46 protein-coding genes and 2 pseudogenes (2 of these 48 running past the window's edge) are annotated in these 57671 nt (G+C 35.8%); 26 read left to right on the top strand and 22 right to left on the bottom strand.

Annotated features, from left to right (window positions below):
• The 3 genes from rpoS to M997_RS15020 form a co-directional block, all read left to right on the top strand.
• Nucleotides 1-489: the end of an RNA polymerase sigma factor RpoS gene (rpoS, locus tag M997_RS15030; RefSeq protein WP_064720925.1), read on the top strand. The gene continues 495 nt to the left of window position 1, outside the view; only the last 489 of its 984 coding nucleotides appear in the window; its start codon lies off the left edge, out of view; it ends in the stop codon at nucleotides 487-489.
• A 170-nt stretch (nucleotides 490-659) separates the two neighbouring features.
• Nucleotides 660-1919: a hypothetical protein gene (locus M997_RS15025; RefSeq protein WP_064720924.1), complete on the top strand. Its 1260-nt coding sequence runs from the start codon at nucleotides 660-662 to the stop codon at nucleotides 1917-1919.
• A complete protein-coding gene (locus M997_RS15020) occupies nucleotides 1916-3064 on the top strand; it encodes a hypothetical protein (protein ID WP_064720923.1) in 1149 nt (382 codons plus the stop codon). The genes M997_RS15025 and M997_RS15020 overlap by 4 nt, the downstream gene beginning before the upstream one ends.
• A gap of 140 nt (nucleotides 3065-3204) precedes the next feature.
• On the opposite strand, the gene mutS is transcribed toward M997_RS15020, so the two are convergent.
• The gene (gene mutS / locus M997_RS15015; protein ID WP_064720922.1) at nucleotides 3205-5769 is read right to left on the bottom strand and encodes a DNA mismatch repair protein MutS; all 2565 of its coding nucleotides are present in this window, start codon (nucleotides 5767-5769) and stop codon (nucleotides 3205-3207) included.
• Nucleotides 5770-6486: 717 nt separating this feature from the next.
• On the opposite strand from mutS, the gene M997_RS17530 reads away from it, so the two are divergent.
• Complete coding sequence (locus M997_RS17530; protein WP_064720921.1) at nucleotides 6487-6834, top strand: hypothetical protein; 348 nt, start codon at nucleotides 6487-6489, stop codon at nucleotides 6832-6834.
• 43 nt (nucleotides 6835-6877) lie between these two features.
• Nucleotides 6878-7285 carry a hypothetical protein gene (locus M997_RS15005; RefSeq protein ID WP_064720920.1) on the top strand — a complete coding sequence of 136 codons (408 nt, stop codon included), beginning with the start codon at nucleotides 6878-6880 and terminating at the stop codon, nucleotides 7283-7285.
• Nucleotides 7286-7338: 53 nt separating this feature from the next.
• On the opposite strand, the gene M997_RS15000 is transcribed toward M997_RS15005, so the two are convergent.
• The 4 genes and pseudogenes from M997_RS15000 to M997_RS14985 form a co-directional block, all read right to left on the bottom strand.
• The gene (locus M997_RS15000) at nucleotides 7339-8268 is read right to left on the bottom strand and encodes a Dyp-type peroxidase (protein ID WP_064720919.1); all 930 of its coding nucleotides are present in this window, start codon (nucleotides 8266-8268) and stop codon (nucleotides 7339-7341) included.
• Nucleotides 8269-8444: 176 nt separating this feature from the next.
• A pseudogene (locus M997_RS14995) lies at nucleotides 8445-9017 on the bottom strand (YebB family permuted papain-like enzyme).
• A 143-nt stretch (nucleotides 9018-9160) separates the two neighbouring features.
• A complete protein-coding gene (locus tag M997_RS14990; protein ID WP_064720917.1) occupies nucleotides 9161-9988 on the bottom strand; it encodes a VanW family protein in 828 nt (275 codons plus the stop codon).
• 127 nt (nucleotides 9989-10115) lie between these two features.
• Complete coding sequence (locus M997_RS14985) at nucleotides 10116-11030, bottom strand: LysR family transcriptional regulator (protein WP_064720916.1); 915 nt, start codon at nucleotides 11028-11030, stop codon at nucleotides 10116-10118.
• Nucleotides 11031-11138: 108 nt separating this feature from the next.
• Between M997_RS14985 and M997_RS14980 the strand changes: the two genes are divergently transcribed.
• Together M997_RS14980 and M997_RS14975 are read left to right on the top strand one after the other, a co-directional pair.
• Complete coding sequence (locus M997_RS14980; RefSeq protein ID WP_064720915.1) at nucleotides 11139-12632, top strand: SLC13 family permease; 1494 nt, start codon at nucleotides 11139-11141, stop codon at nucleotides 12630-12632.
• A gap of 20 nt (nucleotides 12633-12652) precedes the next feature.
• Nucleotides 12653-13258, top strand: coding sequence for a histidine phosphatase family protein (locus M997_RS14975; protein ID WP_064720914.1), 606 nt, complete (start codon nucleotides 12653-12655; stop codon nucleotides 13256-13258).
• A gap of 337 nt (nucleotides 13259-13595) precedes the next feature.
• Here M997_RS14975 and M997_RS14970 read toward each other — a convergent pair whose 3' ends face one another.
• Nucleotides 13596-15068, bottom strand: a complete 1473-nt coding sequence (locus M997_RS14970; RefSeq protein ID WP_064720913.1) for an anion permease — start codon at nucleotides 15066-15068, stop codon at nucleotides 13596-13598.
• A gap of 523 nt (nucleotides 15069-15591) precedes the next feature.
• Here M997_RS14970 and M997_RS14965 point away from each other — a divergent pair.
• Nucleotides 15592-16500, top strand: a complete 909-nt coding sequence (locus M997_RS14965) for a LysR substrate-binding domain-containing protein (RefSeq protein ID WP_064720912.1) — start codon at nucleotides 15592-15594, stop codon at nucleotides 16498-16500.
• 87 nt (nucleotides 16501-16587) lie between these two features.
• Here the strand turns inward: M997_RS14965 and M997_RS14960 are convergent, their stop codons facing one another.
• Nucleotides 16588-17460 (bottom strand): pirin family protein, encoded by an 873-nt coding sequence (locus M997_RS14960; RefSeq protein ID WP_064720911.1) that lies wholly within the window; start codon nucleotides 17458-17460, stop codon nucleotides 16588-16590.
• A 266-nt stretch (nucleotides 17461-17726) separates the two neighbouring features.
• Between M997_RS14960 and M997_RS14955 the strand changes: the two genes are divergently transcribed.
• The 7 genes and pseudogenes from M997_RS14955 to M997_RS14925 all read left to right on the top strand — a co-directional run bounded on the left by M997_RS14955 (nucleotide 17727) and on the right by M997_RS14925 (nucleotide 25776).
• Entirely contained in the window at nucleotides 17727-18404 is a 678-nt protein-coding gene (locus M997_RS14955; protein WP_064720910.1) for a hydrolase, read from the top strand.
• A 418-nt stretch (nucleotides 18405-18822) separates the two neighbouring features.
• Nucleotides 18823-19203, top strand: a pseudogene (locus tag M997_RS14950) (YceI family protein).
• 534 nt (nucleotides 19204-19737) lie between these two features.
• A complete protein-coding gene (locus M997_RS14945; RefSeq protein WP_064720909.1) occupies nucleotides 19738-21405 on the top strand; it encodes an acyl-CoA synthetase FdrA in 1668 nt (555 codons plus the stop codon).
• Nucleotides 21406-21417: 12 nt separating this feature from the next.
• Entirely contained in the window at nucleotides 21418-22683 is a 1266-nt protein-coding gene (locus M997_RS14940) for a YlbE family protein (protein ID WP_064720908.1), read from the top strand.
• 42 nt (nucleotides 22684-22725) lie between these two features.
• Complete coding sequence (locus tag M997_RS14935; protein ID WP_064720907.1) at nucleotides 22726-23553, top strand: oxamate carbamoyltransferase subunit AllH family protein; 828 nt, start codon at nucleotides 22726-22728, stop codon at nucleotides 23551-23553.
• Between the two features lie 46 nt (nucleotides 23554-23599).
• Nucleotides 23600-24505 carry a carbamate kinase gene (locus tag M997_RS14930; protein ID WP_064720906.1) on the top strand — a complete coding sequence of 302 codons (906 nt, stop codon included), beginning with the start codon at nucleotides 23600-23602 and terminating at the stop codon, nucleotides 24503-24505.
• Between the two features lie 26 nt (nucleotides 24506-24531).
• Nucleotides 24532-25776, top strand: coding sequence for an MFS transporter (locus tag M997_RS14925; RefSeq protein ID WP_064720905.1), 1245 nt, complete (start codon nucleotides 24532-24534; stop codon nucleotides 25774-25776).
• A 56-nt stretch (nucleotides 25777-25832) separates the two neighbouring features.
• Here the strand turns inward: M997_RS14925 and allS are convergent, their stop codons facing one another.
• From allS to M997_RS14895, 6 genes are all read right to left on the bottom strand, one after another.
• On the bottom strand, nucleotides 25833-26747 hold the full coding sequence (allS, locus tag M997_RS14920; RefSeq protein WP_064720904.1) for an HTH-type transcriptional activator AllS: 915 nt from the start codon (nucleotides 26745-26747) through the stop codon (nucleotides 25833-25835).
• Nucleotides 26748-27106: 359 nt separating this feature from the next.
• Complete coding sequence (locus M997_RS14915) at nucleotides 27107-27928, bottom strand: CPBP family intramembrane glutamic endopeptidase (RefSeq protein WP_064720903.1); 822 nt, start codon at nucleotides 27926-27928, stop codon at nucleotides 27107-27109.
• 316 nt (nucleotides 27929-28244) lie between these two features.
• Nucleotides 28245-29180, bottom strand: a complete 936-nt coding sequence (locus M997_RS14910; RefSeq protein WP_064720902.1) for a phosphatidate cytidylyltransferase — start codon at nucleotides 29178-29180, stop codon at nucleotides 28245-28247.
• On the bottom strand, nucleotides 29167-29904 hold the full coding sequence (locus M997_RS14905) for a lysophospholipid acyltransferase family protein (RefSeq protein WP_064720901.1): 738 nt from the start codon (nucleotides 29902-29904) through the stop codon (nucleotides 29167-29169). The genes M997_RS14910 and M997_RS14905 overlap by 14 nt, the downstream gene beginning before the upstream one ends.
• The gene (locus M997_RS14900; protein WP_064720900.1) at nucleotides 29904-30569 is read right to left on the bottom strand and encodes a CDP-alcohol phosphatidyltransferase family protein; all 666 of its coding nucleotides are present in this window, start codon (nucleotides 30567-30569) and stop codon (nucleotides 29904-29906) included. The genes M997_RS14905 and M997_RS14900 overlap by 1 nt, the downstream gene beginning before the upstream one ends.
• Before the next feature lie 966 nt (nucleotides 30570-31535).
• Nucleotides 31536-32147 (bottom strand): response regulator transcription factor, encoded by a 612-nt coding sequence (locus M997_RS14895; RefSeq protein WP_064720899.1) that lies wholly within the window; start codon nucleotides 32145-32147, stop codon nucleotides 31536-31538.
• Between the two features lie 463 nt (nucleotides 32148-32610).
• Here M997_RS14895 and M997_RS14890 point away from each other — a divergent pair, with 463 nt between their 5' ends.
• The gene (locus tag M997_RS14890) at nucleotides 32611-33606 is read left to right on the top strand and encodes a LacI family DNA-binding transcriptional regulator (protein WP_064720898.1); all 996 of its coding nucleotides are present in this window, start codon (nucleotides 32611-32613) and stop codon (nucleotides 33604-33606) included.
• A 48-nt stretch (nucleotides 33607-33654) separates the two neighbouring features.
• Here the strand turns inward: M997_RS14890 and M997_RS14885 are convergent, their stop codons facing one another.
• The gene (locus M997_RS14885; RefSeq protein WP_064720897.1) at nucleotides 33655-35124 is read right to left on the bottom strand and encodes a glycoside hydrolase family 32 protein; all 1470 of its coding nucleotides are present in this window, start codon (nucleotides 35122-35124) and stop codon (nucleotides 33655-33657) included.
• 259 nt (nucleotides 35125-35383) lie between these two features.
• Here M997_RS14885 and M997_RS14880 point away from each other — a divergent pair, with 259 nt between their 5' ends.
• From M997_RS14880 to purT, 3 genes are all read left to right on the top strand, one after another.
• On the top strand, nucleotides 35384-36331 hold the full coding sequence (locus tag M997_RS14880; protein ID WP_064720896.1) for an aminoimidazole riboside kinase: 948 nt from the start codon (nucleotides 35384-35386) through the stop codon (nucleotides 36329-36331).
• A gap of 237 nt (nucleotides 36332-36568) precedes the next feature.
• On the top strand, nucleotides 36569-37480 hold the full coding sequence (rarD, locus tag M997_RS14875; RefSeq protein WP_064720895.1) for an EamA family transporter RarD: 912 nt from the start codon (nucleotides 36569-36571) through the stop codon (nucleotides 37478-37480).
• A 104-nt stretch (nucleotides 37481-37584) separates the two neighbouring features.
• Nucleotides 37585-38772 carry a formate-dependent phosphoribosylglycinamide formyltransferase gene (gene purT / locus M997_RS14870; RefSeq protein ID WP_064720894.1) on the top strand — a complete coding sequence of 396 codons (1188 nt, stop codon included), beginning with the start codon at nucleotides 37585-37587 and terminating at the stop codon, nucleotides 38770-38772.
• Here purT and M997_RS14865 read toward each other — a convergent pair.
• Nucleotides 38769-39551, bottom strand: a complete 783-nt coding sequence (locus tag M997_RS14865) for a substrate-binding domain-containing protein (protein WP_064720893.1) — start codon at nucleotides 39549-39551, stop codon at nucleotides 38769-38771. The two genes, purT and M997_RS14865, sit on opposite strands and share 4 nt — an antisense overlap.
• An 11-nt stretch (nucleotides 39552-39562) precedes the next feature.
• Complete coding sequence (locus M997_RS14860) at nucleotides 39563-40615, bottom strand: ABC transporter substrate-binding protein (protein WP_064720892.1); 1053 nt, start codon at nucleotides 40613-40615, stop codon at nucleotides 39563-39565.
• A gap of 202 nt (nucleotides 40616-40817) precedes the next feature.
• On the opposite strand from M997_RS14860, the gene htpG reads away from it, so the two are divergent.
• The 6 genes from htpG to M997_RS14830 all read left to right on the top strand — a co-directional run bounded on the left by htpG (nucleotide 40818) and on the right by M997_RS14830 (nucleotide 48514).
• Nucleotides 40818-42695 carry a molecular chaperone HtpG gene (htpG, locus tag M997_RS14855; protein ID WP_192876384.1) on the top strand — a complete coding sequence of 626 codons (1878 nt, stop codon included), beginning with the start codon at nucleotides 40818-40820 and terminating at the stop codon, nucleotides 42693-42695.
• 181 nt (nucleotides 42696-42876) lie between these two features.
• Nucleotides 42877-43521, top strand: a complete 645-nt coding sequence (adk, locus tag M997_RS14850) for an adenylate kinase (protein WP_064720890.1) — start codon at nucleotides 42877-42879, stop codon at nucleotides 43519-43521.
• A 170-nt stretch (nucleotides 43522-43691) separates the two neighbouring features.
• Nucleotides 43692-44660: a ferrochelatase gene (hemH, locus tag M997_RS14845; protein WP_064720889.1), complete on the top strand. Its 969-nt coding sequence runs from the start codon at nucleotides 43692-43694 to the stop codon at nucleotides 44658-44660.
• A gap of 163 nt (nucleotides 44661-44823) precedes the next feature.
• Entirely contained in the window at nucleotides 44824-45942 is a 1119-nt protein-coding gene (gene wzz(fepE) / locus M997_RS14840) for an LPS O-antigen length regulator Wzz(fepE) (protein WP_064720888.1), read from the top strand.
• A 103-nt stretch (nucleotides 45943-46045) separates the two neighbouring features.
• Nucleotides 46046-47356 (top strand): inosine/guanosine kinase, encoded by a 1311-nt coding sequence (locus M997_RS14835; protein WP_064720887.1) that lies wholly within the window; start codon nucleotides 46046-46048, stop codon nucleotides 47354-47356.
• Nucleotides 47357-47491: 135 nt separating this feature from the next.
• Entirely contained in the window at nucleotides 47492-48514 is a 1023-nt protein-coding gene (locus M997_RS14830; RefSeq protein ID WP_064720886.1) for a DUF481 domain-containing protein, read from the top strand.
• Nucleotides 48515-48610: 96 nt separating this feature from the next.
• Here M997_RS14830 and ybaL read toward each other — a convergent pair whose 3' ends face one another.
• Nucleotides 48611-50371 (bottom strand): YbaL family putative K(+) efflux transporter, encoded by a 1761-nt coding sequence (gene ybaL / locus M997_RS14825; protein WP_064720885.1) that lies wholly within the window; start codon nucleotides 50369-50371, stop codon nucleotides 48611-48613.
• Between the two features lie 236 nt (nucleotides 50372-50607).
• Complete coding sequence (locus M997_RS14820) at nucleotides 50608-51846, bottom strand: MFS transporter (protein ID WP_082918454.1); 1239 nt, start codon at nucleotides 51844-51846, stop codon at nucleotides 50608-50610.
• Nucleotides 51847-52106: 260 nt separating this feature from the next.
• On the opposite strand from M997_RS14820, the gene ushA reads away from it, so the two are divergent.
• Nucleotides 52107-53771, top strand: a complete 1665-nt coding sequence (gene ushA, locus M997_RS14815) for a bifunctional UDP-sugar hydrolase/5'-nucleotidase UshA (RefSeq protein ID WP_064720884.1) — start codon at nucleotides 52107-52109, stop codon at nucleotides 53769-53771.
• Nucleotides 53772-53850: 79 nt separating this feature from the next.
• On the opposite strand, the gene ybaK is transcribed toward ushA, so the two are convergent.
• From ybaK to copA, 4 genes are all read right to left on the bottom strand, one after another.
• Complete coding sequence (gene ybaK / locus M997_RS14810) at nucleotides 53851-54330, bottom strand: Cys-tRNA(Pro)/Cys-tRNA(Cys) deacylase YbaK (protein WP_064720883.1); 480 nt, start codon at nucleotides 54328-54330, stop codon at nucleotides 53851-53853.
• A gap of 37 nt (nucleotides 54331-54367) precedes the next feature.
• Entirely contained in the window at nucleotides 54368-55177 is an 810-nt protein-coding gene (locus tag M997_RS14805; RefSeq protein WP_064720882.1) for a TraB/GumN family protein, read from the bottom strand.
• Between the two features lie 121 nt (nucleotides 55178-55298).
• A complete protein-coding gene (locus M997_RS14800; protein ID WP_064720881.1) occupies nucleotides 55299-56765 on the bottom strand; it encodes a YadA C-terminal domain-containing protein in 1467 nt (488 codons plus the stop codon).
• A 373-nt stretch (nucleotides 56766-57138) separates the two neighbouring features.
• Nucleotides 57139-57671: the 3' end of a copper-exporting P-type ATPase CopA gene (copA, locus tag M997_RS14795; protein WP_064720880.1), read on the bottom strand. 2413 nt of this gene lie beyond the right edge of the window; only the last 533 of its 2946 coding nucleotides appear in the window; the start codon falls outside the window, past its right edge; it ends in the stop codon at nucleotides 57139-57141.

The raw sequence follows: 57671 nt of genomic DNA, 5'->3' as shown, positions 1-57671 counted from the left end.
ATTCATATCGTCAAAGAACTTAACGTTTATCTAAGAACAGCAAGAGAGCTAGCACATAAGCTGGATCACGAGCCAAGTGTTGAAGAGATTGCTCAAACATTAGATAAGCCTGTTGATGATGTCAGTAAGATGCTGCGTTTAAATGAACGCATTACCTCTGTTGATACGCCTATTGGCGGTGATTCAGAGAAAGCCTTACTTGATATTATCTCTGATGAAAATGAAGAAGGGCCAGAGGCGACAATTCAAAATAATAACCTCAAGGAAAACATCATAAAGTGGTTATTTGAATTAAATCCCAAACAGCGTGAAGTACTTGCTCGTCGTTTCGGATTGTTAGGTTACGAGGCTGAAACTTTAGAAGATGTTGGCAGAGAAATAGGCCTGACAAGAGAACGTGTTCGTCAGATCCAAGTTGAAGGATTAAGACGATTAAAAGATATTCTACAAAGTCAGGGGTTATGTATTGAAGCACTTTTCAAAGCGTAGCTAACAGCAGTATTTCTGTTTATAAAAAGTGTTATAACATGATTATCAAGCCGATTAGCCCATTAGCTAATCGGCTTTTCTTTATCTATATGTTGTATTTTAGTAATAAGAAAGATAAAAAGTGAAAACGTAATATCGACTGTATCTTATAGGAATAATAAAAAGAGATTATGAAAGATTACTTTTTAAACGTTAAATTAGAGCAATGTGATTTTGACCAAGGCGAAATTTCGCCTAAAGGAATGGTAAGAATAATCGCTTCAGGTAACACCTTTTACTTTAATGAAGAAGATTTCACGCAATCTCAAACTTTTCTTAAACGTTTAAAATTAGGGGATGAACTGAAAATTTGCGCTGAATTACTTAAAGATGGTAGTTTTTGGGTGCAATGGATTGCTCATTCAACTAAAGGGCGACTAGAGCCAGAACGAACGTTCACATTAACGACAAAACAGAAAAAATGGCTTTTTATTGCTTTAATTTCTACGGTGATAGGAAGCTGGTGGACTTATTTTTCATTAATGACGCTAGATTTTAATTTTTTATTAGTTATTTCTACGATACTCGCAATAGGCTTTGTTATAGCAGGAACAAGCTATATGGTTGAAAAAATGTATTTTTGCTTTAAGTTACTTAGACCAAAACATAAAAAAAGACTTAAAGCGCTTGATAGTGTTCTTGCTAATAAATACAGTATTTTGTCAGATGGTATTCAACTCATTATTCCAAAAATAAAACAGCCTATATTAGAAAAATTAATTATTAATAAAAAGTCCATTGCTAAATTTAAGCAAAGCCAAGTAAAACGTATTAGAGGAAAAATAAATATCCATCATGTAGATAGAGTGACTATTTATCAACGAGGTAGTAATTACTCATTGACTAAAACTTTATTTCAAATAGATAACATACCTTTTATATTGAGCTACAGAGATCGTTATTTTTACTCTGATCATAATTTATTTATGGCTAATGGCGATGATATTGAACTCTTTTATTGGCAATCTCCAAATAATAGCTCTACTCCTGTAATTCTAGGTGTTTATAATCATACGGATGGCGGTGCTTACACGATTACAGCGCAAGCATATATTAGTCATCAGCAAGCTAAAAATCCTATTATGTTCGCATTTGGTGCAACGACTGCATTTGTTTTTTCTATTTTTGCTTTTTTCGCAATTTCGGAAGTTTATGAAAAGGGTAATTATTGGGATAAATGGGACTGGCTTTCTATTGGTGATACCTTTTTAGGAATGGGAATTATATTTACAGTAATAATGTCAGGGATTATGTTTTTAATTCTTTTGTTTTCAAATCTTTATATTGTATTCTCTGCAAAAGGCATGAGCAGTTATCAAACCTATTTCTTGTTGCAAGAGCAACGAATGAAAAGAGAGCAATCTCTTTATATTACGGGGTTGAGCTTATGAATCCTTTTCTTCGTAAAACTTTTATTATTGTCACAGGTTTATTTATTCTGAGTTTATTACTCTGTTATGGGCTGCTATTTAATGGTTTTGAAAAAAAATGGCAATGGGAACAGCCCAGTATTGGGAATTTATCTGATCACAACATTGAAAATTATAGTTGGAAACAACATTTTAACTCACCAGTAGGTATATTAATAAAAGCTGAATCAGATAATTATCGCTATGAGGTTGATATAAATCGCAATGTATATCGTCAAAATACACCTAAGGAATATGCACTCTATTTTTCCGATAAACAGGGGGTTCGATTTATCACTAAAAGTAGTGAGGAAACTTTTTACAACGCCTACTGCACTGCTGAAAGGTGTATTATATTTTTCAATAAAGGTAGAAAATTTATTGATTTAAATAAATTTACTATTAGTAAATTAGAGTTTTATTCTAATGACCCTAATAAAACCCCAATATCATTGATTGGTGGCAAGATATTTGGGTCTGAATCAACATCACAATTAATATTGGCAGACAATAGTCATATTTATTTTAGTGAAAATGAAGGACTATCTTGGCAGAATGAAATTAATGTCGAAGCATTAATGAAGCAGTATTATGCTGAAGATTTTGGGCAGTTTACTTCATTAAATTATGCTCTTTCAGAAGATTCATTACTGATATGGTATAACAATGATTTGACGGCTAATACACTAGAATTAACACTCGATTTAGTTAATAAAAATATTACTCAATCTCGCTGGCTTCCAATTCGTATCAGACAAGTTGCTCAAAATGAGAAAGGCGAAATATATTTTATTGCGCTCTCAGCATCGCGCGAGCTCTTTTCTATTGTACGTTATCAAACTGATGGTCAATTAACGACATTACTTGAAAATGGTTATACCTATCTAGATGATATGATCGTCAATAATGATTATATTTTGGTAAATAATAGTCATGGTGATGATCGGCAATTATTAATTATTGATTTAGAAACACAGCAGAAACAATATCGAAAAAAAATTGACCGATATTCAATTTTTAACCCCGCATTATCCGAATTTATTCGTTTCCCTGAACAATACACGGTGGAACAATCGTTTTTGTTATTAGGTGAACGAGTAAAATATCAATACGCACCCATTAACTAACAATAAATACTTAATTGTCAGTGACTAAATATAAATGAGTGAGTATTTTTATAATATGATAAAAAAATGGCTCAATACAGTTTTGGATCTTGAGCCATTAATTTTATTAGCAATAATCATTCAGAAAGTTAAAGATAAACTTATTTTGTCATCTCTTTTAAGCGATAAAGTTGTTCTAAGGCTTGTTTGGGGGTTAGTGAATCAGGATCAATCTTATCTAAAGCCAGCTCTACGGCTGATGGTTCTGCATCACTTAATAGCATTAATTGTGATGTTTCAACATGTCCTGAACTAGAGTGGCCCGAGACTGCTTCAAGTTCTTTTAGCTTTTGTTTTGCTCGGCGGATCACTTCTTTTGGTACACCCGCTAAAGAAGCGACAGCTAAACCATAACTTTTACTGGCTGCTCCTTCTTGAACACTATGCATAAAGGCAATGGTATCGCCGTGTTCTACTGCATCTAAATGAATATTTGCCGTGCCTTCGAGTTTCTCTGGCAATGTGGTTAATTCAAAATAATGTGTGGCAAATAATGTCATTGCTTTTATTCGATTAGCGAGGTTTTCAGCACAAGCCCAAGCAAGCGATAATCCATCATAGGTTGATGTACCTCGACCTATCTCATCCATTAACACTAAACTGTTTTCGGTCGCATTATGTAAGATATTGGCTGTTTCTGTCATTTCCACCATAAAAGTGGAACGACCTGAAGCGAGATCATCAGAAGCCCCTACACGAGTAAATATGCGATCTATCGGACCTATAAGCGCTTTTTCTGCTGGAACAAAACTCCCAATATAGGCAAGTAAGGTAATTAATGCAGCTTGACGCATATAGGTACTTTTCCCCCCCATATTAGGGCCGGTAATAATTAATAAACGGCGCTGAGGGGCAAGTTGTAATGGGTTAGAAATAAAGGGTTCACTTAAAACCTGTTCAACTACAGGGTGGCGACCACCTGTTATTTGAATTCCTGCTTTTTCAGTTAATTCGGGGCGAGTATAGTTTAACGTTTCGGCACGTTCAGCTAAGTTAGCTAACACATCTGTTTCAGCCAATGCTTCAGCACTTATTTGTAACGCAGTAAGGTGAGGTAATAACTGTTCAAAAATCTCATCGTAGAGCATTTTTTCGATAGCCAAGGCCTTGCCTTTCGACGTTAATACTTTGTCTTCGTACTCTTTTAGCTCAGGAATAATATAACGTTCTGCATTTTTCAGCGTTTGACGGCGCACATAATGCATCGGCACTAAGCTGCTTTGCCCGCGGCTAACTTGAATATAGTAACCATGTACACCATTAAAACCGACTTTTAGCGTTTCTATACCCCATTTTTCACGCTCACGAATTTCTAATTTATCTAAGTAATCGCTTGCACCATCAGCAAGTGCGCGCCATTCATCTAATTCTGCATGATAACCAGATGCAATAACGCCACCATCTCGTACTAATACGGGCGGTGTTTCTACTATCGCTTTTTCTAATAGTTCACATAACTGATCAAACTGACTAATACGCTGTTTTAATTCTTTTATATAAGGCATATCAGTTTGTTCAAGAATGTGGTGAATTTCTTGATATTGTTGGAATGCATGTCGCATACGAGAAAGGTCGCGAGGTCGTGCTGAACGTAATGCTAAACGTGCTAACACACGTTCTAAATCACCAATTTGGCGTAAAAAAGGCTGCAATTCAAAATAGAGTGGTTGTAAAGCGCTAATGGCATCTTGACGCTTAACCAATTGTTCTCGTTTACGTAGAGGTGTGTGTATCCAACGTTTAAGCATTCTGCTACCCATTGGGGTAACACAAAGGTCTAAGACCGAAGCAAGCGTATTATCACTACCCCCTGCCAGATTTTGGGTAAGTTCCAGATTACGTCGAGTTGCTGCATCTAAAATAATAGAATCTTGAGGGCGTTCCATTGTAATGCTGCGAATATGAGGCAGGGATGTACGCTGCGTATCCTTCACATACTGTAGCAAACAACCCGCAGCGCAAAGTGCAAGATGAGCATTTTCGACACCAAAACCGGTTAAATCACGAGTACCAAATTGCATATTAAGTTGTTGCTTGGCTGTGTCGGGCTCAAATTCCCAAATAGGGCGGCGGCGAAGCCCATTTAGGCGTTCAATTAGTGCCATTGACTCAAAGGTTTCAGGATAAAGTAATTCAGCGGGGTGAGTACGTTGTAGTTCTGCTGCCATACTATCGCTATCTAACATTTCAGTGACCCGAAAACGGCCCGATGTGATATCTAACGTTGCATAACCAAAAGCACCATTTTTATCCTGCCAAATAGCGGCTAAAAGGTTATCTTGACGTTCCTCAAGTAAAGCTTCATCAGTCACTGTACCTGGCGTGACAATACGCACAACTTTGCGTTCAACAGGGCCTTTACTTGTTGCTGGGTCGCCAATTTGCTCACAAATGGCAACGGATTCACCTAATTGCACTAGTTTTGCTAGATAGTTTTCTACCGCATGATGAGGAACTCCCGCCATTGGAATTGGCTGTCCTGCGGATTGCCCTCGTTTCGTTAGCGAGATATCTAATAAGCGAGATGCTTTTTTGGCATCATCGAAAAACAGTTCATAAAAGTCACCCATACGATAAAACAGTAAAATTTCAGGATGCTCTGCCTTGAGTTTCAGGTACTGTTGCATCATTGGTGTGTGAGTGTCTAAGTGTTGGATGTCAGTCATGGTGTCGTCTGTTTTTAGCGTATTGAGTTTAGGTTCATCTGTGAAAATTTATTATTGCACTAAATATCGTTATGTTTCACAAGATTCGCTAGGATCATATCATAAGGATTATGTGATTTGTTTTAATTGAATGAAATATCACACATAGTCAAAAGACAAACGAAAATCTGTTTTTTTGTTCTTGTTTATAACCTCTTAAATATAATTAAAATTGTGTATAAAAATAGTATTTACATTATAAAAAACAATTAATTAAAATTTTCATATGTGTTAATACATTAAGCTGTATAACGAAATTTATAAATAGCTGTTTTAATCACTCAAAACAAGGCTTTTGCTAATGTAAATTGGGGATTACTCCACTTTTGCGGCATAACTCGCATAAAGACAACATACTCACCACTTATTGATTTAACAAACTTGAATTTATCTATATTTTCTTAGATGGTTGTGGTCTAGCAAGATATTATGACAGCAAAAATAACCAAACCGATAAAGTAAATAACGTATTATTCAATGCTTTTTTAATAATTAACATATTCGAATTCTGGTTAAAAAAACTATCAGTTTTACTTACTTCTTGCGCCATAAATTAAATATTACTAACTATCGTGATCTTATTCTGAGTATGACTAAGCGATATTGTTGCTGAAGGTTTATTAGGTAAAATATTGAAAAATTATTTTATTTATATCTTGAGCAAGGAAGAAAATCAGTATGAAAACTAAAATTATGAAAGTGGCATTATTAGGTGCGTTAGTATTGCCTTTAGTGGGGTGTGATAATGGAACGCCTAACTGTGATAGCTCAGAAGCAAAAGATTTAGTCGTTGATATTACGAAAGATGAACTACGTGATCAAAAAATGGGTTCTTTGATTGATCAAATTAAGATCAAAGTCGAGAGTGTTCGTACCCGTGAGCATGACGCAAAAAGAGATACTTATTCATGTGCAGCTGATCTTTCTTTTGAAGGTCAAGGCGGTAAAAACTCGATTCCTATTACTTATACGATTGAAAGTACTGATGACGGTAAACAGTTCTACGTCAATGTATTTGGCTTGTAATAAAAAATTTATCTTATAGAAATCATATCAGTAGCTATCATAAATGAAGACAAATGTTATTGCCCATTCACAATCAATTAATAAAATAGTAAGTCAATTAAAGGATGAGTTAGATTTATCAATAATAGGTGTAACACCAACAGAAAAATTAACCAATTCAATTGAACAACTTAAAATAAAATTGAAAGAACGAAATGAAAATGACTTATCTGAATTAGCAAACAATTTGATTCAAACAGCATTTGAAACAGGAGTACATTCTGGGTTTAAAAGAGCTTTAGAACGTATTCAAGATGGTAAAATAGAGGTGCGAAAAATAAGAAACGAAGATTTATGGCAATTATATTCTTATTCTCAACGTTACCAAATAACTGAAAATATTCCATCTATGGATGAAGAATATCAAAAAGTAGTCACATACGTAGTATTATCAACCTTTGGTTTTAAGTGATAGATATGTATAGATATATAGGCTAATGCCTATATATCTATTAACAATAAATCTTACACTAAATCATCTAAAAACTCAGGTGAGGGAACAAAAAATAGCGTTCCTGTTACTGCGGTGCTGAATTTAAGTAGTTTATCAGTATGACCTTCGGGTGTACCTGCAAACATATTTTCTAGCATTCGACGTGTAGTGGAAAAATAACGAGCATAGCCAATAAAATATGTACCATATTCATTTCTTGACGGATTAGAAAATGGCATATTAGCTCTAACGATTTTTAAATCATCACCATTTTTGTCTTGAATATTAGTAACAACATTATGAGAGCCCGGTTCTTTCTCATCATCGGTTAATTCAACATCATTGAATTTATGTCTGCCAATAACTTTCTCTTGTTCTATTAGGGGCTGTTTTTCCCACGCTTCCATATCATGGATATATTTTTGAACAAAAGCATAACTACCACCAGAAAATGTAGGATCTTCATCACCGATAACTGCATATGATGCACGCTCATCTTCATATTCTGGATTTTCTGTACCATCAACAAAACCAATAATAGAGCGTCCGTCAAAATATCTAAATCCATGTACTTCATCGACGGGCTTAACGATATTCTTTAGCTTTTGACTGATAATAGATGCGAGCTCATAACAAGCTGAAACTTTTAACGCTCTAATATGAAAAAAGAGATCACCAGGCGTAGAAACTGCGGTATAGGTAGTGCCTTTTATCTCTTTAAAAGGTATTAATTCTTTAGGCTTAGCTTGATTTGGGAATAAATTTGACCATGCATCGGCACCAAATCCCATTACACAGCTAGTTTCTAACTCGGGAAAACGTGTTCTCATACTACGTATGATGCCAGATAAATTATTACAGAAGTCGATAAGTGTAGAACGCGTATCTGGTGATCCTATTAAGTTAAAAACTAAAAAATAGGCATTTTCACAAGGGGATTTCGTAACATCTTGGTATTTCATATTGATTCCTAAATGACGAAGAGTAAATAAAATAAGACTACTTTATAAAATATAAATTTAGTTTTACACCTAATCCTTCTATTTTACAAAGATAACTCTGTTTTTTATTAAATATAAAAATGAGAAAAATCAAAGTAATAAACAACTTATCTTTTTTATTGAGTTAAATAAACGTATTAAGTTATATCATTATGGATGCGGAAAAATAAAGATAATTGAGGATGTTGCCATAAACTTGCTGGTGTGGCTGCTGTTCTTTTCCAAGGTATTTGCCCAATAAACCATAACTTCCAAAATTGTAATTTTGCGTTAGGATTTTTAGTTAATAATTCGTTGAATGTTTCAATTTCACCTATTTTAATAGAAAGTGAAGATCTATAAATATCAAAAACAAAATTGTCAGTAAGGATCATATTTAACACCAGTATGATAGAGATTATGTAATCTTGAGGGAACTTGTGCAGTTAATACATTTTTTGCTCATCTGATAACTGTGTTTTTAATCGACGTATGCCATAGCGTTTTCTTCAGAACGCTTAATAAAGCGAGTTAAGGTCGTTGTCGTAGACAGTGGGGCTCGACTTTTTGCGACTAAGTAACCCTCACTCTTATGGCCTATAATAATACTGACATGATTACTCCAGCATAAAGAGGCTGGCGAAAAATGGTCTAAAAAGAGATGTGCCAAGACAAGTAAATACAATATCATCAACCTCCAATTGATGTGGATAGTTTATTTTGTTCGTCATTATGCGACCTATTAAATGTGATATTGTTAAATTATAAGATATTTATTTAATAGTTATTTTTCCATAATTAACATATTGAGTTAAAAACAAAAAATAATTTTATTTAAAAATAAAATACTAAGATAATACTAAAAATTAATAAATTATTTATTAACTAATTCAGTAGGGATCTCATATTTTACAATTACACTGTTCTTATAAAGTAATTCAGATTTTAATAATTGAGGAAAAGCACCTACATTATTTTTAGTATAGATATCGCGCCAAATTTCGTTGCAACGATATATATGCTCACCTTTTTTAATAAAAGAAGCATTTTTTTCGTAAATATGATAGCGATAATCTCTGGCTTCACTACATAGAAGTTCACCTTCTAATTGGCGCTCTGCTACATGTAAACGAATTTGATAATCATTAGGCGTTGGGTTGTATAACACCAAATCGATATAGTTATAAAAAATTGCAGCACCCGATCCAAAAGGCAGTACTCGTCCTTCATCAGGAAAAGGATCAAAACTATGATTCGCTTTTTCTATTACTTTTAATTCAGAATGTAATGCAAGCCAGTGAATTAAATTACTCGCCTGACAAATACCGCCACCCACACCGGTTCTGGCTTCACCATAAGAAAGTTGCATGCCATCAATAAAACCTCTTTTATAGCTAGGATTTCCCACCAAATAACAAAAAGAAAAATACTCACCAGAACGAATAACAATGCCATCAAGAGCATTTTCAACTAATTTAAGATTAGTTACTTTATTATATTGCAGTTGAATATCACTTTCGCCTCGTCGGCTAATTAGCTTAGAGGTATGCTTAATATAACGATGTGAAAGACGTAGCTCAGGTTGTATATTTTTACTGTACTTACGCCCTGAAAATAACCAGCTACAAGTGCGAAAAAAACGGCGTTGTGCCACTCTTAAACGATAAATAATAGGGTGATAAGACGAGAGTGTTTTTCGCATAAAAATCCTTTTAATCGATATTGGCAATGTGATAAAAATCGAACGCTATCATATCGATTAAATTGAAGGAATTATATGTTTCTCTTTTTAATGCAAAACGTAATTAGCTAAAAGTGTAGAAACATATTTAGGTGTTTAGATCTTTAGTGAGGATCTGTGCTTGTGATTGTAATACAGACAAGAAATTCTTAGTAGCTGGTGAGATATATTTCTCTTTATGATAAAAATAACGGATACCACGACTAAAATTAATGTCATCAAAAGCAACTTCACACAACAGTCCGGCTTTTAACTCTTGAGTAATTGATAGCCGAGATAAAATAGAAATTCCTAATCCATGAATAACGCCTTGTTTTATTCCTTCTAGGCTATTTATCTCCATTACATTGTTCAACTTTTTATTATGTTCTTTGATCCTATCTAATAAAAAATCACGGGTGGCTGAATGTTCAGGTTTTATTAAAAAAACCTCAGATTCAATATCAGAAAAATAGCAATGTTTCTCTTTTGCTAACCAATGCTCGGGTGAACAAATAAGCACTAAGGGATCAATTAAAAAGGTATCAAGGTGATATTCAGTCGGGTCTAAATAGATATGATCCGACATTATCAAAAACTCAAGCTCTTGAGTATCAAGTTTATGAATAAGCTGTGTTGAGTTTGAAATATCCATACTCAATTTAACTAAAGGCGATAGTTTTCTAAATTGCGCCATAATTTGAGGTAAAAGATATACTCCCACAAAATGACTAGCACCAAATTTAATTTCACCTTTTGAAGGATCATCAAACTGACGCATATGTTCAGAAGAGGATTGAACTAGGTTTATAATTTGAGTGGCATATTGCTGATAAACTTTTCCTTGAGGTGTCAAATAGAGTCGATTATTTATTCTTTCAAATAATGTTGTCTGTAACTCTTCTTCCAATTTCTTAATTTTAATACTGACACTGGGTTGAGTGCAAAATAAACGCTCAGCTGTTTCAGTGACGTTAAAACCATTAGCAAGTAACAGAAACGCATCAAGTTGGCTTAAGTTCATACAAATACCATAAATTATTTTTATAATAATAATATATTAATACAATTATCTTTATACCTCAATATTCCTATACTGAGCATCCTACCCTACATATTAAGAGGAACCAGTATGGAAAAGACTGCGAAGCGAGATGATATCGCTAAACCAGCGCCATCATCACCAAAACAAAATGGTAAGAAAATAACGTTAAAAACAATAGGAATACCTTTAGCTTTATTCGTACTACTCGTTTTATTTTTTATGCCAACACCAGAAGGTTTAAGTATTGAAGGGCAAAAAGCCATTGCCATCTTTTGTGCTGCGTTAATTTTATGGGTGTGTGGTTCTTTGCCTATTTATTTAACTTCGATGCTAGTCATTGTATTGCTGCCACTTACTGGCACTGTCGCAAAAGAGAAAGTTGTTTTTGGAACATTAGGTTATGACGTTATTTGGTTGATGGTATCCGCTTTTGTTTTAACTTCGGCAATGATTAAATCGAACATAGCCAGACGTTTTGCATTGTGGATGATTACTAAATTTGGTCAGACACCGAAAAAAGCGTTGTTTGTTCTTATTTTAATTAATTTTAGTTTAGTTTTCTTTGTTCCATCAACTACCGCACGAGCCACATTAATGGTGCCTATTTGTATGATCTTATTAGAGATACATAAGGCAATACCAGGAAAAAGTAATTACGGTAAATTAATGATGTTGCAAGGTGTTCAAGCAGATGCGCTTGCAACATCAGGGGTGATGACTGGAACCGCTGCCAATATTATTGCCGTTGGATTTATTAATTCCCAAGCTGGTGGTTCTATTGGTTATATGGATTGGTTAATTGCTTCTTTTCCATTAGCAATAGTTGGAATGACCATCTCATTTTTTATTGGATTAAAACTTTTCTCTTTTAAAGGCGAAGTCGATTTTGAAGGTTCTTTAGAAAAACTAAAGAAAGAACGTTCACAGCTTGGCGCATTAACTAAGAATGAGAAAAAAGCTATGTATATCTTTTTAATGGCGGTCTTTCTGTGGGCAACAGAGAGCTATCATCAAGAGATGTTCAGCTTTAAAATTAGTGTTTATATGACGGCTGTAATTGCTGCCATTCTCTGTTTAATGCCTCGTATTGGCTTATTAACATGGAATGAGGCCAATATTAAATGGGATCTAATGATATTTGCAGCAGGGGCTTATGCGGCAGGTAATACTTTAGAATCAACCCAAGGCGCACAGTGGTTAATTGGTAAAATGGTCTATGGGCTTGGCTTAGAAAATATGAGCACCACAATGGTTTATATTGTCGTTGTTTTCATCTGCATGTATAGCCATTTAATTTTCACTAGTAAAACGGTTAAAACCACCATATTAATTCCAGCGATTATTGCCCTTGCTAAAACATTAGGAATGGATCCCGTAACATTAGCTTTAGCCGCATCATTTACGCTGACATACACCATTACTTTACCGCCTCACTCTAAAGTAAATACGATTTATTTTTCTAGCGGTTACTTTAGCGTATTAGACCAAATGAAATATGGATTAATAACCTGTTTTGTTGGTGCAACGGTTATTTCTATAGCCATCTTTACTTGGTTCCAAATTCTTGGATATGGTCTTTAAAATTAAATTAAGGAATAATAATGAGACTTATTTTACTTAGACATGGTGAAACATTATGGAATATGGAATCCCGCTTGCAAGGACATGCAAACTCTTGTTTATCACCAAAAGGTATTAATCAAGCAATGGCGATAAAAGAGAGTATTAAATTATTATCGCCAACGCGGATTATTACATCAGACTTAGGTAGAACGGTACAAACAGCAGAAATTGTTGGTCATCCTGAAGCGATAAAAGAGCCTTTATTACGTGAATTAAATATGGGTGAATGGACAGGTCAACGTAAGCCAGAACTAATAAGACATCATGCAGATAAATATAAAAACTGGCGAGCAGGCACCTACACGCCACCAAAAGGTGAAAATTGGTTTGATTTCTGCGACCGTATTGGCTCTGCATTACAGCAGTGGGTACATAAAGAAGATAGTGATTTATTAGCCGTTGTGCATAGTGGTGTTATTCGAGCTGCTTGCAAAGTCTTTTTAAATTTATCACCAGAATTTTTATTACCTGCAACACCAGGCACAATTACTATTTTCAATTTTGATTTTGAATCTAATAAAGCGCCTAAGCTCGAAGGTTATAATATTGGTTCTCATATTCCAGATAGAAACGTTGCTGATTAAAAAGAAGTGGTTTTCAATTTAATCATATTATTCTAAGTATATTTTTTAAATTTTATTTATTAATTGTATCATTTTATGGTATTTAAAATAAGTCACTGAGATATTATATCAGAGCAGGGGAAACCTTGCTCTTTTTTTAGCTTTAATTCTAAGTAAATAATATTTATCAATATAATTGACAGAATGAAGTGCAAAGAGTCATCATTTTAAAATCATCTGGTATACTTATTATTTTATTGTTGGTAGAGAAAAAATGATCCACGGCTATATAAGCAGAGAATAGAGCAATGACTTACAAGCGCATTGCTCTATTAAATTTAAAGACTAATTTTCATTCTTACCAATAACCTAATACTTTCCACCATAAGCTACCAATTACAATCCAGATAATTAAGTTAACGACACTCATGACAAAACCTGCTTTCCACCATTCACCTAATGTAGCGTAACCAGAACCAAAAATAATTGGTGCTGTGCCAGTTCCGTAATGGGTTAGCGACATCATTAATGAAGATGAAAACGCTAATATTAATCCTAATAACATTGGTGGTGCGCCTAAGGTTAGTCCCGCAGCGTAAAATGCAGCAAACATAGCCGTAATATGTGCGGTAGTGCTAGCAAAGAAATAGTGAGAATAAACGTAAATTAGTACTAGTAATATCATGCCGCTTACCCAACTAATTCCCATATTATCAATACTTGTTCCTACACTAATGGATAACCACTTAATTAATCCTAATTTTCCTAAGAAGGATGCCATCATTACTAAGGCTGAGAACCATACAACGGTATCCCATGCCCCTTTGTTCTTTAAAATATCATCCCAATTTAATACGCCAGTGCATAACAAAATAGATAAACCAATAAATGCAGCTGTTGTGGCATTAATGCTAAAAGCACTACCAAATATCAGCGCCGGTATACCTGCCCACATAATTAACAATAAGGCAAACACAGCTAAAGTGATTTTTTCAGGTAACGATATTGGCCCTAGTTGAGCTAAACGCTCTTTGGCAAAATGAGGTGCGTTAGGTGTACTGGTTATTTCAGGTTTATATAAAAAATAGATAATTATTGGCATTAAAATTAATGAAATGATCGCGGGAACAAAAGCAGCAATAGCCCACATAGACCAGCTAAGTTCATATTCAGGGCTAGTTTCACTAATAATTAAGCTAACAATTAAAGGATTAGGTGCAGTTGCGGTAATAAACATCGCCGAGGTTATTGGATTAATATTATAGTTTACTAACGAGAGATAGCGTCCAATTTTACCACTGGTGCCATCTTCTGCTTTAGAATTAAAACTGTCAGAAATAGAGCGCATGATCGGATGAATAATACCGCCACCTCTCGCTGTATTACTTGGTGTTACTGGAGCTAAAATAGTTTCAGCAATCGCTAGTGAATAAGCAATACCTATCGTTTTTTTACCAAAAAGAGAAATAAAATAATAACCAATTCTGGCACCTAATCCGGTTTTATTTAAGCTCATTGAAACCATAATAGATATTCCAATTAACCAAATAAGATCGTTAGAAAAACCACTTAATGCATCATTTATTGCCGCCTTGGTAGAATTGGGATTAGTCACTCCTGTAACCGCAACTAATGCGATAGCAATAATAGAAACGGCACCAATAGGTAATGCTTTGCCGATAATTGCAGCGATAGTACCGACAAACAGTGCTAATAAGTGCCAAGCATTAGGGTCAACACCTTTAGGCACTGGTACAAAAAACCAAATAATTAAGGTAATAGAAACAGCGAGTAATGTCGGTATGGGTCGTAATGGAGTTAAATTTTTCATTTGGTTATTCCATTAAAAGGCAGGTGAAAGAGATAATTTAAAAAAATATAAAGCTAATAAGTATTTTTATTAATTATAATCTTATTAACATATTTTTAAATATTCATTGATGAAAGTCATAAAAATAAAAACAAATATTAACTTAATCCTTTAATGATCATTTTTATGTAACTAAATGTTTTCAATAATATACCATTTTTCCATGCCATTGTTTTACATTGTTTTTAAATGTGTCGAGAAAATATATGTAATAAATTTTCATTCAATGATAGGTGGTATTTTATTTTTATTGTGATATGCGTTGTCTTGTTAATATCACATATTTATAAATCATTTCCGAGGTGGTTAATATATTTATGATAGAGTGTTCGATCAGCTTTAATTTATATTATTTACTTCAACTATAATGTCATTAACAATATGATAAATACAAAAATATTAAAACAAGAGCTATTCTTGTTATAATACATAAGCCTGAAACAATTCAGCTATATATTGAAAATAACTAAATAGGTGATACACCATGAAGTATGATTTAAACGATCTATATTATTTTGTTAAAGTCGTCGAGTTTGGTAGCTTTTCTCAAGCGGCTGAAATATTAGGGATCCCTAAATCTAAACTGAGTCGTCGTATCGCTGACTTAGAGCAAAAGCTTAATGTCTCTTTGATTTATCGTTCTACTCGTCAATTTCATGTTACCAAAATAGGGCAAGCTTTTTATCAGCAGTGTAAAAACGTAGTTGCTGAAGCTGAAATTGCAGAAGAGGTTATTTGCTCTGCGCAGGGGCATCCTCATGGTACTATTAAGCTGTCTTGTCCTGTCGCGTTATTGCAGATTTATATTCAAGATATTCTGGTCGATTTTATGGTGCAATATCCCGATATTAATATTCAAATTTTAGCTATAAATCGACCTGTAGATGTTATTAGTGAAGGATTAGATTTAGCATTACGAGTTAGAGCGTTGCCTTTAGATGATTCTGGTTTAACAATGAAAATATTAGGTTATTCTCGTCGTGTATTAGTGGCGAGTCCTATTCTTTTTGAATCAAAAAGTATTCCCGGATCACCAGAGCAACTTGCAGATTATCCCATTCTTGCGAATAGCGAACATTCACAGCAATATACTCTTACATTAACGCATACTGATGGCTCTGTATTAACTCAACATGTGACGCCAAAATTAGCGACAACGGATGTACTAACGTTATATAAAGCAACACTGAAAGGATTAGGAATAACACGGTTACCATTAAGTGTGGTTGAAAAAGATCTACAAAATGGTTCATTAATTGAAGTGTTACCACAATGGCGTTTTCCAAAAGATGTCATTCATGCAGTTTATCCATCTCGAAAAGGATTACTACCTGCAATTCAAGCATTGCTTGATTACTTATCTGAAAATATGTCGTCATTAAAAGAAGACTAAAAGCAAGATTAGAAGAGATAAAACAGCTCCTGTTATAATTAAAGAGGAGCTGTTTTATTTACATAATGTTCAAAGGTATTAATGCTGTTATTTATTAGATATACGGCCAAATTTGCCCTGGTTAAAATCATCAATAGCTTGTTTTATTTCAGCTTCACTATTCATAACAAAAGGGCCATATCCAACAACGGGCTCATTAATTGGTTCCCCACTTAAAAATAGGATTAATGCATCTTCGGTTGCTTCAATATTTATTGAGCCACCTTCGTTATCTAAAATAACCAAGTCACCTGTTTGTAATTGAGTTTGGCTATCGAGGTAAATACTACCGTGTAATACGATTAAACCTACATGGCGATTTTTCTTGCTCGGCAAATTAACAGATTTACTCGCTTTTAATTGAATATCCCAAACATCAACAGGTGAAAATGTTTTAGCTGCACCTTTTGTATCTTGATAATCACCAGCAATAATCCGTAAATGACCAGCATCATCTGGCAGCGAAATTACTGGAATATTGCTCTGTTTTAATAATTGATAACCTGCTGGTGCTGATTTGGCTTTTGAAGGTAAATTAACCCACAATTGCACCATATCTAAAACACCGCCTTGTTTGGTAAAGGCATCAGAATGATACTCTTGATGTAAAATACCTGATGCAGCAGTCATCCACTGCACATCACCAGGGCCAATAACCCCGCCTTCACCTGTTGAATCATGGTGTGCCACTTCACCTTTATAAACCAATGTTACCGTTTCAAATCCACGATGGGGATGTTCACCAACGCCTCTATTGTGGTCTGCTGATGCTGGGAAATCAGTTGGACCAGCTCTGTCTAGTAATAAAAAAGGATCCAGATATTTGCCATGATTGCCATAACTAAATAATGAACGGACATGAAAGCCATCACCAACCCAATGTTGGCGAGGGGCTTTATAAATACCAATTATTTTTTTCATGATGATATTCCTATAATATTTCTATAGGGTGTATTTTAAGTAAATAAAAAAAATTAAGTAGTAGCGAAAATAGATTTCATTATTCTAAAAATAGAACAATGAAACATTTAGTTATTGTTCTATTTTTAGAATAGTGTTTGTCATAATTAGTACTACCGAGATTTTAATTAATTTACTACTGTTTAATAAAGAGTGAGATGAGATAGATAACGTTTCTTTCTATCACTGTTAATAATCAATATTTATTAATTAAAAGGAAAATTTAAATGAGTACTCCAGCTAATTTTAATGGTCAACGTCCGGTTATTAATCCTGATGATGCTGTGATGTTATTAATTGATCACCAAAGTGGTTTATTTCAAACTGTTGGCGATATGCCAATGACAGAGTTACGCGCTCGTGCTTCTATTTTAGCTAAAATGGCAACACTTGCTAAGATACCTGTTATTACAACAGCTTCAGTTCCACAAGGTCCTAATGGTCCATTAATTCCTGAAATTCATCAAAATGCACCTCATGCAAAATATATTGCACGTAAAGGTGAAATTAATGCGTGGGATAATCCAGAGTTTGTTGAAGCGGTAAAAGCAACAGGTAAAAAACAGTTAATTATTGCAGGTACAATTACTAGCGTTTGCATGGCGTTCCCTGCAATTAGTGCAGTTTCAGAAGGCTATCAAGTGTTTGCTGTTATTGATGCTTCAGGTACTTACAGTAAGATGGCAGAAGAAATTACTTTAGCTCGTATCGTTCAAGCAGGTGTGGTGCCGATGGATACTGCTGCCGTTGCCTCTGAGATTCAAAAAACATGGAACCGTGCTGATGCGTTAGAATGGGCACAAGCATATACTCAAATTTTTCCTGCTTATCAATTATTAATTGAGAGTTATAGTAAAGCACAAGATGTTTTAAAAAATAATGAAATATTAGATTCTCAACGTTAATTTTATTATTAACTATCTTTTATCTTTTATCTTTTATCTTTTATCTTTTATCTTTTATCTTTTATCTTTTATCTTTTATCTTTTATCTTTTATCTTTTATCTTTTATCTTTTATCTTTTATCTTTTATCTTTTTCTGTTTGATTTATTTATATAATGCCTATAAAGAATATGCTTTATAGGCATTTTTATATCATTAATGTTTATTTTCATTAAGGTTAATTAGGATTAATAAAATGAAAAATATTTTATCTTCTGTATTGGCTGTGCTATTTTTTATTCCTATTGCACAGCAGAAGAATATAAACTAGAACCAACGAAAACCAAAGCTATGTTTTATATTTATCACTTTTGTATATCGACAAATAGTGGTGGTTTTTATGAAATTAATGGTGATTTTCTTATTGGATAGAAAATAAAATGGGTTCAATTAAAGTTTCTTTTCCTGTTAAAACATTAAATATGGGTTTAACTACATTTGATAGTCATATCAAAAATTCTGATATTTTAGATGTAAAGAAATATCCAATAATTAAATTTATATCGACAAAATAGAATTTTGAGAATAATAAATCTATTTCTGTTGACGGTTTATTAACCATGAAAGGTAAAACACATCCAGTACAATTAGAAGCCACTAAATTTAATTGTTATGAAAGCCCTGTATTTAATGCTTCTGTTTGTGGAGGTGATTTTGAAACAACAATTAAACGATCACAATGGGATGTCGATTTCTTAGTAAAAGAAGGAATGGCAGATAGCATAACATTAAAAATACAAGTAGAAACGATTAAACAGTAAGTTAATTAAACGCCATGAAACGCTCTCTAATAAATATAGAGTACTTTTTATTAAATTAAAGTCAAATATGAATAATGTAAATTACAAACCTTGGCTAATTTAATATAAATATTGAATTTTATTTGTTGATAATAAGATTTTATTGCTGTATGTTATAAAATTGTTGCATGATTAGTAAAACCACTTGTTTTATAATGTTTTTATCCTCATTGATTTGTTTCTCATAAGCTAAATTTCTCAATTAATTATTTATTTTTTTATTTTTAAATTAATGATCTTTTACTCATCATAATTTATTTAATAAATACCCATCGATTAAATAAAAATTTTTTACAATAGATAAGTGTGACTTCAGTCACTCTACATTTTGATATTTCTTCAGTATGTTTATATACAGAGATTCAAATACGAAGATTCAAAAATATTATTAAATATTGCTTAAGTACATAAGCAAATAGGCTTTTTATTATCAAAAAAACGAAATGCAAATAAATATGTGGCGTTACATATATTAAATGCGTTAAGGATATCATAATGATCCATGCTTTTATTAAAAAAGGGAGCTTTCAGGATTCAGTAAGCCTGATGATTATTTCCCGAAAATTAAGTGAAGCCCCAGAGGTGGAAGAAATTTCCGTCATGATGGGTACACCAGCGAATAAATCTCTTCTTGATGTCACCGGTTTTTGGCATGACATGTTCAATGAAGCTACCCCAAATGATATCTGTGTTTCTATTAAAGCAGAATCAGATGATCCTGCCATTATCGATATGATTTCTACCGCGTTAGAAGATGCATTAACAGATATCGCTAATGGTCAGAAAGGTGGCAATAAATTAACCACAGTTCGTAGCTGGCGCACCGCGAATCAAAAAAATCCTAATGCCAATATGCTGCTTATCTCAATTGCAGGTGAATATGCTGCGGAATTAGCAGATACCGGATTAGATGATGGCTGTAATGTAATGTTATTTTCAGACAACGTTTCTATTGCTGATGAGAAAGCACTAAAAGAAAAAGCGGCTGCTAAAGGTTTGATTGTTATGGGACCGGACTGTGGTACTGCAAATATCGCAGGTGCACCATTAGCTTTTGCTAACATCGCACCGAAAGGTTCTATTGGTATTGTTGGCGCATCAGGAACAGGTATTCAAGAAATTACCTCACAAATTGTTTTGCAACGTCAGGGGATTTCTCACTCTATTGGTTTAGGTGGGCGTGATTTAACAGAGCAAATTGGCGGGATTAGTGCTGTAACCGCAATTAATATGTTAGCGGCTGATCCTAATACTCGTGTAATTGCTTTTGTTTCAAAACCACCGGCACCGGCTGTGCGCCAAAAAATTATCGCTGAAATGAAGCGTCATAATAAACCTATAGTGGCTCAATTCTTAGGTACAACCCCTGAAAAATTCCAAGACGATAACATCTATTTCACTCGTACTTTAGATGAAACCGCACGTATTGCGGCTGAGTTAGCGCGTGTCGAAGATATCGCGGCTGAATTACCGAAAGTGGCAGGTAAGAAAATTATTGGTCTTTACGCTGGCGGTACCTTAGCCGCTGAGTGTGCGATGTTGTTATCTGAAAAACTCAATATTGAGGTCGATAACGAACACAAGCAAGGCACTATGCTAGATGCTGATGGCCATAAAATCATTGATATGGGAGATGATTTTTATACTCAGGGTAAACCGCACCCAATGATCGACCCTTCAACACGTAATAAATTTATTAGTGAGCTGAGTGATAAAACAGAAGCTGGCGTGTTACTGGTTGATTTTGTTATCGGTTATGGCGCTACGCAAGATCCTGCTGGCGCACTGATCCAAGAAATCAAAAAGCTGAACGAAAAACGTGGTGAAACCAATCCATTAATCACTATCGCCACTATTACAGGTACAGAAGACGATCCACAAAACCGCAGTGAGCAGCAAAAGCAGCTTAAAGAAGCGGGCATCATTGTGATGGATACTTTGCCAGAAGCGGTGTTATTAGCCAAAGAATTAATCCAGCCACATCCAGTAGAAGCACATACTGAAGTTTCGCCACTACTTAACGGGATCTCTGTGATCAATGCAGGATTACGTAGTTTTGCAGACGATCTGCAATCAAGCGGTACGCCTGTTGTTCATTATCAGTGGGCACCTGTCGCGGGTGGTAATAAAAAACTGGCTGAAATATTAAAGAAATTGAAATAAGGAATTGCAGATATGTACACAACTATCGAACAAGCGAATGAAGCAGTAATCGAGCGTATCCGTGAAGCCCGTCCTCACTGGTGTGATGTTAGTCTTGCTAAAGAACTCGTTCCACAATTAGAAAGTGGTAAAAAATTACTGCATGCAGGTCCCCCTGTTACTTGGGAAGAGATGAGCGGCCCTGTGCGTGGTGCATGTATCGGTGCTTCTTTATTTGAAGGCTGGGCACAAAACGAAGAACAAGCTTTGGCTATGTTAGCGGCGGGTGAAATTGAGTTTATTCCTTGTCACAACGTGAATGCAGTAGGCCCAATGGGCGGTATTACTTCTGCGCATATGCCAATGTTGGTTATCAAAAACCACGTTCACGGCAACTATGCTTACTGCAACATGAACGAAGGTATTGGTAAAGTGATGCGTTTTGGTGCTTATGGCCCAGATGTTCAAGAGCGCCTGCACTGGATGCGTAATAGCTTAGCTCCGGTTTTAAAAGCGGCATTAGCTACTATCGAAAACGGTATTGACCTAACTGCGATTATGGGTCAAGCAATTACTATGGGTGATGAATTTCACCAACGTAATATCGCCGCCTCTGCATTATTACTGCGGGAATTAGCACCAATTCTAACCACGTTAGATATCGACGATGCTGAAATCACTAAAGTAATGAAATTCTTAAGTATTACAGACCAGTTCTTCCTGAACTTAGCGATGGCTTACTGTAAAGCGGCTATGGATGCAGGTGCTCAAATCAAACAAGGTACTATCGTCACCGTTATGACACGTAATGGTAGTAACTTTGGTATCAAAATCAGTGGAATGGGTGACCAATGGTTTACTGCACCTGTTAATACGCCACAAGGCCTGTTTTTCTCTGGTTTTAGCCAAGCTGATGCTAACCCAGATATTGGTGATAGCGCGATTACTGAAACCTTTGGTATCGGTGGTGCAGCAATGGTCGCAGCACCAGGTGTGACTCGCTTTGTTGGGGCGTCAGGTGGTATGGATGCAGCGCGCGATGTGACAGAAGAAATGGCTGAGATCTACCTTGCTCGTAACATGATGTTACAAATTCCAACTTGGGATTTCCAAGGTGCATGTTTAGGGTTAGACGCTCGCCGTGTTGTTGAAACAGGTATCACCCCGCTGATTAATACAGGTATCGCTCATAAAGATCCCGGTGTTGGTCAAATTGGTGCAGGTACAGTACGTGCGCCTTTAGGTTGTTTTGAAAAAGCGATAGTTGCATTAGCTGAAGAATTAGGTATCGAAGCTTAATTTCGCTTTGTAATGAAAAAAGCACCGCAATAAGGGGGCAGTATGCAAATTCAGGCACTTCAAACCAGTCAGCATATCACTGATTTTGAAGGTGACATTAAATGTGTGGGAATTTATGACCATGCACTGAATTTCATTTGCCCTCAGCAACGCTTAATCACTTTTCATCGTGAAGGAAGAGGATTAAGCCCGATGGGGTGGTTACTTGAGCAAGATGATTTTGACCATCTAGCAAAACAATGCCATCCCTCGGTGATGATGAAGATAAAAAATAATCAGGCGACATTAGCAAACCAATTAACTGTAGTTGCCGGTCGTACTGAGTATTTGAAATTACAAGATAAAGCGGATTTAGATTTGCGTTGGTTAGAGAGCTTTTTTTCTCTGTTATCGCCAGCGATAGCAACAGGGCTTTATGGTCCTTTGAAAAATTATCGTCAAATCGCACAAATTAGTGAAATTAGATTACTAACTAAGCTATTTCATAACCAGCTGGCAGGCAATACGGTTAACTGGGCAATTTTTACAGGGAAAGGTCCAGGATTAACGCCAAGTTCAGATGATATGCTGGTAGGAATGTTATTTGCACATTATTTAACTGAACCAGAGAAAAGCCTTAGTCATTTTTTTAATGACACACCATCTTTATCTTTATTAACCACCATTGTCAGTAAACATTATTTGGAATATGCCACACAGGGAATATTTTCTACCTATCTCATTCAATTAGGTAAAAAAATAAAAAATAAAGAGATTATTTTTAAGGATATGTTGGAAATACTTTCTATTGGTCATCATTCAGGAGCCGATACTTTACTGGGATTATGGATTGGTTACCAAACTAAAAAACAACAACAGCATATTAATTAATTTTTTTAATAAAAGAATTTATATAAACATTCGGATACGGATAATTATGAAAACAATTGTTATTGCTTTAGGCGGAAATGCATTATTGCAACGCGGAGAAGTTTTGTCGGCAGAGAATCAATATAAAAATATTGAATTGATGTCAGAGACAATTAATAAATTAGCGCAAGAGTATCGTGTTGTATTAGTACATGGTAATGGGCCTCAGGTTGGTTTGCTTGCATTACAAAACCTTGCTTATCAAGAAGTTCCTGCGTATCCATTGGATATCTTGGTTGCAGAAAGCCAAGGTATGATTGGTTATATGATGATGCAAAAGATTAATCAACATCATCCAGAACAAGCAATTACCACAGTGATGACGCGTGTTTCAGTTGATATTAATGATGAAGCGTTTAATGACCCAAGTAAATTTATCGGCCCTATTTACGATAAAGAAAATATGGAGCAATTAATCGAGAAGTATCAATGGACATTTAAACCAGACGGTAAACATTATCGTCGTGTTGTGCCATCACCAACACCGAAAAAGATTATTGATATCGAAGCAGTAAGACTTTTATTAGATAAAGGTCATATTGTTATTTGTGGTGGTGGTGGCGGTATTCCCGTCAACAATTCAAATAATGAATTTATTGGTAGTGAAGCTGTTATTGATAAAGATTTAACTGCGGCTTTAATTTCTCGTGAATTAAATGCAGAGCACTTTGTTATTTTAACAGAAGCAGATGCTATTTATAAAAATTGGGGAACACCAGAACAAGCGGCTATTCGTGAAGCAACACCAGAAGAACTTGCACCAATGGCAGTTGCTGATGGCGCTATGGGACCAAAAATCATGGCTGTCAGTGATTTTGTTAATGCAACAGGGCAACAGGCTCATATTGGTGCATTACAAAACATCCAACAAGTTATTGAAGGTCAGTCTGGCACTTTAATTTATAAGTCTTAATAAGAAATTCTTTCAGGAGCGTCATTATGAACGATGCACAAGTGAATGAGAGTAAAGGCAAAGTCCCTTATTGGGTCAAGCTGACGATTATCTTCTTCTTTGGTTGGATTGCGCTTTATGGTAGCCGCGCAATTGTTGGGCCATTGATGGTTAATATTGGTGCTGAGTTTGATTTAACCAAAGCACAACTCGGTTCCATTATGAGTATCTTCTTTATCGGATACACTGCATTAAATATTCCATCAGGCATGATTGGTGATTATTTAGGTAAGAAAAAAGTATTAGTTACTGGTGTGATCTTATTTGGTGGATTCACCATGATCGCGGGTATGATGCCAACTTATGTAACCTTTATGTTCGCATGGGTTATGGTTGGGGTTTTCCAAGGTTTCTACTATGGTCCTCAGTACGGTTTATCATCAGAAGCGATACCAAAACATCGTATTACATTAGGTAGTGCGATTATCAATAGTGGTATGGCATTTGGTCTATCAATTGGTTACTACATCTCTAGTATTTCTGTTGGTGAGATGGGGATGAGTTGGCGTGCGCCGTTCTATATCATTGGTGTACCAATTATTATCATTGGTCTGATGATGTTATGGATTATTAAAGATAAGCCAAAAAATAAAGCGTCTTCAACGGATCCTGATGCACCAAAACAAAAAACCAAACTAACTTTCAAAGACTTATTTGGTAACCGTAATATTAACCTAGCTTACATCACTATTTTCTGTTCAATTTATGGCTTCTTTGTATTAGTAACCTGGTTGCCGTACTACCTTGAAACAGAACGTGGCATTACCGGAACACAAATCTCAACTATCGCATCATTAATGCCTTGGTTTGCTATTCCGGGCTCACTGATATTTAGCTGGATTTCAGACAAGTTAGGTCGCCGTAAGCCAGTATTATTGGTGATGTTACCACTATCTTTAGTGGCAATTCTTGCGGTTCCGATGTCAGAATCAATGCCAGTATTAATTGGTGCACTGATTCTTTACGGTATTGTCGGTAAAATTAGTACTAACCCAGTTTTAGTTGCTGTTGTTGCTGATAACTCACCGCGCCATGCGTTAGGAACCTCCTTTGGTGTTTATAACTGTATCGGTATGTTAGGTTCTGTTTTCGCACCAACGCTTACCGGTTTCTTATCTGATAAAACAGGCAGTATGGACTCTGGTTTCTATTTCGCTGCAATACTTATTTGTGTTGGTATTGTTGCTAGCTTATTTATTAAAGAAAGCCCAGAAGCAACACCGGCAAAATAGTCAGTTATATAAGATTATAAAGTGTGAACAAAAGGGCAAACTTAGGTTTGCCCTTTTTAATTTAAGGGATCATAAAAAGATTGTACACTAGGATGACTTTGTTGAAATAGTTCAACTAAATAACTGACAACAGCACCTTTTTTATCTTCACACCAAGCAAGCGAAAGTGGCGAATTATGACGTCGATTTTTGACTTCTTTTGCAATTAACTGTCCACTATCAATTAATGGTTTGCATAAACTTAATGGCAAAAATCCGATACCGACCCCTTTTAAATGACAAGCTAGTTTAGTATGTAAATCAGGAACTCTAATTTCATGCTGCCCTGATAAACGCCAAGCAGTACGCTTAGAAAGGTGGCGAGATGTATCTTCAACGTTTACAGCAGAATACATACGCATTTGATCGTCACTTAATACGCCCGTTACATTTGCTAAAGGATGATTTGGGGCGACAACAAATTGCCACTGAATTTCTCCCATAGCACAAATGTTAATATTATTCTTAAGGGATTCATTGCCTGTTACACCTATCGCAAAATGATAATCTTCATTAATTAACGCATCCCAAACACCCATATAAACTTGGCGTGTAATATGAAACTGAGTTGATGGAAAACGTTGATGCAGGCAAGCCAACATACTGGCGACAGCAGTGCGATCATAAAGCAGATTATTAATGACAATATTAACCTGATGTTCAACACCCGCGTTCATTTGTTGCAGCTCAATAGGCATTGATTCTAACCACACAATCCATTGACGACATTTTTCTAAGAGGTATTCGCCAGCCGGGGTTAATGTCACGGTTCTTGTGGTGCGATTAAACAATTGAGTGCCAATATTTTCCTCTAACGTTTTTATGCGATAACTAATGGCGGCGGAGGTTTTATGAAGTACATCAGCGGCTTTAGTAAAACTTTGACAATCTGCAACCTGTATAAAAGTACGGATCATTTCTTGATCTAACATATTTTTTATCCTGATGGTATGAGAGGAAAAAATCAGCGAAATATTCTGACTTAAAAAATAAAAATAAAGCTTACCTATCTTTTTTATCGTCTATGCAGCAATGTAAGTAACGTTTTATAGTGTTAAGGATTTTTATGATGTCTTACTTTTTATTGTGCATTGTATGAAATTTTGATTATTTAAAGATAAGCAATAAAGCATACTAACAAAGATTTCATCTGATGATGGGAGAAATCAGAAAATCTGCATCATAATAGTGTGATTCTCTTCACATATCGTTATTCCTTTTTACCTACGAAATAATCACGGAAGTCAAAAGAAATAACGAATATTAGAACAAGACAAAAATAATCTTGTGATTAAGCAACTTTAAAAGGATAGGTAAAGAAGAGTAGATGAGTCAGATTAAGCGCAAAATGAAATAGGGTTGCTACCCAAAGTTTACCACTCCACATCCATGCTAATCCGTAAATTATCCCTGCTAGCGACGCAAAGACAACAAGCAATAATCCACCTGCAAAATGTGCTAAGCCAAAAATAATCGCCGCAATAAATAAGGCAATATAAGGTGGAAGATAACGCGATAATAACTGTTGGATCGTACCTCGAAATAATGCTTCTTCCGCAAGTGAAACAAAAAAGAGATTTGCAAGAATAAATGCAGGCAACCAATTTGGTAAGTGGAGTTCAATGGCTAAACCACCAAGCGCTGTAGCAAGTAATAATAATGTTGGAACAGCAAGAATGAGTATTCCCCATTGACGGGTAGATGCTGGTTTTAGTGGTGAACGATTAAAAAGAGTTGGTATTAAAATAAGCAGAATAAAGGGCAACAAGGCTTTATCTGCATTGAAATAAAAAGAAAATGGAGCGCTATGTAGTCCTAGTGGTGTATGTGAAAGGTAACGAAGGTTATTAAAACCTGGAATAAAATGAAAAGCTAATGCAAAAGCAATTAAGAGTAGTGCTAGTGTAATTATCCAATGGATTAATTTTTGCTGCTGGTAACGATAATAAGCAATGGCTAACAGAATAGTGGCAACAATAATGGGAAGCGCTGGCCATGTTATGACACCTGTTAAAAAGGCGCTGATTGTCGTTATTGCTAAAGTAATAAGTGCAAGTGTGCGGTTGAACCCTAATAAAAGCAAAGCTAAAGCAAGAAGTAACCAAGTAATCATAATAAATTGTGTTTAAGAATAAAAAAGGGAGAGTAGGGTAAAAGATAGCACTGTTTTAAGCTATCACAATGAGTATAAAGCGAATGAGTAGAGAGTAATAAATTAGGAATTTATGCGGTAATAGATTGTTTTAATAGCAAAAAACTAACATCTTGATTTTTTGTCAAAAATTAAAACAAACGTTTAATTGATTTGGTGATAATGTTGATATGGCATCGAGTTAATTAAACAATACTTAGTGTGTTTATAGAAGCAGTCCCCATTGATGAGATAATGAGTACTGCTTTTTAATCAATAGTAAGAAACGTTATATAAACTACACGTAGAAATAGCGAATAACATGAAAGAAAATGGGGGCTGCAAAACAGAGTGAATCCATTCTGTCCATCATACCGCCATGACCTTCTATCATTGTGCCAAAGTCTTTTACACCACTGTCTCTTTTAATTGCTGACATACATAATCCACCCGCAAAACCCGCAAGCGTAATAACCAGTGAAAGTAAAAATGCCGCCCACCATGAGAATGGCGTAGCCCACCAGAGCATCATACCAATTAAGCTTGCCGAAATAATGCCACCGAAAAAGCCTTCTACAGTTTTATTTGGACTTAATTTTGGCACGATAGGATGTTTGCCAAAGAGTTTACCAAAGACGTATTGCAGTACATCAGAAACCTGAACCACGATCATCAAAAAGAGTAATAAATTAATATTACGGCCTTCAAAACCTTCTATTGGTAACATTAATAGGGCAGGGGCATAACTTAAGCAGTAAATAGCAATCATTACACTCCATTGTACTTTTGCCATGCGCTCTAAAAAGTGGTTGGTATCTCCAGAAAGTGCCATACGTGTTGGAATAAGTAAAAATGCATAAACCGGAATAAAAATAGCCATCAGGTTATACCATTGCACACCAACTAAAATATATTGAATAGGAAGAATAACGAAGAAACACCAGAAAAGGGCTTCGTGATCACCACGATGTGTAGGTGTTAGAGTAATTAGTTCACGTAATGCGAGCCAAGATATTAAAGTGAAAAGTACAACAGAACCAATTTGGCCAATTCCAATAGCAACAGCGGCAATTATACACATAACCCACCATGCGTTTATCCGCGAATTAAGATTAGCAATAGTGGAGGTTTTGCCTTTAATTGCCGCAAGAATAGCACCTGTAATACTCGCGATAATTAAGAAAGAGAAGAGCCCAATAAAAATCCATAATACTTCATTACTAATACGTTCCATTGTGTAACTCCTCTAGTGCAATTTTGGCTCTGATCAAAAATTCTTGCTTACTCTCTTCTTCGGTTGTTGATTCAATAGGTGCTCCAAAGAGAGCACTACAAATAACCGGTACGACTAAACGAGAGCCTTTAGGTAACACACGATTTAGATTTTCAAGGTAGATGGGCACAAGTTGTACATTCGGATTTTTACGAGATAAATGCCATAGACCCGCTTTAAAATCTTGAATAGATTCACCATTGCCCCGTGTTCCTTCCGGAAAAATAATCAAAGACTCACCTTTGTCTAATATTTTTTGCATTAACTCGAGTGCATTGACCTTATTTTGAGTGGGTGCTGACAGGTCATTATTAGTTGATGATTCTTTTGTTAATTCGACTTGTCCCTGACTTTCAGGGGGATATTCAGAAAAGGCCATTTTTGTTGCATGACGAGGGATCAGTACAGCCCTAAAAATTCGTCGTGATAAATAACGGCGCAGGCGGTTTTTATTCCAATAGTCTTCGGCAGCAACAGGGTGAACATAAGGACGAATATCTGGAGCTAGACAAGACCAAATAACCAGACCATCAAGATGGCTAGAATGATTGGCGTAATAAATACAAGGCGTATTATCGGCAATAGGGGAGGTTTGTTTAGCCCGTATTCCTGTTAAAAAACGACAAATAGAAACAAGAATAGATGAAACAATTTTTGCATCGAAAGAAAGCCTGCCATTTTTCATTAATCAGCACCTTGTGATAAATCCCGTAATATCCGACGGGTTCTGAAAATTGTGGTTAATGCAGCACCAAAGATAATTATCGATAATGCAATAAGAAATAACCATGCTCCCCAAATAATGGGCATAAATGCGGCAATGATAGCAATAAAAGTCAGTAACGCCATTCTATGTTGCTTTGCCATCGGACCTGTAAAACGTTGTTCTAATCCACAACTTCCACCTAACACACGAACATAAGCGGTCATAACCGAAAAGAACGCAGCAATCCAACCTAATGTAATAGCTATGGGAAAATGGGATGATAAACCATAACCTACACCAATAATAATTAGCGTGTCTGCTATTCTGTCTGGCAATTCATTATAAACGGCACCAACAGGGCTTTTCATGCCACCTTCAACGGCAACCATGCCATCTAAGAGGTTACATATAAGCCGGCCTTGGATCATTAAAGCACCGATGATAAACAAACTTGCACGAATGACGTAGTGAGTGTCTGAGAAGGCGAAGAATAGTGCAATACCTGCGAGTGCAGCGAAGAGAATACTAAACAGTGAGATGCCATTGGGGGTTGCACCTTTTTTTTGTAGCCAGCGACTACAAGTGGTTGCCCAGTAAGTTTGTCTTGCTTTAATAGGGCGGCGATTCTTATCTTGATTGTTCATTGTTATCTGTAAAAGGATATTATGGAAGTGACTAGGATAATTCTATTAGAGTCATAATAGAATAAGAATAAACGTATAAGTTTATCTAATATTTTTATGATACTAAATGAGATTTAATCGTAGTCATCAAATTAAGAGTAAAAAACTTATTAATAATGAATAGTTAATTTTGTAGGTGTTAGTACTTATCTCAAATTAAGGTGTTTTACTTATAGGTGTTACTCTTAAAGAGATAGTCTTTTTGTGCCTACCAATTAAGTATAGTTGATTAGATTTGTATTACAAAAATTAAAGTATAAAGAGAATGAATTTCTAAAATAGAAACCAATATAAAGAAAAATAGTTATTATTTTCCTTTTTTATATTATGTCAATAATAAAAAATAAATAATCTAAATTGGATTTTTCTGATAATAATCTATTGTTTAAGAGGCGTAGGTGTACATAAGCATGCTTCATTATAGCATAAAAAAGAGATTGCAATTTCATTTGTATTCTTTTTTAATCACTAATATTTTTCTTCGTGAAATAAGAAAAATAAATAAAGGAATGAGAATGAGGAGGATTATGTTTATTAAAAATGAAGTAATGAGTTGTATCAAAATAAATACTTTATCTAATCTTATATTGTCATTATTAAGAAAAATTTATTCTCGGTTATTAATAATAGCGATTGTGAAAATTTAATATACGATTGTTGTAATTTGAAATTAAACGAATATTAATGAAGGGGAGGCATCAAAATAAGATTGCCTTCCCTTCTATTTTAGAATGGATCCTAGTGTATGAATTATTCCCATATTCGGTTTTAATCATCAAAAATAGAATGTTTTTATAAGTACAGGCTACCCTCATTAATAGAAATTAATGAAGTTTAAACAGGCCGCAATGTTATCTCAGAGGATAATTAAAAACCTATTTATAAATAAAAATCCTGAATGATTAATTGGTTCTTAAGTCATATTTTCTAAAAAAAATCATACTCTTGAACTAATTGTGGTAGGGATCTTATTTTTAGCTTTGTATACATATTTGAGCGGTGAACTTCTACTGTTCGAGGAGAAAGAGAAAGTTTTTCTGCCGCTTCTTTACTGGTATTTCCGTCTAAGATCATTTCCATAACCTCTTTTTCTCTATTCGATAACTTACCAAATTTATCTTTTAAAGATATATATGTTCTAAATTGTTCTACTTCACTTTCATAATGAAGGAACGCTTCAGAGACAATATTAAGAAGCTCATTAACATTCAATGGTCTAGTTAAATATTCAAAAGCACCTGATTTAAATGCACTACGACAACTTTCAATGGCATTATCCCCAGAAATAATAATAACAGGGATGATGTTTTTCAGTTTATTTAGCTCTCTAATCAGTGCAATTGATGGAGATGCACTATTTTTAGTGTTAATAATGATGCATTCTTTATGTGCTCCTTTGGTTGATGAAAAATAATATTTTAAAAATGCTTGTTCTGTTGAATAAGTTTTCACATTAGCAGCTAATGAAGAAAGTACAGCTTTAAGTTGAACTTTTGTACTGTCATCTTCAAAAGTGATTAAGTGGATTATTGATTCCATATGTTGCTCCTGGTTTTATTCTGCTCTTAACTAAGAGTGAATGAGTAACTAAATCTGACTAATTTATAAGTTTTTTGTGTAGGGTGACATTCACGTAACGGAGCCATATTTAGAACATTTAAAATTAAAAATGATTAATACTTCTATATTATATTATAGATAAAATATCAGAACTTTGTTTTGTTTCAATATTTCTATTTTATAGATAAGATTATTTTATTTCTATAATGAGAATGCAGATAACTATTATTAATTGTAACTAAGTTTTTTAACGTAAGTGTTTTTAACTATATTAAACCCAATTAGTGCGTAAAGAATAATATGGCTAATTGTTTTTTGATGTTCAAATTAATTGAAATATTTAGTTACAATATCATTGAGCTGGTAGATCTTGCTCTTTACTTATTGTAAAATAGGCCAATTATTTAGTTAACTCTATTCATAAACCTATCGAGCCAATATTATGGCCTCACTGAAAGATGTCGCACGACTCGCATCCGTTTCTTTGATGACAGTCTCTAGAGCGATTAATAACCCTGAGTTATTAAAACCTGAAACATTAAAACAAGTTCAAAGCGCTATCGATGAACTAAACTATGTTCCAGATTATTCTGCTCGAAAAATTCGAGGCCAAGGTACCAAAGTGTCATCTATTGGTGTGCTTGCTATTGATACCGCGACAACACCATTTTCTGTTGAAATGATTTTGTCTATAGAGCAAACCGCACGAGAATTTGGTTGGAGCTCGTTTGTGGTCAATTTGACAGCTCAAGATTGTTATGAACGCGCTATATGGCAATTATTAGCACAAAGACCCGATGGCATTATCTATACAACAATGGGACTAAGAGAAATCTCTGTTCACGAAAAGTTGCGAGATAAAAATTTAGTGCTGGCAAACTGTTTAGATCTAGAACAGGCTTTTCCTACATATATTCCCGATGATTACCATGGACAGTATTTTGCGATAAAAAAAATTATCGAAAAAGGCTATCGTAATCCATTGTGTTTTTATATTCCTGAAGAATCTGTCGCAGGCCCAATTCGCCGTAAAGCCGTTGAAGATGCTTGGCACGATGCCGGATTACCGTTATCGTCATTGCGCCAATATACAATGTTGTATGGTGATGAGCATTATCGAGATATTATCGAGATATTAAAAAAACATTGCTCATACCAAAAAGCAGATTTTGATGTCTTAATTTGTGGTAATGACCGTATTGCCTTTTTGGCTTACCAAGTGCTGCTCTCTATGGGATTACAAATTCCTGAGCAAGTTGCGGTGTTGGGATTCGATAATATGATTGGTACTGGAGAGTTGTTTTATCCCCCTTTAACAACAGTACAGTTACCTCATTATGATTTAGGTAAAGAAGCGACTCTTCATATTATTCAGGCACGCAAACATCGCGATACCATTCAGCTGCCTTGTCATTTAGTCGAACGTGAATCCCTTTAAGGGACTCACGTTTTGTCGTTATATTATGAGCGCATCTTAAAAGTTAATTTATTTATTGATGCTATTTAGCGGCCAATACTCCCCTGAAATAAGTTGAGCACTTCCACTGGTTGCAAATAGTTGTAATTGACGATCATTATGATCAGCATAATATCGGCTACTAAAGGTTAGATCCCCTTGGTTTACAAAGATTTCAATAGATGATCGGTCAATGAAAATACGTAAGTTTATTTCACTACCTGCAGGTAAGGGTGCGCTTCGATAACCGCTAATGTCATATTGTGGATAGTGACGATTGATAATTAATCGATTAGATTGTTTATCAATAAATACCTCTAATCCTTTTCCTAGCCAAAGGCCAAATTTTTCTGCTTGGCTGTCTAACGACCATGTGAGATCTAATTCAACAGATTGAGCATTATCCATCAATTTAATTGATTGATTTATCAGGTTAATTGGCTGAATTGTGTTTTTTTCGCCACGTAAGCTTTCTAGCTCTTTTACTGGGAGCATACGTAAGCGATTTTGGCGTTTATCGAAAATAATTTCACGAGGTAGAGTAAAACAGCCTGCCCAAAACTCATTTTTTGATGGCATTGGCGAGTTCCACATATCCATCCAACCCATAGATACACGACGACCATCCGGCGTTTGAAATGATTGTGGTGCATAATAGTCATGCCCATTATCAAGTTCAAGAAAACCACCTCGTAAATCAAAAGTCTTTTCTGGTGACCATTTACCAATTAAAGAACCTGTCTGAAATTGGTTACGAAATTGATAGCCTTCAGCGTGTTTTCCTTGAGGCGAAAAAACCAATGCAAAATCATTTTCATTACTGATAGGGAAAAAATCAGGACATTCCCACATATAAACGTTTTTATCATCAGTTTTACCTAAAACGGTGTATTGCGTATTCCATTGATGACCTTCTTCAAACAGCGTTTCGCTGGAAAAAAGGAGGACTTGCCCTTGATCTTTCTCATCACGAGCACCTACAACCATCCACCATTTGCCTGCTTGATACCACACTTTAGGATCGCGAAAATGCATATAGCCTTCAGGTGGCGGCAAAACGATGCCTTTTTTCTCAAAATGAATACCATCTTCACTAACAGCAACACATTGAGCTTCATAAATTTGGCTATCATCGCCTTCTTCACCTAGCCAGTTGTGGCCGGTATAAAAAAGATAGAGTTTTCCTTCATGACTAATTGCAGAGCCAGAAAAACAGCCACTTTTGTCATAATCATCTCCAGGTGCAAGTGCAATAGGTTGATGTTGCCAATGGATCATATCGTTACTTGTGGCATGACCCCAATGCATTGGCCCCCAATGTTCGGAAAATGGGTGATGTTGATAAAATGCATGATATAAACCATCGTGATAAATAAGCCCATTAGGATCATTTAACCAACCAGCGGGAGGCGCTAAATGGAACGAGGGATAAAAATCATTGCCTCGTTTTTCAATTAAGGTTTTTAAAGCCGCGTGTGATTGTTCTAAACGTTGTTTCATATCATTATCCTTATCTTACTAAGCATCAGAGGTTATTTTGGTTATGCGCTAGTAAAAATTATCGCTTTTATTTTGTTATGTTAACGATAACATTTAATATTAAAAAATGGAGGAACAGCAGATTTACTTTATCATCTTACATTATTATGTTAACGTTATCAGTATTGATTTACGAGTAATATCTTCATTTTTTAGTTATCAACACTAATCAAAACAGAATATAGTGAATAAAAATAATTGCTTATCTTCAGGAGAGATTATGAAAGTCTGGTCTTTAGGTGATGCTGTTGTTGACTTAATCCCACTACAGAACATGCAATATGAAGCATGTGCAGGGGGAGCACCAGTAAATGTAGCTGCTGGAGTGGCAAAATTAGGTCAACAAAGTGGCTTTATTGGGCGTGTTGGTGAAGATGCCTTTGGCCACTTTATGCAAAAAACACTGTTTGATCTTGGTGTTGATACTAGTGCAATGGAATTTGATGAACTCCATCGAACCAGTACGGTTCTAGTGTCTTTGCAAGAGAATGGTGAGCGTGATTTTACGTTTTTAGTTGCAGAATCTGCCGACCAATTTTTAACTGATAAATCATTGCCAGTATTTGAAAAAGATATTTTGCATTTTTGCTCATTGGCATTGGTGAATCCTATTTGTCGAACCACGCTCGATAGCGCAATACAACAAGTTAAACAAAGCGAGTCACTACTGAGTTTTGATATTAATTTGCGTCCTCAGATGTGGCTAGATCATGAAGAGATGCGCGAGATTATTGATAATTATGCACATAAAGTGGATGTGTTGAAATTATCTGAAGATGAACTCACTTGGATGACGCAAGAAATTACCCTCAATAATGCGTTAAAAAAATTAGAAGAATACCCTGCGCGTTTAAAAGTGATTACCCAAGGCTCAAAAGGATGTTTGGTTCTTACACCGAATACACAAGTTGCGTTAAGCGCTTTTACGGTTGATTGTGTTGATACAACGGGTGCTGGCGATGCGTTTATGTCTGGTTTATTGGCCGCGGTTGCTGAATATGGTTTTGCTGAAGATGAGCAATATTTATCAAAAATTGTAACACAAGCAGCCGCTTGTGGCGCATTAGCAACAACGCAAAAAGGCGCTATTGCAGCGGCTCCTAGTCGTAAAGTATTGCGTGATTTTATTAGTAAGCAGCCACCGTTACATGTGCGCGATATTTTTTAAAAGATAATTTCACCTATTTTCTGGTCGTAGTTCTTTACTGTAGTTTTCTATTTACGGTTTTTAGTTATATTGATCTTCATTAATATTTTCTCGCAAAAGTATTAATGGAGATTTTTTTTTATTTTTTCATATGGTGTTGATTTGTTAAACCATTAATCAACGTACTGGATCATATTGTTTCTCTGGTTTTGGGCGTATAATAATTAGCTCTATTTACTTTTTATAAGGGAATGCTAAATGTGGGCTCAGTCGGGCGCGGTATTAGCCATCTTTTCTTATATTCTGTGGGGAATAACCCCTCTTTTTTATCGGCTTTTACCCGGAGCCCAACCATTAGAGATGTTGGCTCAACGTCTTATTTGGTCGATTCCTTTATTACTGCTTGTTCGTTTATTTATAAAAAATAGAACCCGTTGGCAAGCTGTTTTTCAAGATAAACGCTCCATTTTTATGTGTTTATTTAGCTCATTAGCGATGGCTGTATCGTGGTGTACATTCACATATGCCTTAACTCATCAACAAGTTTTAGAAGCCAGTTTGGGTTATTTTATTAATCCCTTATTTTCTATTTTATTAGGTGTGGTTTTCCTTAAAGAAAAATTGAATTCAGCAGAAAAAAGTGCGGTTGTTCTGATCTGTGCGGGTGTCGGTTATCAATTGTGGATGTATGGCGAATTACCCGTATTGGCTATTATAATGGGCGGTGCTTTTGCGGTTTATGGGTTGATTAGAAAGTTTATTCGCTTTGATATTATTACATCGCTATTTATTGAAACCTTATGGTTAATACCATTAGCTATAGGTGTCACCATCTGGTTATTTTCTCGAAATGAAAGTGCACTTTCTTCTGCTGATAATCTGACTCGTTTTTATTATATTTTAACGGCACCTGTGACTATTTTGCCGTTATTATTCTTCACTGCTGCAATCAAGCGCACGACATTAACCGTTATAGGTTTAGCACAATATATAGAACCCACTATTCAGTTTTTATTAGCGGTATTTTTATTTCATGAAGCGTTTGATGAAGTGAAAGGTGTGAGTTTTTCACTGATTTGGCTCGGATTATTGTGCTGCATTGTCGCGCTTATTCGCCGACGACTTAATTCATTAAAAATTTCAAAAGGCAAACGTAGCCAAAGTTTATAATTCTTTTTTTGTGATATCGCTATTTTTCTATCAAATAAAATCCGTTATGCTATGCAGAAGCAAACGTTTGCGTGTAATGGTTCTTATTGAATTGAGGATGAAAAATGACAGTGCTGGGTACGGCTCTTTGTGCAAGTGCAACAAAAGTAATGCTATTAGGCGCGGGTGAACTAGGTAAAGAAGTTGCTATAGAGTGCCAACGTTTAGGTATTGAAGTCATTGCGGTAGATCGCTATCCAAATGCACCCGCAATGCATGTTGCTCATCGTCATTATGTCGTTAATATGCTTGATAGCAAGGCATTAAAACAGGTTATTGAACAAGAAAATCCTGATTTTATTGTGCCTGAGATTGAAGCCATTGCGACCTCTTTACTGGTGGAGTTGGAGCAACAAGGACAAAAAGTGGTACCTTGTGCACGTGCTGTTAAATTAACGATGGATAGAGAGGGAATACGCCGTTTAGCCTCGGAAACGCTGCATTTACCTACATCAAACTATCAATTTGTTGATGATGAACCTGCATTTAGAGCTGCCGCTATTGAGATTGGCTTCCCTTGTATTATCAAACCAGTAATGAGCTCTTCAGGAAAAGGGCAAAGCATGATACGCAATGAAGATGACTTAACACAAGCATGGGCTTATTCGCAAGAAGGCGGGCGGTCTGGCAAAGGTAGAGTGATTGTCGAGAAGATGATCCCATTTGATTTTGAAATAACGTTGTTAACTATTCGCGCTATTGATGGGATTCATTTTTGTTCTCCTATTGGTCATCGTCAAGAAAAAGGTGATTACCGTGAATCATGGCAACCGCAAAAGATGAGTGATATCGCTTTAGCTAAAGCGCATCATATTGCTAGTCAAGTCATTGAGAATTTAGGTGGTTATGGTTTATTTGGTGTCGAATTATTTGTTCAAGGTGATGAAGTTTTCTTTAATGAAGTTTCACCTCGCCCACATGACACTGGATTAGTGACGCTGATTTCACAAGATCTTTCAGAATTTGCATTGCATGTTCGTGCTTTTTTAGGTTATCCGATAGGCGGGATCCGCCAGTTAGGTTGCTGCGCTTCTGCCGTTATTTTACCTACATTAGAGAGTACTAATTTGGTTTATTCGGGTATTGAAAAAGCATTGAAAACTAACCGACAAATTCGCCTCTTTGCAAAGCCTGAAATCGCGGGTAGCCGCCGCTTAGGCGTTGTATTAGCTCATGCTGATACTATTAAACATGCTCTTGATGAGGCCAAAGCAGGGGCTCAAGCCATTTCCGTAAATGATGCTATTGATTAAACGCATTGGTTGTTGATAACTATGTTCTCTTTTTTGCCGCTATTCATTGACGATATAGGTTCAGTTAGCGGTAAGAAACCCACATCAACAAAATAGTGTTTGGCATAAGGGGAGAGTATCTCTTGATATAAGCCATAGGCTTGAGCATCAATTAATGCAGCACAATAATGAGCCATTACGTTAAAAGGATTAGGTATAGTAAACACCATTAATTCAGGAAATTGGCTTAATATGTGTTGATAATGTTGATAACCAATAAAAAGATCGGCTTGTTGTGTGGTAATTAAATAATGTGCAGCCATTTTTCCGACTGGAATAGTAAGTGAATGCTTACCCCCAACTAATGGTATGGCACGCTGTTTTAATTGTTTACCTAAACTCGGATTAGTCTGTTCGATTTTTTCAAAAAGTTGCCAGCAATAGTCGCCAGAAGGGTCTGATTTTGGTGTGGATGTACCCAGTTTAAGTGCTGGATTTGCAAGTAATGAGAGCCAAGTATCATGTTCACTAACACAATCGCGATGAGCTGTAATGCATAGCTGATTGCCAATAAATGGCGCATATTGCAGTGCTATCCCTTTTTGGATTAGTTGTTGAGTATTATTTTCATCAGCAGATAAAAACAGATGACAAATTTCACCTTGCTCAATACGTTGACGTAATAAGCCCGCAGGGCCAAATGTAAGTGTCCACTCTTCTCCTGTTTTTTGGTGATATTGTTCGATAAAGGCTGGCAAAGTAGCCCGTAGGCTACCCGCTGCAAATAGTGAAAGTCCCATTGATCTACACCTTATTCTGCGCCTTGATATTGAGTGCGATAGAATTTTTGATACCAATCATTTGCTGCTTTTTGCATATCAATATCGTTAAATTTTTCGGGGTAAAGCTTTTTTGCCATCCATAATTCGCCAATTGCCATTGCTTCTGGCATAGGGTAGCCCCAGGCTTTCGCGTATTCTGGCATCAAATAAATACGATTATTTTTTACTGCACTAATAACCTGCCAACGAGTATCTTGTTTAATTTCATCTATAACTTGTGGATAGCGATCTTGAATAAAAATAACCTCTGGATCCCATGCAATAACTTGTTCTAAAGCAACTTGTTTATAGCCTTTTACACTAGACGCAGCGACATTTAGTGCACCAGCATGTTCCATCATTAATCCGGTATATTTTCCTGAGCCATAGGTTGTTAAATCTGGGTTTGCCATATAAGCACGAACGCGTTGCTCTTTGGGAATATCTTGTAAGCGCTGACTAACTTGCTGGCGTTGATCAAAAGTCGCGGCAATAAGTGCGTTAGCATTGTCTGATTTATTGACAATATCACCAATCAGCAAAATGCCTTCTTTCAAACCTTCGTTATAGGCTTGCTCTTCATTTAGCAAGGTAGGGTTAAGGTTTGATTTATCATCATTAGCTTCTTTGCGTAACGAAATCGCGACAACAGGAATACCAAGATTAGAGATTTTTTCGATCATCTCTTTAGGAGCATAGTTGGTAACAAAAACAACTTGAGGTTGTAATTTGACTAAGCTTTCAGCATCAAAACTGGTGAGATCACCTACCTTTGGCGTATTTTCTAACGATGGCGCTAGTTTTATATAGCCATCGCCAAGTTGTTGTTTCCAATTAGACATTACACCTATGATTTTATCACTAGCATCAAGCTGAATTAATAAATTAAGCGTTTGATGTTGTAAAACAACAGTTCTTTCAACATTATCAGGAATTGTGACTGTTCGGCCAATTTGATCCATAATTTGCCTCTCAGCATAAGAGAGAGTAGTAAGAGAAAATAAACCAAGACCCAATAAACAATGATGCAATAGCGATTTCATAATAATAAACCTGAGTTAATATCGTTGTATATTAAAATATACAGCAAGTATTATTTCAGCTCAATTTTTAATCCAGCTAACGTGATTAATGGTTTTTATCAGCTTAATTTTTTATTTATCCCTTGAAACTTACTTAAGTATCCCCACCTTTTAGTCATATCGATTTTTTCGCCAAATTAGGACAATTGAGGTAAAAATGAGTATGAAAGGTCAAGAAACAAGAGGATTTCAATCTGAAGTTAAGCAACTTCTGCAATTAATGATCCATTCTCTTTACTCCAATAAAGAAATTTTCCTTCGCGAACTGATTTCGAACGCATCGGATGCCGCTGATAAACTGCGTTTTCGTGCATTATCCGACGCTGCGTTATATGAAAATGAGGGTGAACTCCATGTTCGTATCGCTACAGATAAAGAAAAACGCACACTGACTATCAGTGATAATGGTATCGGGATGACTCGCGATGAAGTCATTGATAATTTAGGTACTATTGCAAAATCAGGCACTAAATCATTCTTAGAATCTATTGGTCAAGATCAAGCTAAAGATAGCCAACTGATTGGTCAGTTTGGTGTGGGTTTCTATTCTGCATTTATTGTTGCAGATAAAGTGACCGTTCGTACACGTGCAGCAGGCGAGCCTGCGGATAAAGGCGTTTTCTGGGAGTCTGCTGGCGAAGGCGACTACACGGTTGCAGATATTGAAAAAGCAGATCGTGGTACTGAAATTACTCTTCATTTACGTGAAGGTGAAGATGAATATTTAGATGATTGGCGTTTGCGCAGTATTATTAGCAAATATTCTGATCATATTTCTCTGCCCGTTGAAATTGAAACTAAAAATGAAGAAGACGGCACTGTAACTTGGGAAAAAATTAATAAAGCACAAGCATTATGGACACGTAATAAAGCTGAAGTCAGTGATGATGAATATAAAGAGTTTTATAAACATATTTCTCATGACTTTGCTGATCCGCTAAGTTGGGCTCATAACCGTGTTGAAGGTAAACAAGAGTACACCAGCCTGTTATATGTACCTTCTAAAGCACCTTGGGATTTATGGAATCGTGATCACCGCCACGGTTTAAAATTGTATGTACAGCGCGTCTTTATTATGGATGAAGCTGAACAGTTTATGCCTAATTACCTGCGTTTTATTCGTGGGCTAGTGGATTCCAATGATTTACCACTGAACGTTTCGCGTGAAATATTACAAGATAGCTCAGTAACGCGTAATTTACGTAGCGCATTAACTAAACGTGCATTACAAATGCTGCAGAAACTCGCAGACAATAACCCAGAAGAGTATCAATCATTCTGGAACGAGTTTGGCTTAGTATTAAAAGAAGGCCCAGCAGAAGATTCATCTAATATCGAAACGATTGCTAAATTATTACGTTTTGCTTCAACTCATAATGATAGTAATGCTCAAACCGTTTCATTAGCAGACTACGTAAGTCGTATGGTTGAAGGACAAGATAAAATCTATTACATCACGGCTGATAGCTATGCAGCGGCGAAAAATAGTCCTCATTTAGAGCTATTTCGTAAAAAAGGTATTGAAGTTCTTCTGTTATCAGACCGTATTGATGAATGGATGATGAACTATCTTACTGAGTTTGATGGTAAAACATTCCAATCTGTTAGCAAGGCCGATGAGTCATTAGATAAACTTGCTGATGAAGAAAAACAAGCAGAACAAGAAGAAACAGATAAACAATTAGCGCCGTTTGTTGAGCGAATTAAAACATTGCTGGGCGATAGAGTAAAAGAGGTTAAATTAACGCATCGTTTAACCGATACACCTGCCATTGTGACAACAAGTGCTGATGAAATGACCACACAAATGGCAAAACTCTTTGCAGCCGCAGGGCAAGATGTACCTGAAGTAAAATACAACTTTGAGCTCAATCCAAATCACCCATTAGTGAAACAAACAGCTGAATTAACCGATGAAGCACTATTTTCTGATTGGGTAAATTTACTGTTAGATCAGGCATTGTTCGCTGAACGTGGCTCATTAGAGGATCCAAACCAGTTTATTCGCTTGGTAAACCAACTGTTAGTCCAAAAAGCGTAACTGTTTTCGTTTTCAAACATTTAAACCACGTTTCTCTTCAAGAGAACGTGGTTTTTTTCCTTTACGATAAAAATAAAATGCAATCGCTACCGTGATTTCTTGAGCGATGACCTCACAAAATGGTATGGTAATGCGTTTTCGAGTTTAAATATAAAAAATTAAATGCAAGGGGATTTACGCGATGCGTATCATTCTGCTAGGCGCTCCAGGCGCTGGTAAAGGCACTCAGGCTCAATTCATTAAAGAAAACTATGGTATCCCACAGATTTCTACTGGTGATATGTTACGTGCTGCGGTTAGCGCAGGTACGGAATTAGGACTGAAAGCAAAAGAACTGATGGATAATGGTCAGTTAGTGACCGATGAATTAGTCATAGCGTTAGTAAAAGAGCGCATCAAACAAGACGATTGCCGTAATGGTTTCTTGTTGGATGGGTTCCCAAGAACAATTCCACAAGCTGATGCAATGAAAGAAGCGGGTATTGATGTTGATTTCGTTTTGGAGTTTGCTGTTCCTGATGAAATTATCGTTGATCGTATTATTGGACGCCGTGTTCATGCGCCATCAGGCCGTGTTTATCATATCAAGTTCAATCCACCTAAAGTAGAAAACCGCGATGATGTTACGGGTGAAGAATTAACTACACGTAAAGACGATCAGGAAGAAACGGTTCGTAAACGTCTAGTTGAATATCATACTCAAACAGCACCTTTAGTTTCTTATTATCAAAATGAAGCTAAAGCAAGCAAAGCGAAATACTACAAAATCGATGGTACTCAAAAAGTCAGCGAAATTAATGCTGAGCTGAAAAATATCCTCGGTTAATTCTGTCGTGCCTATATTAATCCCGGTTAATCCGGGATTTTTTTTATTTTAAGACCAGAAAAGAAAGACTGAGTGATCGATCCAATAAATTGACAAGCGAAATGCATTATTTTCCTTTATGCTTCTACTCTTTGGTTATCCTGATAAAAATAACTCTAAGGAGTCATAGTATGAATGATGCTAAGTATGGTGTTCTTTTGGTTAATCTCGGCACGCCTGATGCACCGACAACCGCTGCTGTTCGACGTTATTTAGCTCAATTTCTTAGCGATCCTCGTGTTGTCGATACCTCTCCTTGGATTTGGAAACCAATATTACATGGTGTGATTTTACCTTTCCGCTCTCCTAAAGTTGCAAAACTGTATCAACAAGTGTGGATGAGTGAAGGGTCTCCTCTTTTAGTTTATAGCCGTGCTCAACAACGTGCTTTAGCGCAGCGACTGCCTAATATTCCTGTTGAATTGGGGATGTGTTATGGCAATCCATCCCTCAATGAGGGAGTGACTAACTTATTGCAGCAAGGTGTTGAAAAAATTATTCTATTACCGCTTTATCCACAATATTCTTGTTCTACGTCGGCTGCGGTATTTGATGGTGTGAGTCATATTTTTAAAACAATGAGAACCATCCCATCGTTACATTTTATTCGTAGTTATGCTGATCATCCGCTTTATATCAACGCATTAGTGAGCTCAATTGAAAATAGTTTTAAGCAACATGGTAAACCAGATCGCTTAGTGCTCTCTTTTCATGGTATTCCAGAGCGTTTTATTAAAACGGGAGATATTTATTATGATGAGTGTTGTTTAACTACAGAAAAACTAAAAGCACAGTTAGATTATCCTGCTGAAAAAGTAATGCTGACGTTTCAATCTCGTTTTGGTCGTGAGCCATGGTTATCACCTTATACCGATAAAACAATGGAAAAATTAGGTAGTGAAGGCGTTGAACATGTTCAGGTGGTTTGCCCAGGTTTTTCTTCTGATTGTTTAGAAACATTAGAAGAAATTAATGAACAGAACAGAGAGTTCTTTATTCACGGTGGCGGGAAACAGTATGAATATATCCCTGCACTTAATGATAATTCAGCGCATATAGACCTGCTAGAAGCTATAATTCGTGGGATATGCAAAAAATAATCAATGAGTTCTGTAAATAAAATTATCGGATTAGATGATATATTCATTTGATCATAATTCAGTTATATATAAACTTATCTTTTCTCTTTTTTTAAGCATTTTAGCTATAATCACTAGAATTGCTGATAAACGGACACTGCATTACATAAATTTAGGCAGGAAAATGAATAGTAAGCTTTCAAAACCACAATCTTCAGAAATAGATAAAGGGCATTTCGACGATTTCTATCTAAAGCAGAATGATGAAATCGATCTTTTTGAACTATTTTCTGTTTTATATAAATCAAAATTCGTCATTATTGGTGTAACTCTATTATTTGCTATCGTTGGTTTTACGGTTGCCAGCTTTCTGCCACAAAAGTGGACCAGTCAGGCAGCAATTACTAAACCAATGCTAAATGAAATGAAACAGTTAACAAACACGCTGACTGAACTGAGTTTGGTTGATGTGGATACTGGCGTAAATGCGTCTTCTGTTTACCAAAAATTTATCAATAACTATAACTCCCGTGTATTACGTGAAGAGTTTTTAGTAAGTACTGATTATTATAAAAAATTATTAGCTAAAATTGAAAATCCAACACCATTGGATCAGCGTCGCTTAATCGAAGATATCGTAACAAAAGACATTTCATTAAAAGCGTCTGATGGTAAAGATAAAGATGATGAGTTCAGTGGTGAAATTAATTTAAGTTTTACTGCGCCAACTTCCGATGCAGCTTATGATTTGCTTTCAGGTTATATCCGCTTTATTTCTACTCAAGTAAGAATTGAAGTAAAAGACGAAATTGATGACCAAATTGAGCGTAAATTAAGTTTTGCACAAAAAGCATATGAAATGGATCTAGAACGTATTGCTAATGCGCGTAATATCACGGTTCAACGTTTAAAATATGCGCTAGAAATTGCTAACGCTGCTGGAGTTAAAAAGCCAATTTCAAGTGAAGGTGCGCAAATTAAAGATGATCCAGATTACTCTATTGCTATGGGTTCTGATGCACTGAGCAGTAAATTAACCATCACTGAGTCAATTAAAGATCCAACAACAATAAGCGCTGAACTGAAAAACCGTTTATATAATATTCAGCAATTAGAAAAGGTAAAATTAGATGAACTTCAATTTGTACCTTTTAAATATATGATGAAGCCTTATGAACCAACTAAAAAAGATGCTCCTAAACGTGCGCTGATTTTAGTCGGTGCTGCATTTGTCGGTTTTATCCTTTCTGTTATGGCTGTTTTATTGGGTTATATGGTAAGAAGTCGTCGCAAAACAGCATAAAAATATCCTCAAATAAGTAGGTGTACTGACGTACACCTACTGTCTCTACAATAATATTGTGTTAACATTGCGCATCTTTTTTAGCTGTGTAGCATCGTTCACAATGAAATTCCCTGGCAAACGAAAATCCAAACACTATTTTCCCGTTAGTTTACGTGATCCTTTATTACAACCGATCATTAATATGGCTGATAGCGAATCGTCACGCGCTTACATTGTTGGTATTGACCAAACCTTGGTTGATATTGAAGCCAAAGTCGATGAAGAGTTTATCCATCGTTATAACTTGAGTCAGGGACACTCTCTTGTTATCGAAGACGATATCGCGGAAGCGCTTTATCGTGAATTAACTGACAAAAATTTAATCACCCACGAATTTGCTGGTGGAACAATAGGAAATACGTTACATAACTATTCTGTACTTGCCGACGACCGCTCTGTGTTGTTGGGTACGATGTGTAATAATATTCAAATTGGTAGCTATGCTTATCGTTATTTATGTAACACTTCAAGCCGTACTGATCTTAACTATTTGCAAGGTGTTGATGGTGCTATTGGGCGCTGTTTCACGTTGATCACTGAAAATGGTGAACGTACTTTTGCGATTAGCCCAGGCCAAATGAATCAGTTAAAACCAGAAAGTATTCCTGAAGACGTTATTGCAGAAGCTTCAGCGTTGGTTTTAACGGCTTATTTAGTTCGTTGTAAACCGGGTGAACCAATGCCTTTAGCAACCATGAAGGCCATCGAATATGCAAAAAAATACGATGTTCCTGTGGTATTAACCTTAGGGACTAAATATGTCATTGCTGACGATCCTCAATGGTGGCGTGATTTCTTAAAAGAACATGTATCTGTTGTAGCAATGAATGAAGATGAGGCTTTTGAATTAACAGGGCATGCTGACCCATTATTGGCTTCAGATGTAGCATTAGAGTGGGTTGATTTAGTGCTTTGTACAGCAGGTCCAGCTGGACTTTATATGGGCGGTTATACTGAGCATGATTTTAAACGTCTAACCACTCATCCATTGTTACCAGGTGCGATAGCTGAATTTAATCGTTATGAATTTAGCCGTGCTATGCGTCGTAAAGACTGTGAGGCGCCAGAAAAGGTTTATTCTCATATCGAACCTTATATGGGTGGCCCTGAAAAAATTATGAATACCAATGGTGCAGGAGATGCGGCATTATCGGCGTTATTACATGATATTACAGCGAATAGCTATCATCGGGTGAATGTGCCTAATTCAAGCAAGCATCCACGAGCTTATCTAACTTACTCTTCATTAGCACAAGTGTGTAAATATGCTAATAGAGTGAGCTATCAAGTATTAAGTCAGCACTCACCACGTTTAACGCGTGGTTTGCCTGAAAAAGAAGATAGTTTAGAAGAAGCATACTGGGAACGCTAAGCGTTATTTCAATATTTCCTTTATTGATGATACCAAAAATACACAAGAATAATTAATCAAATCTATTGGTTGGTTATCTTGTGTATTTTTATATCACTGACTACAGTTATAAAGACTTAATAAAGGGGAATATAGATGCACAAGAGTACGGTTGTTTTATTTTTAGCTTTGTTTTCTGCTGGAGCATGTGCTGATAATATTTATTTAAAGAATGGCGATCAAATATCTGGTGCTATTTCTATTATTGATAGTAATAAAATTCTTGTTAAAACAGATTATGCTGGAGAAATAAGAATTAGCCTTGATGATGTTAAATCTTTCACCGTCAATACGCCATCTCTGATTAAAAATGAAACGTTTTCAAAATGGACATCAATAAATTCAATTGAGCGTTCATCTGATGGAGAAATTACATTAATAACAGATAAGAATAAAGAAAGTGTGCCACTCACTAGCTCTCTCGTCTTAAGTAAAAGTAAGATAGATAACAAATTAAGTGAATTATCAAGAGAGAATAAAATAACAGGAAGTTTGAATGCTGGAGCCGCTTATAATAAAGGTTCTTCTACCAATGAAAAATATTCGATAGATGGAAATATCAATATTGCTAATGATGTATGGCGCCAAAATCTTACAGGTGCGATGTTACGTAATAAAGATGATAGTAATGTTAGTACTTATTACTATAATTTAGGCTATGATCTTGACCGTTTTATTAACCCTTATTTTTTCTGGCGTGGTTATGTAAGTTATCAACATGATTGGGTTGAAGATATTAAAGAAAAAACGGGTGTTGGTACAGGTCCTGGTTGGCAAGTATGGAATGATGAATTAAGCTCATTATCTTTTACCACCTTATTAAGTTACCAAAACTTAAAATATCGCCATGATGGTAATGCTAATTATCTCCAAGGTGCATTAGGTTGGGATTATAACCAATATCTTTTTGCTAAAAAAGTAACTGCTTATACTAAAGGGCGTATTGGTCGTAGTTTTGATAATGATGTGAGTCTTGATCTAAACGCTAAAATTGGTCTTATGTATAACCTCACGGAGAGCATTAATCTTAATGCAAATATCGTGAAAGAGAAGATCAAAGGTGAGAGAGCGGATTCGAGTAATACCAATTATACTTTTGGTGTCGGTTATCGCTGGTAATAAAAGCGGCTTATTTCATTGCTATAAATAATAAAAAAGCAACACCTCAAATAAATTAGGCGTTGCTTTTTTCGTTATCTTAGTAATAAGGTTGTATTATTGCCCAGCACTTGGCGCAATAATTTGTTGACCATTTTCAGGTGTATCATCAATAGCACAACCAAATTCAACTTCTTTAATGAGCATTTCAGCCATCGCGGTTGCAGTCTGGTCTTCATCAATAATTACGTGATTTGCGCCTTTTTCGAGAATAAAAGAGGCCTCTTCGTCGTAGTTAGCTCGAACAATAATATCGTCAAAGTGAGCACGAACAATGATATTTAAATCAGGGTTCATACTTCTTGCTGTTTCTGCGATATCAGCAGCTTCATATCCATTAGGAATTGTGAGTAAAAGCGATTTTGCGCAATCGATGCGTGCTAATGCAAGAGAATCTTTAGTCGAGGCATTACCAAGCACTGTATTGAATGCTTTCTCTTTTAATTCAGCAAATTTATTACGGCTATTTTCAATAATCACTAATGGGATTGATTGAGCTAAGAGTTTTTCTGACAACATGCTTCCTGCTCGGCCATAACCAACAATAATGGCATGACCACAAATATCAACAGGAACTGGCATTTCCTCTTCTAACTCTTCTTGTTGCTGTTGTTCCATTTCTTCTTTCGTTTCGGTTTTCGCTAAATAACGATCCAATAAAGTGAATAGAACAGGGTTTAGCATAATAGAAACTAATGCACCAGCAAGAACAAGGTTTCTCGCATCAGGTTCTAATACATTGAGCGCAACACCAAGACCTGCAAGAATAAAAGCAAACTCACCTATTTGAGCTAGGCTTGCTGATATCGTTAATGCGGTTCGCCGAGAATGACCAAACATTCGCACTAAGACTAAAGCAGCGGCAGATTTACCTATAATAATGATGGCGAGTGTCGCCAAAATACCTAATGGATGCTCAATTAATACCATTGGATCAAAAAGCATACCGACAGAAACAAAGAACAATACGGCAAAAGCATCACGTAACGGTAGGGTGTCTTGTGCTGCTCGATGACTTAAGTCTGACTCATTAAGTACCATTCCCGCAAAGAATGCGCCTAAGGCAAATGAGGCATCAAATAGCGTTACTGCCGCATAAGCGATACCTAAAGCCAGAGCTAATACACAAAGGGTAAATAGTTCACGCGAACCCGTGGCGGCCGTTTTTGCTAAAATCCAAGGGATCAGCTTACGTCCTACAACCATCATGATTAATATAAAGGCGACAACTTTACCTATCGTGATACCTAAATTAATCATTAATTGTGAAACGCTAGTTTGATCGTTGCTCTCTATCATATTGGCAGCCGCAGGTAGTAGAACAAGCGCCAAAACCATAGCTAAATCTTCAACAATTAACCAGCCTATTGCTATTTGCCCACGCTGGCTATCGATTAACCCTCGTTCTTCAAGTGCACGTAAAAGTACCACGGTACTTGCAGTTGAAAGACACAAACCAAATACAATGCCACTGAATAGACCCCAGCCAAAAAATGCTGATAATCCCAATCCTAATAATGTCGCGACGGCAATTTGTGCAATAGCACCGGGGATCGCAATGGCTTTTACTGCCATAAGATCTTTTAATGAGAAGTGTAAACCAACGCCAAACATTAAGAGAATAACGCCAATTTCGGCGAGTTCAGGAGCAAGAGAGGTATCAGCAACAAAGCCTGGAGTAAATGGGCCAGCGAGTACACCCGCAGCAAGATATCCTACTAAAGGTGAGATTTTTAGCCGTTGAGCAATCATGCCTAAAATATAAGCAAGTGCTAATCCACCAACAATGGTGGTAATAAGGGGTGTTGAATGCGGCATCAATTCTCCTTCTTTTTATAAAACTATATTTAGGGGGGCAAGTGGTACAGCAGGTGAATAGTTTAACGTATTTATGCAATAAATTCGCTAAAAATTATTGATTATTTATAAAAATAGCAAGTTGATTGATTTTTCTGACGCAAATGCGTGTTTTTATGTTATTTTAATAAGTCGTCTTGTTTAAGGCTAGTTTATCCCTGTCGCGACTTTATTACAGCAACAAGGATAATCGCAGACTATTTGGTTTTATCTACCCCAATGTTAGGTAGAAGAATTGTGAAAATGCCAAGTAGAGGCAAATAAGCACAAATATGATAGACATATTCAATACTTTTCTGATCTGCTATGTAACCTAGCACTGCGGCACCAATACCTCCCATCCCAAATGCAAGACCAAAGAAAAGCCCAGAAACCATGCCTGTTTTACCTGGGATCAACTCTTGAGCGTAAACTAAGATAGCAGAAAATGCTGAAGCTAAAATTACACCAATAAAGACAGTTAAAATGCCGGTCCAATAAAGATTGGCATAAGGCAGTAGTAAGGTAAAAGGTGCAACACCAAGAATAGATCCCCAAATAACATATTTTCTGCCTATTTTATCCCCAACAGGCCCACCAATCATGGTGCCTGCTGCAACAGCAAAAAGAAAAACAAACAGGTGAATTTGGGCGTTTTGAACAGAAACACCAAACTTGTGTATTAAGTAAAAAGTATAGTAGCTGCTGATACTCGCGAGATAAAAATATTTAGAAAAAATAAGAATAAGTAAAATAGCTAATGATCCGAATAATGCTTTACGAGGTAAAACAGCATGAGTTTGTATTGTTCGTGGTTGTTTTTTCTGAGCTTCTTGCTGAATTTTATACCAGCGGCTAACTTGTAAAAGCACTACAATGGCTAACAATGCAGCAAAAGAGAACCAACCGACATTGCCTTTACCATAAGGTGCAATAATCAGTGCAGCAAGTAGTGGCCCTAATGAGCTTCCTAAATTGCCTCCAACTTGGAAAAGGGATTGAGCCAGGCCGTGCCTTCCTCCTGATGCCATTCTAGCAACGCGTGATGATTCAGGATGAAAAACAGAAGACCCCGTGCCGACTAATCCAGCGGCAAGCAACAACATGGGGAAGGTATTAGCAAAGGCTAATAAAATAAGTCCTGTAAGTGTAAATCCCATGCCTATAGGTAATGAATAGGGTTTTGGATATTTATCAGTATAAAGGCCAATAAAAGGTTGTAGTAGCGATGCTGTGATTTGATAGGTCAGTGTTATCATGCCAATTTGCACAAAACTCAGTGAAAACTCAGATTGCAACATCGGATAAATCGCCAAAATCAATGATTGGATCATATCATTAAGCAGATGCGAAAAGCTGATAGCGGTTAAGATAGTAAATACTGTATTCCGCTTGTTGGCTTTTTGCTGCAAAACTTTGGGATCTTCAGATTGAAGAGTGGAATCTGTATTGCTCATTTCATTTCCCTGTCACATCTATTTGTTAATGAATTGTTTCTATTTTTATTAATCTAGTTTACATCTATTTCTAAAACAGTACTTTTCTAAGAAATAGAGTTTGATTCATGTCTCAAAAAAACTATTGAAACAATGAAATAATAAAAAAATTATATAACCTACGTCATAAAATACAGCAAAAGTATTTAACTTCTGTCTTTTTTTTCTACAGTAAATACTTGGCAGAGCCTTTTAATAATTAATATACATGGGGATATACCATGAGCTTATCTTTTAAATTATCTACATGCGCATTGACGGTTTCTTTAGCAATGACGCCTGTGATGTCTCAGGCATGGGAAAAGGATAAAACCTACGAAATTACTATTCTTCATACCAATGATCACCACGGCCATTTTTGGCATAATGATCGTGGCGAATATGGTTTAGCTGCACAAAAAACAGTTGTTGATGATATTCGTAATGAAGTCGCTAAAAAAGGCGGTAGTGTGTTGCTGTTATCTGGTGGTGATATCAATACCGGTGTTCCTGAGTCAGATTTACAAGATGCAGAGCCTGATTTTAAAGGTATGAACCTCGTTGGTTACGATGCAATGGCATTGGGTAACCATGAATTCGATAATCCATTAGATGTATTGCGCCAACAAGAAAAGTGGGCAACATTCCCCTTCTTATCTGCCAATATTTATCAAAAAAGTACGGGGGAGCGTCTATTCAAGCCTTATACCATTTTTGATAAGCAAGGCGTAAAGATCGCTGTATTAGGTTTAACAACCGATGATACAGTTCGCATTGGTAATCCTGGTAACTTCCCTGATACTGAATTCCGCGCTCCTGCTGATGAAGCTAAAAAAGTTGTTGAAGAGCTGCGTACAACTGAAAAACCAGACATTATTATCGCTGCAACTCATATGGGGCACTATGATGACGGTAATCATGGCTCTAATGCCCCTGGTGATGTTGAAATGGCTCGTGCTTTGCCAAAAGGCTATTTAGATATGATTGTGGGCGGTCACTCACAAGATCCTGTCTGCATGTCTCAAGAGAACAAAAACTATAAGCAAGCAGATTATGTACCAGGAACCCCTTGTGCACCTGATAATCAAAATGGTACATGGATTGTTCAGGCCCATGAGTGGGGTAAATATGTAGGTCGTGCAGATTTTGAATTCCGCAATGGCGAATTTACCTTAAAACACTATCAGTTAATCCCAATTAACTTGAATCAAAAAGTGAAAAAAGACGACGGCACAATAGAGCTGGTCTATTACACGAAAGAGATTGCACATAACCCAGAAATGATGAAATTGTTAACACCTTACCAAGAAAAAGGGGGGGAGCAATTAAATGTTAAAGTAGGGGAAGTTGTTGGTAAATTAGAAGGTGATCGCAGCAAAGTTCGCTTCGTTCAAACCAATATGGCGCGTTTATTGTTATCGGCACAAGCTGAGCGTGCTAATGCTGATTTTGCTATTATGAGTGGTGGTGGTGTTCGTGATTCTATTGAATCTGGCAATATCACTTATAAAGATGTGCTTAAAGTTCAGCCATTTGCTAATGAACTGGTATATGTTGATTTCAAAGGTGAAGAGGTTGAGCCATATCTTTCTGCGGTTGCTTGCATGAAAGTAGATTCTGGTGCTTATGCTCAATTCTATAATGTAAGTTTAACTGTGGATGCTGATTGCAATGTTAGCGATGTGAAAATTGCAGGTGAGCCACTGGATAAAACCAAATCTTACCGTATGGCGACATTAAATTTTAATGCTATCGGCGGTGATGGTTATCCTAAAGTAGATACTCATCCAGCGTATGTAAATACTGGTTTTGTTGACGCTGAAGTATTAAAAGGCTATATCGAAGCACATTCTCCACTGAAAGCAGCAGATTTTGAGCCTAAAGGTGAGATTGTTTATAAGAAATAGTTGATATTATTCAATAGATAATAATTATTTATAGTTAAAAGGCGGCTTAATAATAGGTCGCCTTTAAAATATATGGAGATTAAGCCTCTTTGCGAATAAGGGCAAATTGAGCACCGAGTACGCTGGCTAAATCTTTGGCTGCTAATTCAATATCTAAACCACGCTTACCACCAGAAACAAACATTGTATCAAATTCTAACGCTTGCTCATCAATTACGGTTGGTAGACGTTTCTTCTGTCCTAATGGGCTAATTCCACCAACTAAATAGCCTGTGACTTTTTGAGCGATTTGAGGATCCGCCATATCCGCTTTTTTGGCTTTAAAGCATTTTGCGACTAATTTTAAATCTAACTGACCTGAAACCGGTGTAACTGCAACAGCTAAATTTTTTGCATCACCATTTAATGCCACTAATAAGGTTTTAAATACTTGGTGATTATTTAAACCTAACTTTTCTACAGCTTCATCACCAAAGTTGTGGACATTAGCATCGTGTTCATAAGGATGTAGCGTGAATTTTATTTTTTGTTTTTCCAGTAAATTTACAGCGGGAGTCATAATTTTTCCTACTAAACGATGATATGTAATTTTCTTTTTATGCCTGCTTAGTTAATAAATCAACTAAGTTTTGTTCACCAAAGAGATGCAATGCGCCAACGGTAACAACATAACGGCCACTAGGAAGTTGTGATAATATTTTTGCCCAATTTTGGTTACGTTGATCCATTAAAATATCAAATACAGCTTTGCTAAATGTATTTGGTAAAGGGGACTGCTTCTCTTTACTATTATAATTTAACCACCAATTAATCATAATTTGCAATGTGCGTGCATTATCGTGCCAATTTTTCAGGGTATCTAGCAGTAATTGTTGACCATCATCAGGAAAATCTAATAAAAGGGCGACTTGACTTTCTATACCTTCAAGCTCAATCAGTGTTTTTTGATATTTGTTAGCATATTGAATAACTTGATAATCAATACCATGTTGCGGTTGAAGGCCTAATTGAGTGGCTTGTGTAGATTGCAAAATAAGTGCAATTTGCCAAAGTGGTTTATCGTCGATTTGAAAAAGCGGGATCTGTAAACTTTCACATTGTTGAATAACTTTTGTAAGAAAAATATCATTAATTCGCGTATTTATAGGCTCTCTAAAAAGAGATTGCTGATCAAAAGCTTGAGTTTCAGTTGAAATATCCGCTTCAATAATAATAGCATCCGCTTGCCTGATTTCGCTAATGAGCACTTCTGATAGTGGCGACATGGTCGGTACACCCATATGTATGCTGCCCACTAAATGCAATGAGATATTATTGGGTAAAGTAATATCAACGGCAGGGTAAGGATAGTGAGTAGTTTTATTGATACCTATCCATTTTTTTATTTGCTGAACAATACCCACCATTTAATCTGCTCCTGCTGAGGAATAAAATAACAAGTTTCCAGCATAACGGATTTAGAAATGAATGAAATAACGAAAACTAAGGAATTACTTAATTTTCGTTATTTTAATTAATTTGTAATGATCACCAACTAATACCGACACCACCAGCAGAGACCCAACTATTGCTTTCATTCCATGCGGTAGAAGCTCTAACTTTTATATTTTCATTAATACGGTATTGCATACCCCAAGCAAGAGCTGTGGCATTACGATAATTACCGATACCAATAGCGGTACTAAATGTAGCATTATCAGTAAAAGGTAAATTACTCATTGCGGCTACAGAGGCAATGCCTTGATTGGCACGTTTTTCAACTTTATAAAAACGATTTTGGGTATCAGATTTAAAATGTTCAAAATTCTCTTTAAGTGCATTAAATTGGCTTCTACCTGTTGATTGTTGATTATATAAATGAGAAAGATGATTTTTTAGCGGTAACCTAACTCCATTAATATCAACACTATTAATAGTGTTTTCTTTTATATCATTAATTTGCAATGTGTTCTCGGTGATGTTATTTGTGTTTTTAATGATTGTGATTCTACTTTCATCAATAGCATCTGCATTTTCATCAATTTTATTTTTGTTAATATTAATATTATCTTTATTGGTTTTAATGTTTGTTTTATTTGTATTTGAATTCACTGCATTTGTGTTAGACATATGTTCAATAGATAATATTTTCGTTCTGTTTTTATTGATGTTGTTTTTATTATCTATTGTATCTTTATTTTCATTAGTCTCACCTATATGTCTGTTTAGTTTATTTATTGTTTGATGTATTTTTTGATCTAAAAGGTTATCGTTTCTGTTTCTTTCTTGATCTTGTTCTTCTTGTTTATTCTGAATAGCAGTGATTTTTTTTACAAAATTATCTTCTAATTTAAGTACTGTTTCTTTTGGGGTACTAACGCCTTTTCCTCTTAGTATGTTTTTTTCTAATTCATTAAGTTTTGAATCAGGTAAGCGATGATGCCTTTGAATCAGTATTTTATTCTTAGTATTAGCAAGATTATCAATTTTATTTTTATTAAAAGAAACAGGTTCATTTGAATTTGGAATAAGAATTGGAGTATCTGTATGGCTTGAAAAGTTAGCAAGATAACCCAATACTGCTTCTTTAAAATTACCACTTGTATTATCTAAATCTATTGATTTATCTCTGAATTGATTATCTGTAATCAGAGTTTTCTCTATATCAAAATTTTCTTTTGGTATTATTTTTCTTATTTCTTTATCCATTTTTCTTATTATTTCATCTGTTATTCTGATAATTTCAACAGTTTTTTCAGAATTGTCACTAGGACTATGATGATACGAATTCATATGATAAATATAAAAATCACTTACAAATTCATCAAGAATAGGTCTGGTAATTTCATTTTTCATAGGAGATGAAGATAGAGATGTAGAATTAATCGGGTTATCATTAAGATAAGTATTTTCAGGTGAAATAAAATCTCCCTCTGTTATTGTTTTTGCAATAGAAAAAGCATTCATAGAATAAATTAGAGATAGGCTAAGTATGGCGATTTTTTTTAATTTCATGATTAATTCCTTTTAATATAAGATCCTTGTTAACTATTTAATTCTAAAATTAGAATAATAAACTAGCAATGTTAATATCTTTTGAAATGTTTTTATGGCTATTTTATATAGGAATTTAATTGTATATATGAATAATAAAGTTAATGAAAAATTTATAGTATATTGCTATTCTAGGACTAAGAGGGCGGAGTGATGACTCTCTTGTATAATGAAAAATTCCTCTTTGACTGGCCGATAGAAATATCGGCTTTTTTTTTAACATGTTGATAAGTAAACTGATAACTATTTTATAATAAAAAAAACCTCTTTTACCCTGAAGATAAAAGAGGTTTAGAGATAGTGCGCTTAGCCTTAACGCAGCATGTGTATGGTTTTATTGCTTAGGTTTAAAACGTAATAAGCGATTCGCATTACTTACAACTGTGATTGAAGATAACGCCATTGCTGCACCTGCGACAACTGGGTTTAGCAATGTACCTGTTAATGGGTATAAAATACCTGCCGCAATTGGGATACCTAAGCTGTTATAGACAAAGGCACCAAAGAGGTTTTGCTTCATATTACGTAGTGTGCCTTTTGAGATCTCAACGGCATCCGCAACACCATGTAAGCTATGGCGCATTAAGGTAATTGCCGCAGTTTCTATCGCAATATCACTACCGCCACCCATCGCGATACCGACATCCGCTTTAGCTAATGCTGGCGCATCGTTAATACCATCTCCAATCATAGCAACGCGATGGCCTTGTGCCTGTAGCTCAGTAATTGCTTGCGCTTTGCCTTCTGGCATTACACCAGCAATAACTTGGTCAATACCAGCTTCTTTTGCTATAGCATTGGCCGTAATCGGGTTATCACCAGTTAACATCACTAAGCGATAACCTTGATTGTGTAAGCGTTGCAATG

It is taken from the genome of Proteus hauseri ATCC 700826, assembly GCF_001654965.1.
Taxonomy (GTDB): domain Bacteria; phylum Pseudomonadota; class Gammaproteobacteria; order Enterobacterales; family Enterobacteriaceae; genus Proteus; species Proteus hauseri.
Note: the sequence above shows the minus strand (reverse complement) of the source record. Positions and strands in the feature narration are given on the sequence as shown.

Coding starts and splice junctions, on each gene's coding strand:
- M997_RS14975 (WP_064720914.1), top strand. CDS start 12,653: ATGAGACTTATTTTACTTAGACATGGTGAAACATTATGGAATATGGAA.
- M997_RS14835 (WP_064720887.1), top strand. CDS start 46,046: ATGAAATTCCCTGGCAAACGAAAATCCAAACACTATTTTCCCGTTAGT.
- M997_RS14940 (WP_064720908.1), top strand. CDS start 21,418: ATGTACACAACTATCGAACAAGCGAATGAAGCAGTAATCGAGCGTATC.
- hemH (WP_064720889.1), top strand. CDS start 43,692: ATGAATGATGCTAAGTATGGTGTTCTTTTGGTTAATCTCGGCACGCCT.
- M997_RS14800 (WP_064720881.1), bottom strand. CDS start 56,765: ATGAAATTAAAAAAAATCGCCATACTTAGCCTATCTCTAATTTATTCT.
- M997_RS15000 (WP_064720919.1), bottom strand. CDS start 8,268: ATGAAATACCAAGATGTTACGAAATCCCCTTGTGAAAATGCCTATTTT.
- ushA (WP_064720884.1), top strand. CDS start 52,107: ATGAGCTTATCTTTTAAATTATCTACATGCGCATTGACGGTTTCTTTA.
- M997_RS14820 (WP_082918454.1), bottom strand. CDS start 51,846: ATGAGCAATACAGATTCCACTCTTCAATCTGAAGATCCCAAAGTTTTG.
- M997_RS14925 (WP_064720905.1), top strand. CDS start 24,532: ATGAACGATGCACAAGTGAATGAGAGTAAAGGCAAAGTCCCTTATTGG.
- M997_RS14865 (WP_064720893.1), bottom strand. CDS start 39,551: ATGGGACTTTCACTATTTGCAGCGGGTAGCCTACGGGCTACTTTGCCA.
- M997_RS15025 (WP_064720924.1), top strand. CDS start 660: ATGAAAGATTACTTTTTAAACGTTAAATTAGAGCAATGTGATTTTGAC.
- htpG (WP_192876384.1), top strand. CDS start 40,818: ATGAAAGGTCAAGAAACAAGAGGATTTCAATCTGAAGTTAAGCAACTT.
- M997_RS14955 (WP_064720910.1), top strand. CDS start 17,727: ATGAGTACTCCAGCTAATTTTAATGGTCAACGTCCGGTTATTAATCCT.
- M997_RS14965 (WP_064720912.1), top strand. CDS start 15,592: ATGAAGTATGATTTAAACGATCTATATTATTTTGTTAAAGTCGTCGAG.
- purT (WP_064720894.1), top strand. CDS start 37,585: ATGACAGTGCTGGGTACGGCTCTTTGTGCAAGTGCAACAAAAGTAATG.
- ybaK (WP_064720883.1), bottom strand. CDS start 54,330: ATGACTCCCGCTGTAAATTTACTGGAAAAACAAAAAATAAAATTCACG.
- M997_RS14910 (WP_064720902.1), bottom strand. CDS start 29,180: ATGGAACGTATTAGTAATGAAGTATTATGGATTTTTATTGGGCTCTTC.
- M997_RS14860 (WP_064720892.1), bottom strand. CDS start 40,615: ATGAAATCGCTATTGCATCATTGTTTATTGGGTCTTGGTTTATTTTCT.
- M997_RS14805 (WP_064720882.1), bottom strand. CDS start 55,177: ATGGTGGGTATTGTTCAGCAAATAAAAAAATGGATAGGTATCAATAAA.
- M997_RS14895 (WP_064720899.1), bottom strand. CDS start 32,147: ATGGAATCAATAATCCACTTAATCACTTTTGAAGATGACAGTACAAAA.
- M997_RS14935 (WP_064720907.1), top strand. CDS start 22,726: ATGCAAATTCAGGCACTTCAAACCAGTCAGCATATCACTGATTTTGAA.
- M997_RS14930 (WP_064720906.1), top strand. CDS start 23,600: ATGAAAACAATTGTTATTGCTTTAGGCGGAAATGCATTATTGCAACGC.
- M997_RS14830 (WP_064720886.1), top strand. CDS start 47,492: ATGCACAAGAGTACGGTTGTTTTATTTTTAGCTTTGTTTTCTGCTGGA.
- adk (WP_064720890.1), top strand. CDS start 42,877: ATGCGTATCATTCTGCTAGGCGCTCCAGGCGCTGGTAAAGGCACTCAG.
- M997_RS17530 (WP_064720921.1), top strand. CDS start 6,487: ATGAAAACTAAAATTATGAAAGTGGCATTATTAGGTGCGTTAGTATTG.
- M997_RS14915 (WP_064720903.1), bottom strand. CDS start 27,928: ATGATTACTTGGTTACTTCTTGCTTTAGCTTTGCTTTTATTAGGGTTC.
- allS (WP_064720904.1), bottom strand. CDS start 26,747: ATGTTAGATCAAGAAATGATCCGTACTTTTATACAGGTTGCAGATTGT.
- M997_RS14890 (WP_064720898.1), top strand. CDS start 32,611: ATGGCCTCACTGAAAGATGTCGCACGACTCGCATCCGTTTCTTTGATG.
- M997_RS14985 (WP_064720916.1), bottom strand. CDS start 11,030: ATGAACTTAAGCCAACTTGATGCGTTTCTGTTACTTGCTAATGGTTTT.
- M997_RS14970 (WP_064720913.1), bottom strand. CDS start 15,068: ATGAAAAATTTAACTCCATTACGACCCATACCGACATTACTCGCTGTT.
- M997_RS14990 (WP_064720917.1), bottom strand. CDS start 9,988: ATGCGAAAAACACTCTCGTCTTATCACCCTATTATTTATCGTTTAAGA.
- M997_RS14905 (WP_064720901.1), bottom strand. CDS start 29,904: ATGAAAAATGGCAGGCTTTCTTTCGATGCAAAAATTGTTTCATCTATT.
- M997_RS14900 (WP_064720900.1), bottom strand. CDS start 30,569: ATGAACAATCAAGATAAGAATCGCCGCCCTATTAAAGCAAGACAAACT.
- M997_RS14945 (WP_064720909.1), top strand. CDS start 19,738: ATGATCCATGCTTTTATTAAAAAAGGGAGCTTTCAGGATTCAGTAAGC.
- M997_RS15005 (WP_064720920.1), top strand. CDS start 6,878: ATGAAGACAAATGTTATTGCCCATTCACAATCAATTAATAAAATAGTA.
- M997_RS14980 (WP_064720915.1), top strand. CDS start 11,139: ATGGAAAAGACTGCGAAGCGAGATGATATCGCTAAACCAGCGCCATCA.
- M997_RS14960 (WP_064720911.1), bottom strand. CDS start 17,460: ATGAAAAAAATAATTGGTATTTATAAAGCCCCTCGCCAACATTGGGTT.
- M997_RS14880 (WP_064720896.1), top strand. CDS start 35,384: ATGAAAGTCTGGTCTTTAGGTGATGCTGTTGTTGACTTAATCCCACTA.
- rarD (WP_064720895.1), top strand. CDS start 36,569: ATGTGGGCTCAGTCGGGCGCGGTATTAGCCATCTTTTCTTATATTCTG.
- ybaL (WP_064720885.1), bottom strand. CDS start 50,371: ATGCCGCATTCAACACCCCTTATTACCACCATTGTTGGTGGATTAGCA.
- M997_RS14885 (WP_064720897.1), bottom strand. CDS start 35,124: ATGAAACAACGTTTAGAACAATCACACGCGGCTTTAAAAACCTTAATT.
- M997_RS15020 (WP_064720923.1), top strand. CDS start 1,916: ATGAATCCTTTTCTTCGTAAAACTTTTATTATTGTCACAGGTTTATTT.
- mutS (WP_064720922.1), bottom strand. CDS start 5,769: ATGACTGACATCCAACACTTAGACACTCACACACCAATGATGCAACAG.